Here is a 57671-nt window from a genome sequence, read left to right as displayed (position 1 = left end):
AGCCTGGGGTGATCTTTGCCATGCTGCCTCGACGGCAGCTTTGAGGCTGTCTGGAACGGCTTGCGGGTAAGCGGCCGTTGAACCCAGTGTCAGGACAGCCGAGACAATAACAGTGTGAATCGTAAAATGAGCACGCATGCAATCTCCAATCGGTAACCGTAAGGACGGCCGAAGGCAGTTGCACAGGTCGCGGCTAGGCGCGAACCCTCACGGCTTTGGAAAAAGCCGGATGAAGTACGGAGATGCCTTCGGCGGATCAGCCTAGGCTTGCAGGGGGGCGTTGCAGACGCTGCGGAAATGGGTCGGGCAGGTAGTGTTGAGGCTGGGTGTCCGACGCGCGAGTCGCGCGTACGCTCACCAGGGCAGGAATTGTGGATGGAATGGCGGCGCAGTTGTGAGCCGCCGAATGTTCAGCCAGATGCTCCGACGATGCCGTCGAGTCATCGTAATGAACCCCGCCGTGGTGATCATCATGATGATGACTTTCCCCGATGAGATGGTCGATTTCATGCGCAATGCTGAAAGCGGCCTTTCCGGACGCGTGCCATCCGCCCTGCATCGCAAAGCTATGCAAAGGCAGCAGCACAAGCAGAAAGAGACAGAGCAGTCGGCGCACGGATTGATTCGGGACTTGGGGTTGATGCGCGGATTATAGCATCCGGGTTTCCGTCTCAAAGTGATCGCAGCGTAGTGATGCATTTTTCCGCCGGTTCACTTGCCTCGCCGTCCAACCAATGCAGGAAGGCACCGCGTGGCAGGCACGGCATGATTGCCGGACGGCCTTGCTCGTTGGCGAGGCCCGGCGTTTATTTTCAAACAAGTGTCGCGCCATTACATCTACACAAGCATGCCGATTATTGTATTTTCTTGATTTTTCCTGTGCAACCAAGGATTGACTATGCGCATTTCTCGACTGACTTCCATTCTGCTTTGCGCCGGCGCGCTGTCGACACCCGCGCTCGCTCAGCACAGCTCGCATTCCGGCACGCATGAGCCGAATCAAGCCCATGGCCAGATGAACCACGGTGCGATGAAAAGCTCGCCCAACGCCGCCAAGGCGGAATATGACCATCAATTCATCGACACGATGGTTGTGCATCATCAGGGCGCCATCGAGATGGCTCAACTTGTCGATAAGCGTGCCGGCCATGAGGAACTGAAGCAGCTGGCAAAAAAAGTGATGGATGACCAGCAGAAGGAAATCAGGCAACTGCAGGACTGGAAACAGCAATGGTACGCCGGCAAAGGCGACGCCATGAACATGAAGCTTCCAGGCATGGCGGAATCAATGAAGGACATGTCGATGGAAAAACTGGCGGCGAAAAAAGGCAATGCCTTCGATGCCATGTTTATCGACATGATGATCCGCCATCATCGTGGCGCCGTCAAAATGGCTCAGGACGCCTTGAAGAAGGCGAAGCATTCCGAAGTGAAAGAACTTGCCCGTGCCGTCGTCGATGCACAGAAGAAAGAAATCGAGCAGATGACGGCATGGAAAAAGGAATGGAAACTCGCGGCCAAATAAGGTCTTGACCTTCCAATTGCTGGAAGGTCTATCCTGGCTTCACCTGATCTGAAGGAGAAACCGGATGTTCACTTTGCTAGTCGAGGGCATGACCTGCGGCGGTTGCGCCCGCCGTATTACCACTGCCGTACAGGCGGTCGACAAAGCCGCCGCAGTCGAAGTAGACCTCCCTGCCCGGCTCATCCGCGTGGTTTCTGCGGAGGATGCCGAGATAGTGGCAAGGGCCGTGACTGCAGCGGGCTATCCCGCATCGGTAAGGCCTGCCGCTCCTGCCTGAACGTCTGTCCACGTTCGAGCGCAAACACCAACACCAACACCAGCAGCAGCCTGCTAGAGCGGTTTCGCCTTGGCCGGTCTGGTCGAGGTCGATGCCGAGGCCGAGGTAGATTGCTGCTGGAATCAGGCGTGACGACGCGACATGGCCAGGCCATGGCAAGGAGTCACAACGCAGTGCCGGCGGCAATTTGTCCGGGATCGACAGGCAGGTCAGGGTGAAACCGATCTAAAGGGCGCGAATGGCAGCCGACGCGGCCTTCCCTCGCTCGGCTCCAATGCAGCGCCTGCCCGATGTCGACACCGCATCGGATGTCCGGCTTTCAGCCGGCCTGCATTAAGCCGGTCACCGGACAATTGCTGTCGTCATTGATTGCGGCCCGTGCCATGGGCTTGAGTTTGGTATCCATGATGACGAATGCAACGCGTCTGCGCGCGGGATCGCGGTGATACGGCGGATTTGGTTTGAAAGGGAGCGCTCCCGTTCCGCCAAAAAAAATGCCCCTTGCGGGGCATTTTTAAATCCTTGGCGGAGACGGAGGGATTCGCCTACATTCCGCAGGCCGCGGCTTGGCCTGCATGCCAAGCCCTTCAAATCCCGAACGCGCGCAGTGCCCGCTCCCGTTCCGCCAAAAAAAAATGCCCCTTGCGGGGCATTTTTAAATCCTTGGCGGAGACGGAGGGATTCGAACCCTCGATACAGGTTTAAGCCCATATGCTTCCTTAGCAGGGAAGTGCCTTCGACCTCTCGGCCACGTCTCCACACATGAAACGCGCTTGCGCTTGCTTCACTGAAGTCCCGCATGATAGCGGGTCAGGCGGGATTGGTCAATGGAACAATGCAATCAGTCGAGCTGGATCAAGCTTTTTCCAGATCGAATGCCTTGTGCAGTGCACGGACGGCCAGTTCCATGTACTTCTCGTCGATCAGTACGGAAATCTTGATTTCCGATGTGGAGATCATCTGGATGTTGATGCCCTCTTCCGACAAGGTGCGGAACATCTGCGATGCAATGCCCACATGGCTGCGCATGCCGACGCCGACCACGGATACCTTGGAGACCTTCGTATCGCCGACAATGCTTCCAGCGCCGATGTGCTCGCGCACGCTCTTGTTGAGAACATCCATGGCCTTTGCGTACTCGCCGCGAGGCACGGTGAAGGTGAAGTCGGTCTTGCCGTCAACGGACTGGTTCTGGATGATCATGTCGACTTCGATATTGGCATCCGCCACCGGACCGAGGATCTGGTAAGCAATGCCTGGCTTGTCCGGCACGCCCAGTACGGTGATCTTTGCTTCATCGCGGTTGAACGCGATACCGGAAATAACGGCTTGTTCCATGTGTGTATCTTCCTCAAACGAAATCAGTGTGCCGGAATTGGCTTCCTCTTCCAGCGGCATGAGCGGGTCGGTCAGCGACGACAGCACGCGCGTTGGAACCTTGTAGTTGCCGGCAAATTCGACCGAGCGGATCTGCAGCACCTTCGAGCCGAGCGAGGCCATCTCGAGCATCTCTTCGAAAGTGACGGTCTTGAGGCGGCGCGCTTCGGACACGACGCGCGGGTCGGTGGTGTAGACCCCGTCCACGTCGGTATAGATCAGGCATTCCTGCGCCTTCAGCGCGGCAGCGACCGCAACCGCGGAGGTATCGGAACCGCCACGGCCCAGCGTTGTGATATTGCCGCCCTCGTCCACACCCTGGAAGCCGGTGATGATGACGATCTTCCCTGCACCGAGATCCTTGCGCACGCGCTCGTCGTCGATCGACTGGATGCGGGCCTTGGTGAATGCGGAGTCGGTCTTGATCGGAACCTGCCAGCCGGCGTAGGAAACGGCCTGCTTGCCAATGGACTGCAGCGCCATGGACAGCAGTGCCACCGATACCTGCTCGCCGGTCGAGGCAAGCATGTCGAGCTCGCGCGGGTCCGGCTGCGGCATGATGTCTTTCGCAAGTGCGATCAGGCGGTTGGTTTCACCGGACATTGCGGAGGGCACCACAACGATTTGATGACCTGCGTCGTGCCATTTGGCGACGCGCTTGGCGACATTCTTGATGCGCTCGGTCGAGCCCATGGAAGTGCCGCCATATTTGTGGACGATTAAAGCCATAAGGTGGGAAAGATACGCTGAACGGAAAAAAGAAAATTTTGATAAAAATCAACCCTTTACTTTACCCGCTGCTCGTCGCAAAGGCAAGTCCGCGCCGTGGAAATAACGTTAATGAAATGAAAAAACCGTTGAAAATCCGGTCGATTTGGTGTGAAGGAGCTCAAGCCTGGTCCGGCACCCACCGCAACGCCATTCCGTTTTCCGATCCGGGGGCCTCGTCGTGCCAGTGCATGCCGATGCCGCCGGCATAGAGCATCCGTCCGCCTGCAGTAACGACGGGAAGGCGTTCCCGCTCCCAGTGCGGTATGCCGAGCGCCTGGTAGTGCTGCTTGAGCGAGCGCGTCGGCCGGTTCGCCCCCAGCTTGAGCCTGTCGCCCGCAAGGCGAAAACGCAGTTGCAGCGACTGTCCACGCAACCAGGCTGGATCAATCCCGTTAGACTTTTCTTCGAAATGCAGCGTGCCGCCGTAACGCTCGAACCGAAGCGACTCCTCGCCGCCCCATCGAAAATCGACGGCCGGCATTTCCAGATCCCTGTCATCAAAGCGGCGTGTGAGATGGATGCGGTCGCGGTGGCGGCGAATTTCTCCGTCCGCATGCGTGATGCGTATCCTCGCATCCTCCTTGGCGCTGAATAACTGGATGCGCATTTCATCGAGCCAGGCCGCTGCCGGCATGCGCAGTCCATGCGAGGCCAGCCAATATCGCAGCAGGTTGTTGCAGCGGTCGTCGCTGAATGCCTTGAGGGCAGACAGCCTGATGGCTTCACCTTCGGAGCAGCGTTCCAGGTCTTGGGCAGCCACTTCGTCGAGGATGCGCTGCGCAGCCTGCGCATGGGAGGCGGAACGCGCGATGCGCTCCTGATAGCCCTGGAAATGCTGCCCGATCACCGGCATCACCCGATGCCGCAACGCGTTGCGGGCATAACGCGGATCTGCGTTCGATTCGTCTTCGACATGATCGATGCCATGCATTGCCGCGTACTGTTCAAGCTGCGAGCGCGTGATGCCAAGCATGGGACGCCCCATGACCAGGTGCTCGTTGCCGAGCAGAGCCGGCGCCCTGTTCGCGGCATCCATGCCGGACAGGCCAGCCACGCCGGAACCTCGGAAGAGCTGGAGCAGCACCGTTTCCGCCTGGTCATCCTGGTGATGTCCGGTGATCAGGAGCGGAACGGCATGGCTTGCGCAGAGCGCTCCCAACGCGGCATAGCGTGCATTTCGCGCAGCTTGCTCGACACCATGCCTGCGAGCGCCGTCAAGGGTAATGCGGCGCGCCTCGAACGGCACGTCCAGTTGCGCGCATTGCTGTTCGCAGCGCTGCATCCAGTCGTCCGCATTCGGGCTCAAGCCATGGTGGACATGGAAGGCATGCAGACGGATGCCCCGGACTGCGGCATAGGCGTGTGCCAGATGCAGCAACACGGCGGAATCCAGACCTCCGCTGTAAGCCACGGCCATTGGCGACGACTTGCCGCCATGATCCGGCATCCATGCGGAAACGCGCGCCCGGATCGCTCCGAGCGCGCGTTCGAATTCCGCAACAAGACCGGCTTCAGATGATGAAGACTGCTTGTCGACCACGTTTATTCCGGCGAGGAGATTTCCTTGAATCGGCCATAGCTCATGAGCTTTTCATGACGCGCCGCCAGGAGATCCTTGGCTTTCACGCCCTGGAACTGGCGCAGCGAATCGGCCAGCGCGCGCTTGAGCATCACGGCCATCTGCTTGGGATCGCGATGCGCGCCGCCCAGAGGCTCGTTGACGATCTTGTCGATCAGGTTCATCGCCTTGAGACGATGCGCGGTGAGGCCGAGGGCATCGGCGGCATCCGCCGCGCGTTCGGACGTCTTCCAGAGAATCGATGCGCAGCCTTCGGGAGAAATCACCGAGTAGGTTGCATACTGCAGCATCAGCACGGCGTCGCCCACGGCGATCGCGAGCGCGCCGCCCGAGCCGCCTTCACCAATGATGGTGGCAATCAGCGGCACCTTCAGTTCGGCCATCACGTAAAGGTTGTGGCCGATGGCTTCGGACTGGCCTCGCTCTTCCGCATCGATGCCGGGAAACGCACCAGGCGTATCGACGAAGGTGAAGACGGGCAAGTTGAATTTTTCGGCAAGCTTCATCAGGCGCATCGCCTTGCGATAGCCTTCCGGCTTGGGCATGCCGAAGTTGCGCATGGCGCGTTCCTTGGTGTCACGCCCCTTCTGATGACCGATCACCATGCAGGCCTGGCCATTGAACCGCGCAAGTCCGCCAATGATGGACAGGTCGTCGGCATAGCTGCGGTCGCCATGAAGCTCATGGAAGTCGGTGAAGATTTCCCTCACATAGTCCATCGTGTACGGCCGTTGCGGATGACGGGCAATCTGCGATACCTGCCAGGGCGTCAGCTTGGCGTAGATGTCCTTGGTGAGTTGCTGGCTTTTCTTGGACAGGCGGTCGATCTCCTCCGAGATGTCGACTGCCGAGTCGTCCTGCACAAAGCGCAGCTCTTCGATTTTTCCTTCGAGTTCGGCAATGGGCTGCTCAAATCCAAGAAAAGTTGTTTTGCTCATCGTGCTTCCTTTATAACAACACGAGGTGAATGTGTAATGCCGCTATAGATTCGGGCCGAATCAAAAAGGCCGCTAGTAGACCACCGGCGTGGCGTCGGCGTCCAGGCTGCGCCACAGATACCAGGTTGCCACGGTGCGCCAGGGTTCCCAGTTGGCGGCGACTTCACGTACGTCGCTCCGGGACACCGGCTCGCCGGAAAAGTAATTGATACTGATGCCCTTGAGCAAGCCTGCGTCGTCCAGCGGCAAAATATTGGGACGGAGCAAATTAAATATCAAAAACATCTCCGCTGTCCAGCGTCCGATTCCCCGGATCTGTATCAGTTCCGAGATGACTTCCTCGTCCTCCATGTCCGCCCATTTGTCGGCATGCACCCTTTTTGCCTTGAAATGCTCGGCCAGATCCAGAACGTATTCCGCCTTGCGCTTCGACAGTCCGCAGGCGGCGAGCTTTTCCGGACCCGCCTTGATGACTTGCGCCGGCGTGCATTTCGGGCAGACTTCGAGAAAGCGCTGCCATACCGCCTCTGCCGCCTTGACCGAAATCTGCTGACTTACAATCGAACGCGCCAGGGTATTGAATGCCTCGCTGCGTCCGATGAGATGCATGTCGCCGAACTGCGGAATGAGCTTGCGCATGATCCGGTCGCGCTTCATCAGCTCTTCCTTGGCGTCATGCCAGTAGACGGGCACGCCCCCGCCCGCAGCCTGCAAAGAGGTTGTCATGCCGGTTAAGCCCTTCGCCACTCGGTAATGCCGCCCGGCTTGTCCTCGAGAACGATGCCGGCCGCAAGCAACTCGGCACGGATGCGGTCCGCATCGGCGAAATTCTTCGCTTTCTTGGCAGCCGCGCGCGCACCGATCTGCGCCGTGATCTGGTCTTCGGTCAATGCGCCTTCGCCGCCGGCCGCCGGCGCCTGCAGGAATTCCTGGGGCGAACGCTGCAACAGGCCGACGATCCCGGCCAGCGCCTTGAGCTGGCGCGCCAGTGCCGCGGAACGCGTCTTGTTGACCTCATTGGCAAGATCGAACAGCACCGAGATTGCGATGGGCGTGTTGAAGTCGTCGTTCATCGCCTCCGCAAAGCGCTGCGCATGAAGGTCTTCGCGATCAAGCGGCTTGCCGTCGTCAGCCACATCCTTGAGCGCGGTATACAGCCTGGTCAGCGCATGCCTCGCATCATCGAGATGCGCGTCGGAGTAGTTGAGCGGGCTGCGGTAATGGGCGCGCAGGATGAAGAAGCGCACCACTTCGGCGTCGTACTTCTTCAGCACGTCCCTGATGGTGAAGAAGTTGCCGAGCGATTTCGACATCTTTTCATTGTCGACGCGGATGAATCCGTTATGCATCCAGTAATTGACGAAGGCATGCTGGTGCGCGCCTTCAGACTGGGCGATCTCGTTTTCATGATGGGGGAACTGCAGGTCTTCGCCGCCGCCGTGTATGTCGAATTGCTCGCCGAGCAGTTCATTGCTCATGGCGGAGCATTCGATATGCCAGCCGGGACGGCCCCTGCCCCATTTCGAATCCCATTTCACCTCGTCCGGTTCCGACTCCTTCGACGCCTTCCAGAGGACGAAGTCGAGCGGGTCGCGCTTGCCGGTGTTGAGTTCGACACGCTCGCCTGCCCGCAGGTCGTCGAGCGACTTGCCGGACAACTTGCCGTAGCCCTGGAAATCGCGGACCGAATAATTGACGTCGCCGTCGGTGGCCTTGTAGGCAAGGCCGCGCGCTTCAAGCTTTTCGATCAGGCCGAGCATCTGCGGCACATAGGCGGTTGCCCGGGGTTCATGATCCGGCTTCTGGACGCCGAGCGCCGTGGCATCTTCATCCATTGCCTGTATGAAGCGGGATGTCAGCTGTGAAATCGTTTCCTTGTTTTCCACTGCCCGCTTGATGATCTTGTCGTCGATATCGGTGATATTGCGCACGTAGGTCACCGCATACCCCGAGGAACGCAGCCAGCGCTGTACCATGTCGAAGACCACCATGACCCTCGCATGTCCAAGATGGCAGTAGTCGTAGACGGTCATGCCGCATACGTACATCCTTACCTTGCCTTCCTGCATCGGAACGAAAGTCTGCTTGTCGCGCGCGAGCGTGTTGTAGATCTTGAGGGCAGTCATGGGCGGTTTTCCGTTTCGGCTGGGGAGTAGCTGGCAAGGCGACTGGCTCGCCTGCACATGTCATCGCGCCCTGGCGCAAATGGCAATATGCAACAGCGCTGCCGAAACCCTTCTTCGATGCTTATTTTGATAAAATGCACAGTTTCGCCGCAGTATAACATTGATGCCTTGCCGTTCCGGAAAGCCATTCTGGCGATCCGGAGACGAGGGTCATGGAAGATACACAATCGGAATTTTCCTGTAAAGAGAAAAGGAAACAGCTATGCCTTCTTCACGCCGATATTTCATTCGATTGCTTGCCGCTCTGTCCATTGCCGGCGCATCGCATGTGGCATTTGCCGCGGAAAATCCGCAGGTGGCGCTGAAAACCAGCATGGGCAGCATCGTGCTGGAACTCTATCCCGAGAAGGCTCCCAAATCGGTTGCCAATTTTCTTGAATATGTGAAGAGCGGCCATTACAGCGGCACCATCTTCCATCGCGTCATGGACGGCTTCATGATCCAGGGCGGCGGCTTCGACAAGGCGATGTCGCAAAAGCCCACCAGGGCGCCCATCGAAAACGAAGCGAAGAACGGCCTGAAGAACGAAGCCTATACCGTCGCCATGGCGCGCACTTCGGATCCGCATTCGGCAACGGCGCAGTTCTTCATCAACGTCAACAGCAACGCCTTCCTCGACTATCCGAGCCGTGACGGCTGGGGTTATGCCGTCTTCGGAAAAGTCATCAAGGGCACCGAGGTCGTCGACAAGATCAAGACGGTCGACGTCACCAGCAACGGCATGCATGCGAACGTTCCGGCAAAACCGGTTGTCATCGAGTCAGCATCCATCGTCAAGTAAGCCAAGCAAAGTCAAGCAAGATCAGGCAAAACCACTTTCATAAAGGAATATCATGGCTGTCCTCCTCACCACCAATCACGGCAAGATCAAGATCGAACTCGATGCCGCCAAGGCACCGAAGACCGTTGAGAATTTCCTTGCGTACGTGCGCTCCGGCCACTACAACGGCACCATCTTTCATCGCGTCATCGACGGCTTCATGATTCAGGGCGGCGGCTTCGAGCCCGGCATGACGCAGAAGCCGACCAACGATCCGGTCGAAAATGAAGCGAAGAACGGCCTGAAGAACGAGCCCTACACTCTCGCCATGGCGCGCACGTCGGCACCGCATTCGGCCTCCGCGCAATTCTTCATCAACGTGAAGAACAACAGCTTCCTCGACTACCCCGGACAGGATGGCTGGGGCTACTGCGTATTCGGCAAGGTTGTCGAAGGCACCGATGTGGTCGACAAGATCAAGTCGGTGAAGACGACCCGTACCGGCATGTTTGCCGACGTGCCCGTCGAGGACGTCGTCATCGAAAAGGCAGAAGAGGTTTGAGCGGCACGTCGGATCACTCCGGCACCGACCTGAATAAACCATGATGACTTCATCAGCAAAAGCGCAATCGGCCCCGGTTGCGCTTTTTGTTTCTGACGTCCACCTGCAGCCCGGGCTGCCGTGTACGACAGATGCCTTTCTACTCTTTCTACGGCAGCAGGCGCCGCGGGCGCAGCAGCTCTTCCTGCTGGGCGACCTGTTTGAATACTGGGCGGGCGACGACGATCTCGATACGCCGTACCTGCTGCAGATTGCCGGAGCATTGCGCGAGGTCAGCCATGCGGGTGTTCAGCTTTACTGGATCGCCGGCAATCGGGATTTCCTGGTTGGCCAGGGCTTTGCCGACGAGACCGGTGCCCGGCTGCTGCAGGAACCTTATCTGACCGAGATCGCGGGACAATCCATCGTGCTGTTGCACGGAGATGCGCAATGCACCGATGACCACGGCTACATGCAGTTCCGCGCAATGGTGAGGCAGCTGGAATGGCAGCAACAGTTCCTGGCGATGCCGCTTGCCCAGCGCAAGTCGATCATCGATGGCATGCGCACCGGCAGCAAGGATGCGCAGCGCAATAAGTCCTACGAAATCACGGACGTGAATCCTGAGGCCATCGACGCCGTATTTGCCGGGACCGGCGCGAGATTGATGATTCATGGGCATACGCACCGTCCTGCGGTGCATCACCATGCGGTCGAGGGAACGGCCAGGACAAGATATGTCCTGCCTGACTGGGATTGCGATTCCGGATCGCCGCGCGGCGGATGGCTGGAAATCCGAGAGGACGGCAGCATCCATGGTTTCGGAGTCCAGGACCTGGCGTCGCGCTCCTGAACGAAACTGCGGCGAACGAGCGATCCGGACCTGGCGTGCCAGGGTGATGGGCGAGGCGGCGCAATTCACTGATGCCGCACGAGCGAAGATTTCCGTTCACTCGAACTGCTTGCGAAACTCCTGGAATTGCGCGGTCAGGCTTTCAACCTGGCCGCGCAACTGCGCAACTTCGGCTTCCAGCTGAGAGATCCTGTCCTGTCTTGGCGTTTCCACCTGCGCGGAAAAACTGGCCGCTGATTCATGGCGTGCCAGCACTTCCTCGCCCGAGAGCAGGTGCGCATAACGTGTTTCCTTGGTGCCCGGCGCACGGGCAAGACGGGCCACTACCGGCGGGTATTTGTCGATCAGGAATTGCAGCGCGGTTTCCACGTCCGCGACAGTGGCGAACTCGTGCAACCGGCCCGTGCGCACGCGAATTTCGCCGGCGGTCTGTACGCCGCGCAGCATCAGGATGGTCAACACCGCGAGCTTGTCCTGCTCAAGAGACCATTTCATCCGCATCCGGTGCTCGTACTTGGCTACGCGGCCGCCGGCCTGCCTGACTTCCGACACCAGCTTCTTCTGCATCAGCCGCTGCAGCACGTCCTGCACCGTGTCTTCGGAAATCGACATCACCGGGTCGCGGCTCGACAGCTGATTGCAGCCGTTCGTCAGCGCGTTCAGCGACAGCGGATAGTTATCCGGTGTCAGCGCCTCCTTTTCCGCCAATACCGCGAGGACTCGGGTTTCATAGGCATCAAGCAGTTCCGCGCCATCCCGCTGCGCCTGTACGTTGTCGGTGTTCTCTGTCACGGCGTTACCTTCATTCGACTAATTTGTTCAACTGGGCCGGATCAATGCGTCCGGTCTCTGCGACCTGCTCGCAATCCACGCCGGCCTTCTTCAGCGCTGCAATCAGCGTCTGCATCTGCTGATCCCGGGCGGCTGCATGATCGATCAGCTTGTGCAAGGCGGTCGCGAGAGGATCCTCTCCGCTGGTCAAGGTGACGCCATACGCGGCAAAAACCCGGGCGGTCGCTTCCTCCATCTGCCTGCCGGCATCCTTTTGCACGATATGCGCAGGATTGCCGACCGCTGTGGCTCCCGCCGGCACTTCCTTCACCACGACGGCATTCGAACCGACCTTGGCGCCGTCGCCCACGGTAAAGCCGCCCAGCACCTTCGCCCCCGCGCCGATGATGACAGCTCTTCCGAGGGTTGGGTGACGCTTCGCTCCCTTGCTGAGCGAGGTGCCGCCCAATGTCACGCCCTGGTAAATGGTACAGTCATCGCCGATCACCGCAGTTTCGCCGATCACCACGCCAAAGCCGTGGTCAATGAATACTCTTCGCCCTATTGTTGCTCCGGGATGAATTTCGATCGCCGTGAACCAGCGCGCCAGATGGGAAATGAACCGGCCCAGCCACTTCAACTCGTGGCGCCAGCACCAGCTTGCCCAGCGATGCATGGCGATTGCATGCAGGCCGGGATAGCAGGTCAGCACTTCCCACGAGGTACGCGCGGCCGGATCGCGTTCGATGATACTGGCAATGTCTTCGCGTAGACGGTTGAACATGGAACGGCAGTAATGGAAAAGACTCAAGCTAAAAAAGGCACGCCGCCATCACGGGCGGCGCACAGGCGCGAAACCAAAACAAGCGGCCCGAGGCCTAGGCTGTGTTTGATCAGCGTTGCGAGCGGTTCAGATTGGCGCCGAGGAGCGCACGCGTACGCAGGGTACGAGTACCGCAGGCGCCAATCCGGATCGCGCAGCAGCTTGTCAAACACAGCCTAGAGCGGATTGCAGGTGAATGGTCGGTCGCTTCGGCTTGCCCTGGGCACATGGCTGCGTTGTTCGTCGCTTGTGTGGCCCGCCACGCTGCGCTCCTTGCGCCTTGCCCTGCATCCCGGGGCAAACCGATTCTTCCATACATCCACATGCAATCCGCTCTAGTGATACGAGTTGACAATTTGCCGGCCGAACAATGGACCAGAATCACGCCGGTACCGCAGCGACAATGCGCGCCAGGCCCCGGCCCTGCTGTGCTTTTTCCCCTGTCTCAGCATGATTTCGCGGCATCCGCCGATGACAAATCGGCAAACCGGCAAACTTTCAACTCACATCACTAGCCCGCGACCAGCCGCTGGCGTCGCGCTTCGTACAGGCACACGCCGGAAGCGACCGATACATTCAGGCTTTCCACCGCGCCATGCATCGGGATGCTGACCAGCACGTCGCAGTTCTCTCGCGTCAGCCTGCGCATTCCCTCGCCTTCCGAACCCATCACCAGTGCGGTCGGCGCGACGAAGTCCGCTTCATACAAGCCTTTGTCGGCATCGTCTGTGGTTCCGATGACCCAGATCTCACGCTCCTTCAATTCGCGCAGCGTCCGTGCCAGATTGGTAACGGTAATGTAGGGAACCGTATCCGCCGCGCCGCTGGCGACCTTGGCGGCCGTTGCATTCAATCCCACGGCACGGTCCTTGGGCGCAATGACGGCATGAGCCCCAGCGCCGTCGGCCACCCGCAGGCATGCTCCGAGGTTATGAGGATCAGTCACGCCGTCGAGAATCAGCAGCAGCGGCGGTCCTTCGATCACATCCAGAAGTTCGTCCAGGTTACGGGCAAGCGACAGTTCGCCGGCCTTTGCCACCACGCCCTGATGGCGCCGCGTGCCGACCATGCCGTCCAGGCGCTGATCATCCGCATGGATGATCCTTACCTTCGCATCTTCGGCTGCTCGCAGCAGTTCCTGCATGCGCCGGTCATGCCGGGTGGCGTCGACATAAATCTCTTCGATCGAAGAGGCATCGTGACGCATTCTGGACGTGACGGCATGAAAGCCGAAAATCATTTTACTTTTCATTGTTATCTTTTCTTCTTGCCCGACTTTGCCGCGGTGCGGCCGCCTCGTGCGGTTTTGCTTGAGGTACTCGATGTTTTCGAGACTTTCCCCCTGCCAGCGCCAGTTGTCTTCGTCTTGACGGCGGCCGGCTTGGCCTTCGCGGCTTTTTTCGGCGCCCTTTCCTTGCCCTGATCCTGTTCGGCCCGGCGCGCCTCGTTTTTGATCGTGGTGCGGATATCGGGCTCGTTGACGAGTCGCAGGTCGATCTTGCGCGCATCGAGGTCCACCCGGCTGACCTGCACGGTGACGCGGTCGGTCAGCTGATAGCGGATGCCGGTGCGCTCGCCCCTGAGTTCGTGACGCACTTCGTCATACTGGAAGTAATCCGCGCCCAGTTCGGTGACATGCACCAGACCTTCGATGAACAAGGCATCAAGCTGCACGAAGATGCCAAAGGGCGTGACGCCGGAAATCGTACCGGTGAATTCCTCGCCCAGCTTGTCACGAACGAAATAGCATTTCAGCCAGGCCTCGACATCGCGGGACGCCTCATCGGCGCGCCGTTCATTCGCCGAACAATGGATTCCCAGCGCTTCCCATACCGCCAGGTCGCCTTCCTTCTTTTTCTTTCCTTCAGCCTTGTCCTGCGCCGCCATCCTGCGTGCCGCGGGCGACAGCATGGTGTTGAGCTGGCTGGTCTCGATGCCCTTGGGTTCGTAGCGCTTCCCTTGCAGGATCGCCTTGATGGCGCGATGAGTCAGCAGATCCGGGTAGCGGCGTATCGGGCTGGTGAAGTGTGCATAGGCTTCATACGCAAGTCCGAAATGCCCGATATTGTCGGGACTGTACACCGCCTGCTGCATGGACCGGAGCAGCATGGTCTGCAGCAGAACCGCATCCGGGCGCAGCTTGATCTTGGGTATGAGTTCCGCATAGTCCGATGCGGCCGGGGTATCGCCGCCGCCGAGATGCAGACCCATCTGCTTGAGGAAGGTGCGGACCTGGTTCAGTTTCTCCTTCGACGGCCCCGCATGGACGCGATATACGCCGGGATGCTTGTGACGGGCCAGCAGATCGGCGGCGCACACGTTTACGGCCAGCATGCATTCCTCGATCACGCGGTGCGCGTCGTTGCGGGTACGCGGGATGATCTTCTCTATCTTCCCGGCAGCATTGCAGACGATATAGGTTTCCGTGGTTTCAAAGTCAATTGCGCCCCGTACCTGGCGCGCCTGCAGCAGCGCCTGGAAAACCTCGTAAAGGTTGAGAAGATGCGGCACCAGCTCCTGCCGCTTCGCCGCCTCCGGCCCGCGCGTATTGGCCAGCACGGCCGCGACTTCGGTATAGGTCAACCGCGCCGCCGAATGGATTACCGCCGGATAAAACTGATAGGCCTTGATCTCTCCCTTGGCGCTTATCACGGCATCGCATACGAGCGTCAGGCGGTCTACCGCCGGATTCAGCGAGCAAAGCCCATTCGACAGTTTCTCCGGCAGCATGGGAATCACGCGGCGCGGGAAATAGACCGAGGTGCTGCGCTCCAGCGCATCCTTGTCGAGCGCATCGTTGGGCTTGACGTAATGGCTGACATCCGCGATTGCCACCAGCAGGCGGAAGCCCTTGCTGCGCCCGATCTTGATCGGTTCGCAATACACCGCGTCATCGAAATCCCGGGCATCCTCGCCGTCGATCGTCACCAGCGGGATGTCGCGCAGATCAACGCGATCGGCCAGGTCCGCGGCGCGTACCTCGCCGGGCAGTTTCGCTGCGAGCTTCTTCGCCGCCTCGGAAAATTCGTGCGGAACGCCATACTTGCGTACCGCGATCTCGATCTCCATGCCGGGGTCGTCGATATCGCCGAGGATTTCGACTATCCTGCCCACCGGCTGGGTATAGCGGGAAGGCTGTTCAACGAGTTCCACGCTGACGACCTGCCCGGTCTTGGCCTGGCCCGGCGTGCCGTGCAGCAGAATGTCCTGACCGATGCGCTTGTCTTCCGGCGCAACCACCCAGACGCCATTCTCGTTGAGAAGGCGTCCGATGATATGGCTGTTCGCCCGCTCGATGACCTCGACGATCGTCCCTTCCGGACGACCACGGCGGTCAGTGCCGACGATGCGGATCTGCACGCGGTCTCCATGCAGGACCTTCTGCATTTCCTTTTCAGGCAGGAAGATGTCGTCGCCGCCGTCATCCGGCGCGAGAAAGCCATAGCCTTCCCGATGGCCGAGAACACGCCCTTCGATGAAGTTGGGTTGATGCGCAAGCTGGTAATGCCCGTTGCGATTGGGCTTGATCTGCCCGTCACGTTCCATGGCATTCAGCCGCCGCGTCAGGCCCTCGATTTCTTCGGACGTGACGTTAAGCGCTGTCGCAATGGATTGCAGATCCTGCGGGCTCGATGCCGTGCGCAATATGCCGAGAATCTCCTCCCGGCTGGGGATGGTGTAGGAAAATTGGCTCAAATGGGTACTTCAGTTCATTGTTAGATTATTTAGAGAGTAAGTGTAACGGAGTCGTCTGGTATTTACCTAACACGCTTTGATTTTGCTTCCGCGCCGAAGCCGAATTGACATATTCCATTTTTCAGCTATACTTTCGGTCTTTCGCAGCCCAGATGGCGGAATTGGTAGACGCACTAGGTTCAGGTCCTAGCGGTGGCAACACTGTGGAGGTTCGAGTCCTCTTCTGGGCACCAGGTTGATAGAAAAAGGCTCGCATCAGCGGGCCTTTTTCTTTTTCAACGCTCTTCCGCATCTGCACCAAGTGGTTCACTGTCATTTCATGCAAAATCGTCTGGAGTCGACGGACGATACCGAACCGACCTCTCACTTACCGCTGACCGACATTGCAACCGGGCGGATACCCCGCATTACCGGAGCCTGAAAGGCCTGCCCGGCAAGGCGACCCCGTCTGATACTTAGAATCAACAGTCGCAAAAAGCAAAAGCCCGTTGGCTTTGCAACGGGCTTTTGCTTCTTACGATGTGGTTTTCCGCCCCATTACATCTGCAACTGCATTTTTGAGTATGAATCGGGTAGCAAGTTCGCCATCAACTCAAGCGATCTCGCCCTTCTTCAGCCATGCAGCAAGCTGGTGTGGCCGCAGGCTATCGTACTCCTCGAACGGCTGATGTATCCACGGATTGTTGGACAGGTACTGCAGATAGTAATCCGGCCGTACGGAAGAACAGGCCTTGCACCAGATGACCGCCGACTTGACTTCGGTCACCGCGGGAAAGTTTTCCTTGAGGTGACTTTGCACTCGCTCTAAGGTGACGCCTGAATCGACCAGGTCGTCCAGCAGCAGCACCTTCCCCGACAGGGTTCCGCGGGTCATCGTGATGTGCTTGGCAATGTCCAGATTGCCCTGCACCTTTCCCGCCTCTTCGCGGTACGAACTCGTGGACAGAATGGCCAGGGGCACATCGAAGATGCGTGAAAATACGTCGCCGGGACGCAACCCGCCTCGTGCCAGGCATAACACCTGATCAAATTTCCAGCCCGACTCGTGTACCATCCTCGCCAATTCGACGACGGCGCGGTTGTAATCTTCCCAGGAAACCCAAAGATCCTTTTCGCTCGACATGACGTCTTCTTTCTCGCTTTATGGGTTCAAGCAAACGGGTGACGAAGGACAATCGTTTCCTCGCGGTCCGGCCCCGTGGAAATCATGTCGACCGGCACACCGACCAGTTCTTCAATGCGCTTGATATAGGCGCGTGCCGTTGCAGGAAGCGCTTCCAGCGATTTCGCGCCCACGGTCGAGTCGCTCCATCCCGGCATTTCTTCATAAATCGGTTCGCAACGCGATGCATCCTCGGCACCGACCGGGAAGATATCTACCTTCTTTCCATCAAGCATATAGCCGGTACAGAGCTTCAACGACTCCAATCCGTCAAGCACATCCAGTTTGGTGAGGCACATGCCGGATACGCCGTTGATCTGGACGGAGCGGCGCAGCAGTGCGGCATCGAACCAGCCGCAGCGGCGCGCACGGCCGGTTACCGTACCGAATTCGTGGCCGACGCTGGCGAGGTGCTTGCCGATACCCTGATCGGTAGCCAGCTCGGACGGGAACGGCCCGGAACCGACACGCGTGGTATAGGCCTTGGTGATACCCAGGATGTAATGCAGCATGTTGGGACCGACGCCCGAACCCGCCGCCGCATTGCCGGCCACGCAGTTGCTCGAGGTAACGAAAGGATAGGTGCCATGATCGACATCGAGCAGACTTCCCTGTGCGCCTTCGAACAACAGATTGCCACCCGCCTGATATGCCTTGTAAAGAGCACTGGAGACGTCTGTCACCATCGGCGCAATGCGCGGCACGGTGGCCAGCGCGTCATCAAGGGTCTTCTGGTAATCGACCGTCTCGGCGTTGAGATAATTCGCCAGGACGAAGTTATGGTAGTCCAGGTTTTCCTTCAGCTTTTCGGCAAAGCGTCCTTCATTGAGAAGGTCGGCGACACGGATTGCCCGGCGCGCCACCTTGTCCTCATAGGTGGGACCGATGCCCTTGCCGGTCGTGCCGATTTTTGCAGCGCCGCGCGCAGTTTCGCGTGCCGCATCCAGAGCCGTGTGATACGGCAGAATCAGCGGACAGGCCTCGGATACCTTGAGTCGGGAGACGACTTCCACGCCATTGGCCTGCAGCTTGTCGATCTCGCGCAGGAGGTCGGGAACCGATAGCACCACGCCGTTGCCGATATAACACGCGACACCGGGACGCATGATGCCCGACGGGATCAGCTGCAAGGCGGTTTTCTGTCCGCCGATAACCAGAGTATGGCCGGCATTGTGTCCGCCCTGAAAGCGCACAACGCCTTGTGCGTGATCGGTCAACCAATCGACGATCTTACCTTTACCTTCATCGCCCCATTGGGTGCCGATGACAACGACATTCTTTGCCATGCTATTAACCTAGTAATTGAAGAATCCAGTTTCCATTGTTGAATACGACTGCGCGGTCGCAATCGAATTCGTCCTGCTCATTTTCGTGCCCGGGCAAGGTCTGAATGACAATCTCGCCGGCATCACGCAATTCATTGATTTTCAGCCGCAACGCCGGCTCTGTACCCCATGGAGCCCTGATCGCGCGCTTGCGTTCCGCCACGGGAAGCAGGCGCGCAAGTTCACGGAGATCGAGCGAAAAGCCGGTTGCCGGACGGGCACGGCCAAAAGCCTCGCCGACGTGGTCGTAGCGTCCGCCGCGGGCAACCGCGTTGGGCAGGCCCGGCACATACGCCGCGAACATGACTCCGCTGTGATAATGGTAGCCGCGCAGATCAGCCAGATCCACGGTCACGTCGGCATTGCCCACCTGGCGGATAAGCAAATCCAATTCGTCCAATGCGCGCGTGACGCCAGGCATGCGCGGAAGAACGTGACGTGCTTTCTCGATGGTCGAAGCGTCTCCGTACAGGGACGGCAATGCGAGCATGGCTTCACGGGTGGCCGGATTGAAATCCTTCGTCAGGTCGCGCAGCCCTGGGACATCCTTGGACTCCAGGAGGCAGAACAACTCCGCGTCGCGCGTGCGTGCCTTTTCGTCATCGGCGATGATGGCCCGCAGCACTCCCACATGGCACAGGTCGAGCCGCACTTTGCTTATGCCCGCCAGTTTCAACGATGCCAATGCCAGTTCCTGGATTTCGGCGTCCGCTTCGAGTCCGGCATGTCCGTAGATTTCCGCGCCGATCTGCAACGGCTCGCGGGTAGCATGAAGGCCTGAGGGTCTCGTATGAAGCACGCTTCCCGCGTAGCAAAGGCGGGTGACCGTTTGTCGATTCAGCAGATGGGCATCAATCCGCGCGACCTGTGTTGTCATGTCGGCGCGTACACCCATCGTGCGGCCCGAAAGCTGGTCTACCAGTTTGAAGATGCGCAGATCCATGTCCTGCCCCGCTCCGGTAAGCAAGGACTCGAGATATTCGAGCATGGGCGGCATGACCATCTCGTAACCATAGGAACGGAATTTATCGAGAAGCGCACGGCGCAATTCTTCTATCTTGCGAGCTTCGGACGGCAAGACGTCGGCAATGTTTTCGGGGAGAAGCCAATTCGGCATGACAAACGTGAACTGCTTTAAGAAAGATGTGAACGGACAGATATGTGATCGACGTTTATACAGCAGTTACTGCCGAAATGAACAGGTTACGTGTTGGTAGCACGTATTTTCTTATTCATTTATTAGCGAAGCCACAACATTCATCCTATAAAGGCGAAAAGAATAATGCCTTGTACAGGCATTATTCTTGTTGTGTTGGTTTGAGCAGTTCCAACCCGACTATACCTTCAACGCAGGATGTCGTACCGACACGGCTTGATCAGCCAGTCAGATTAAAACTGCTCTGGCACGTCCCGAAGGGCGCGCTGAATTTATTTCTTTGCCGGCGGTGATGGCGGCGCAACGTTGCTCGCACCGCCAGTGACACCCGCATTTCTGAAATACTTGAAAAATTCAGAATTGGGGTCTAGCACCATCATGTCGCTGCGGTTCTTGAAGCTTGCACGATATGCTTCAAGGCTGCGATAAAACTTGTAGAACTCGGGGTTCTGACCAAAGGCTTGCGAATAAATCTGCGTAGCCTTGGCATCGCCCTCACCACGCATGCCTTCAGCATCACGATAAGCCTCGGCCAGTATCACGGTACGCTGGCGGTCGGCATCAGCCCGAATCTTTTCCGACTCGGCAGCGCCTGTCGAACGCAGTTCATTGGCAACGCGAACCCGCTCCGCCTTCATCCGGTCATAGACCGAATTATTGATCTGTTCGACATAATCAACGCGCTTCAGACGCACATCAATAATTTCGACGCCGATTTGCTTCGCCTCATCGGTCACCTTTTTATGGATGGCGTTCATGACTTTACCGCGCTCGCCGGAAATCACTTCACGTACGGTACGCTTGGTGATTTCTTCGTTCAGCGCCGCTTTGATGATCTGGGACATCCGGTCCTGCGCGCGACGCTCTTCGCCGGTAAAGCTGACGAAATACAGGCGCGGATCGATAATCCGCCATTTTACATAGGCGTCGACAAGAATATTTTTCTTCTCCGCCGTGATGAAACGGTCTGCTTCCGGCGTGTCGAGCGTCAGGATGCGCTTATCGAGAAACAACACATTCTGGAACGGCGGCGGCAATTTGAAATGAAGCCCGGGTTCATTGATGACCTTCTTCACTTCACCAAGAGCAAACACGATTGCGTATTGCCGCTGATCCACGACAAACAAGGTCGACATCAGTACCGAAAGCAGGATCAGCGCCGCAATCGAATAAGAAACGAGACGGTTCATTATCGAGTCTCCCGATCACGCAGATCTCTGCTATCCCTGGAACGCGAGTCCCTTTGGCGTTGCGCGTCGACGGGCGGCAAGGGCTCGCCGGCTGCAGAACTGCCCGATGACGGCTGCGCAGCAGTGCCAACATTGGGCTTGCCGGCCACGGATTCGCTGGCTGACTGGGAAATCAATTTGTCCAGCGGCAGGTAAAGCAAGTTGTTGCCAGTCCTGCTATCAACCATGACTTTGGCCGTATTCGCAAAGATTTGTTGCATTGTTTCAATATACATCCGGTCACGGGTTACTGCGGGCGCTTTTTGGTATTCGGTCAGCACTTGCCTGAAGCGCGAGGCATCACCTTCAGCATTGGCAACCACGCGCGCGCGATATGCTTCGGCTTCCTGCAGTAGACGAGATGCGGCACCGCGAGCACGGGGGATGACATCATTGGCGTAGGCCTGACCTTCATTCTTTTGCCGCTCGCGGTCCTGCCCTGCCTTCACCGCATCGTCAAACGCCGCCTGCACTTGCTCAGGAGGTTGTACGCCCTGCATGGTGACGTTCGTAATCTGCACACCCGCCTTGTAGCGGTCTGCGATCTGCTGCATCAGCTGGCTCGCGTCGAACGCGACTTTTTCCCGTCCTTCGTAAAGAACGAAATCCATCTTGCTGCGGCCGACGACTTCGCGTATCGACGTTTCCGCTACCTGACGCACCATCTCATCCTGCTCGCGGTTGTTGAATATCCACTCGGCAGCATTTTTCAGCTTGTACTGAACAGCGAACTGAATATCGATGATGTTTTCGTCGTCGGTCAGCATCAGGGATTCGCGCGGCTGCTTGTTCCTGACATTCGAACGATAACCAACCTCGACAGTGCGAACTTGCGAAACATTGACCACTTCATGACTCTGGATCGGATAAGGCCAGCGCCAGTTGAAACCTGCCGGCGTGGTATGGCTGTATTTGCCGAATGTCATGACGACAGCGGTCTGGCCTTCCTGCACGATGAAGAAACCGCTGACCAGCCAAAGAAACGCAACGATGACGGCAATCAAGCCAACGCCGATTCCGGCGCCCTTCATGTCAGGGCTGTAATTGCCATCGCCACGGCCACCGCCACGGTTCCCGAACAGGCGATTGAGCCGCTGATTGAACTCGCGCCAGAGCTGATCGAGATCCGGTGGACCGTCATTGGGCCGTTTTCCATCCTGATTTTGGTTCTGGCCGTTGTCTTGAGAAGACCCCCGTCCCCATCTCGGGTCATTCAAAGAAAATTTAAGGCCGATTTTTTTGATTAGAGGAATAGGCATTCTCTCGCCATCCGGCTTATGTTAGTGGTTTGCAATTTAGTTGTCGTGAGCGCCTCGGGCAAAAGACACCGGTCGCGATTCGTTGTGCTGTTCCGGAACCGGCAGAGGATCAAGATGCGCCACCGCGTTCTCTTTTGCAAATTCGGCTACTGCCTCGCGGAGTAGATCAAGGCCAGCACCGGTTTGGGCGCTTATGGAAACACGGCGGATTTTATCATATTCATCACGTTCCACGCCCGGTTCTAGCCCAGCTGCATCAATCTTGTTCCAAACCAGAATCTGGGGGATATGATCCGCTCCGATTTCCGCAAGGACATCATTGACTTGTTCAATCTGCTCCATGCGCACCGGACTTGCCGCATCGACAACATGCAGCAGGAGATCGGCATGGATGGTTTCCTCAAGCGTGGCTCGGAACGCCGCGACCAGCTGGTGGGGCAGCTCCCTGATGAAACCTACCGTATCGGAGATGACGACATTGCCTGCCTCTCCGAGATAGATGCGACGCGATGTCGTATCAAGCGTTGCAAACAGCTGATTGGCGGCATAGGCTTGCGCCTTCGTCAGAGCATTGAATAGCGTCGACTTGCCCGCATTCGTATAGCCGACGAGCGACACCGAGAAGGTACCGTTACGCCCGCGAGCGCGACGCTGGGTCTCGCGCTGCTTGTGCAGCTTGTCAAGGCGGATACGCAATGCCTTGACGCGGTCGCCGAGAAGCCGGCGGTCGGTTTCCAGCTGCGTTTCGCCAGGGCCGCGCAGACCGATACCACCCTTTTGGCGTTCCAGGTGAGTCCATCCGCGAATCAGTCTGGTGGCAAGATGCTGAAGCTGCGCGAGTTCGACCTGCACCTTGCCTTCATGACTTTGTGCACGCTGAGCGAAGATATCTAGGATGAGACTGGTCCGATCAATGACGCGCACCTTGAGGTGGCGTTCAAGATTACGCTGCTGCGCTGGCGACAAGGCATGGTTGAAGATCACAAGTTCCAGATGCTCGGCAGCTACGGTCGCCGAAATTTCCTCGGCCTTGCCGGAACCAACAAACAACGCGGCATCGGGGCTTGAGCGTTTGGCTGTAATCGTGATGGCTGGATCTGCACCAGCCGATTTGGACAGCAGTGCGAGTTCTTCCAGGCTAGCGGCAAAGTCACCCTTGCCGAAATCGACGCCGACTAATGCAGCGCGCATGAGCTGAGTTGAGGTGGTAACGATCTCTTATTCCGAATCAGATTCAAGATTGATGTTTACCGCGCGAGCCGGTACGACGGTTGAAATCGCATGCTTGTAAACCATTTGAGTAACGGTATTACGAAGCAGGACGACGTACTGGTCGAACGATTCGATGTGCCCCTGAAGCTTGATGCCGTTCACGAGATAGATGGAAACGGGAACGTGCTCTTTACGTAAGGCGTTGAGGAATGGGTCTTGTAACAGTTGCCCTTTATTGCTCATGACAGCTCCATGGTGTTGTTGTGATGTGGAGTTGGAGACAACCTGATAGATTTCAAGTGTCTCTCTGATAATATTGCTTTAAGACTTTATCGATTTTTGTGCAACTTGCCAAGCTTGTAGTCATGTTGCAAAGATTATTTTTGATCCTTTGTAAAGGGATTTTTGCTAGAACGCAGCTCGATACGCAATGGAGTCCCGACTAGTGAAAAAGTTTCACGAAAGTGTTTTTCGAGATACCGCCTGTAGTTGTCGTCAATGGCGTCGAGCGCATTGCCGTGAATAACGACAATTGGCGGATTCTGACCACCCTGGTGGGCATACCGCAACTTCGGTCGGATCGAACCCTTGCGACGCGGCTGCTGGTGTTCCACCGCTTCGATCAGCGCACGGGTCAGGCGCGGCGTCGACAGCTTGGCCATTGCGGCCGCATAAGCGGAGTCGATTGATTTCATCAGCGGACCGATCCCGCTTCCCTTCAGTGCGGAGATGAAGTGGAATTTTGCGAAGAACAGGAAGCTGAGCTTGCGCTCCATGTCCATCTTGATTTCATCACGCCGGTCACTGTCAAGACCATCCCACTTGTTCACGCCGACGACCAGGGCTCGGCCCGACTCCAGAACAAACCCGGCGATGTGAGCGTCCTGTTCGGAGATATCCTGCTGGGCATCGAGCAACAGGAGAACCACATTGGCTTCCGAAATGGATTGCAAGGTCTTTACCACCGAGAATTTTTCGATTGCCTCGAATACTTTACCTCTTCGGCGAATGCCTGCGGTATCGATCAGCGTGTAATGCTTGCCCTCCCGCTCAAAGGGAATTTCAATCGAGTCGCGCGTCGTACCCGGCATGTCGAAGGCAATGACACGATCCTCGCCGAGAAGCGTGTTGACCAGCGTGGATTTGCCCACGTTGGGCCGTCCGACGATGGCGATCTTGATGCCGCGGGTCGCAGCGGTTTCGGCTTCCGCTTCCGGTTCACGCTGGGCGAAGGCCAGATCAAGCGATTCATTGACAAGGTCAACCACGCCATCCCCATGCGCAGCTGAAATAACGTAAGGATCACCCAGCCCGAGCTCATAGAATTCGGCGGTGACGGAGGTGTATTTCATTCCTTCGGCCTTGTTGACCACCAACATGACCTGCCGTCCTGATTTGCGCAGGAAGTCTGTGATGGTCTTGTCATGCGGTGTCAGACCTTGCCGACCGTCGACAATGAAGACCACGATATCCGCCTCGGCAACCGCCTGCTTGGTCTGCTTGGCCATCTCATGCATGATCCCTTCCTTGGCGACCGGTTCGAAACCACCGGTATCAATGACCAGGAAGGGACGCTCGCCGATCCGGCCCTCGCCGTAATGGCGATCACGGGTGAGACCAGGGAGGTCGGCGACCAACGCATCGCGCGACCGGGTGAGCCGGTTGAACAATGTGGATTTGCCGACGTTGGGTCGGCCTACTAATGCGATTACCGGCTTCATTGAATTCTTACTCGGTTGCCAATGCAACCACTGTACCTGCTTGAGTTTGGAAAAGTGCCGTCGTAGCGGCCACGGATGCTGCGCCCGTCACCGGGCTGCTATCAATACTGAGACGGGCCAGGAAGGCCCCATCATCGCGAGAAAGAAAGTGAACAAATCCCTGTCCATCGCCGACAGCGACGGAACGTCCGACGACGACAGGCGTGGAGAGGCGCCGATAGGCGAGCTTCGGGTTGCGCCATGCGCCGCTGCCGGATTCGCGCGACAGCGCGGTGACGGCCCCGCGTTCATCAGCGACGTACACGAAGCGTTCGTCGAGCGCCACGCCAACTTCGCTCGATGCCTCCTTGCTCCAGCGCGCTGTGCCGGTCACTGCATCAAAGCAGGCAACACGGCCCTGATAGGCAACGGCGCAGACGTCGCGACCGGCAATCACTGGCGTACCCGACAGATCGGCGATGCGTTCAAGTTCGGTTGTGCCGCGAGGATCGCCGACAGCGGCTTCCCAGCGGGCACCGCCGTTGGTGAGCGCCAGCGCGGAGAGGCGCCCCCCGGGCAAGGCCACGTAGGCGGTCGGCCCCGAGATCACAATGCCCGGCGCCGTACGCAAGGTCAAAGGCGGCGTCTGCCGCTGGGCAACCCAGCGCCGGTTGCCGTTTTCAATATCGTAGGCGGCGATGCGGTTGTCTACGCTTCGGACGACAATCACACCCTGCCCTACCGCAGGCGCCGAGAGGATTTCGCTGGACGCCTGGACCTTCCACCGCAACTTGCCTTCGGTATCGAAGGCAAGCAGCATGCCCTTCTCACCGGCTACCGCCACGGTATTGCCATCGCTTCCGACGCCCGCAGTCAAGGGCATGCCGGCGTTGATGCGCCACTGCGTGCGTCCGGACGCGGCATCGATGCGCGCGAGTGCGCCGTCGGCTGCCGCCACATAGACGCTGCCTTCCGCAACAGCCGGGGAAAACACGAACGCGCCGGCGCTGCCGATGTTGTTCGTCCATGCAGTGCGCACTGCCAATGTCTGCTGAATCGACTCAAGCGCGGCGGGTGGATTGCGCGGCGCCGATTTACTGGCAAACGGATTAAGCGACGAACAGCCTGCCAGCATGGCAACCAGTCCGACATAAGTGAGCTTTACTGCAGTATGCATGGATTCCCCTTTTTTACTTTTATGCTGCAGCCTTGGCTGCGCCGCCGATTGCGTCCAGTTTTAATTGGATAAGTTGACGCGCCGGGTTCTTTTCATCGGTCTTTTCAAGCGCAAGCTTGTAGGCAGCGCGAGCCTCCTCCGTTTTCGCCTGGGCAAGCAGAATATCGCCTTTGCGGTCGGCCACGGCACCGGCGAACTGCTCGGGGAACTGACCCTCAAGCAGTTTCAAGCCTTCGTCGAATGCCTTCTCATCCAGCAGTACGCCGGCGAGGCGAATCCTCGCGATTGCCTTGTATTCGTCGGTACCGTTTTCGGCCACCCATTGCAATTGTGTTTTCGCGGTGTTCAGATCGTTGGCGTCGAATGCACTTTTTGCAGCGGCCAGCGCACCCATCTGCGCATAGGCTGTCTTGCCGAACTTGCTTTCAAGGTCGGTTGCCGCCCGCTGCACTTTCTGATTGTCCTTGGACGTCACGCCTCTTTGCAGTTCTTCGTAGAGCTGCCCGGCCTGTGTGGCCTGATTGCGCTGATAGAGATTCCAGCCGCTCCAGCCGGCGTAAGCCGCGAGGGCGATGATCAAAATCCAGGTAATAAGGTTGCCGTACTGGCTCCACCAGGACTTCAATGACGCCAGCTGTTCCTGTTCTTCAAGATCGTATGCCATGATGCTTCCCGATTAATTATGGTGGTGAGTGGGATCGTCGCACTCGTCGCCGCAGACGATCTGGTCGAGGACGTAGGTGGCGACATTTTCAATCGGGACGGTGACCTGATTGTTGTCCGTGGACTCGGCGCGCATGTTCTTCACGGCAGCAACCGATTTTGCCACCTCATCTTCCCCGATGATGATGGCGAAGCCTGCGCCGCTGGCATCAGCGCGTTTCATCTGCGCCTTGAAACTGCTGCCGCCATTGGATGCGCCGCAATGAAGAATGACATCCAGGCCCGCGTCACGCAGGCGCTCGGCGACCACGAACGCCTGAAGCTGCGCCTCTTCTCCCTGATGCACGACGTACACGTCGCACTGGTTCGGCTCGAACCGTTCGCCATTGGCCTTCAACAGTTCAAGCAGGCGCTCCACGCCCATTGCGAATCCGCATGCCGGTGTCGGTTTGCCGCCGAACATTTCGATGAGCGGGTCGTAACGTCCGCCGCCGCATACCGTTCCCTGGGAGCCGAGCTGATCGGTCACCCATTCGAATACGGTACGGTTGTAGTAATCCATTCCGCGAACCAGACGCGGATTGATGGTGAACGGAATACTGTTATGCCTGAGGATTTTCTGCACGCCTTCGAAGTGCGCGCGCGACTCTTCGCCCAGATAGTCGAGCAGCTTGGGGGCGCCGTTCACCATCTCCTGCATCGCCGGGTTCTTGGTGTCCAAGATGCGCAGAGGATTGGAATGCAGACGCCTTTGCGCGTCGGCGTCCAGCAATTCCTTGTGCTGTTCGAAATAGGCGACCAGATCGGCGCGGTGACGGTTGCGCTCGTCGGCATTGCCGATGGAGTTCAGTTCCAGCCTGATGCCTTCCAGGCCGAGATCGTCCCACAGCCGCTGGCAGAGCATGATGAGTTCGGCATCGATGTCCGGCCCGGTAAAGCCGATGGCCTCCGCACCGACCTGGTGAAACTGGCGGTAGCGTCCGCGCTGCGGCCTTTCATGGCGGAACATCGGCCCCACGTACCAGAGCCGTTTCGGGCCGTCGTAAGTCAGATTGTGCTCAAGCGCCGCACGAACCACCCCGGCAGTGCTTTCAGGACGCAGCGTGAGATTGTCGCCGTTCATCGAGTCGACAAAGGAGTACATCTCCTTTTCGACGATATCGGTGACCGCACCGAGCCCCCTCGCGAACAATGCCGTCGGCTCGACAATCGGAGTACGGATCTGCTGGAAGCCGTAGCTTTTCAACACCGACTGCACGGTATTCTCAAACAGTTCCCAGAGAGGCGCATCGGCGGGAAGAATGTCGTTCATCCCTTTCACGCCAACGATTTTTTCAGCTTTTTTATTTTCTGACATGCTTTTTACTCAGTGTACGGCGCATTTAAATCGCAACCGCATTTTTCCCATAACGGGTCTTAACGTAATCCAGGACGATCGCCTGGAATTCTTCGGCGATATGCTCGCCGCGCAATGTCACCTTCTTTTCGCCATCGACGAAAACCGGTGCCGCCGGCGACTCGCCGGTGCCGGGAAGACTGATGCCGATGTTGGCATGCTTTGACTCGCCGGGGCCATTGACGATGCAGCCCATCACGGCGACATTCATGTTTTCCACGCCCGGATACTCCTTTTTCCACACGGGCATCTGTTCACGCAGGTAAGTCTGTATCCTGTCCGCGAGTTCCTGGAATACGGTCGAGGTCGTCCTTCCGCAGCCGGGACAGGCGATGACCATGGGAGTGAACTTCCGCAAACCCATGGTTTGCAGGATTTCCTGCGCCACCACGACTTCCTTGGTGCGGTCGCCGCCGGGTTCCGGTGTGAGTGAAATGCGGATCGTGTCTCCGATGCCCTCCTGCAGCAGGACGGACAAGGCTGCCGTCGACGCAACGATACCCTTGCTGCCCATGCCTGCTTCAGTCAGGCCAAGGTGCAGCGGGTAATCGCAGCGGCGTGCGAGCTCTCGATAGACCGCGATCAGATCCTGCACGCCGGAGACCTTGCAAGACAGGATGATCTTGTCGGCGTTCATCCCAAGTTCTTCGGCGCGCTGAGCATTTTCGATCGCCGACGTCACCAATGCTTCATACATGACGGCTTGAGCTGTCCATGGCTCCGCGCGCCGGGCGTTTTCATCCATGATGCGAGCCAGGAGCGACTGGTCGAGGCTGCCCCAGTTGACGCCGATACGCACCGGCTTGTCATACTTGCACGCGACCTCGATCATCTGCGCGAACTGGGTATCACGCTTGGCGCCCTGCCCCACGTTGCCGGGATTGATGCGGTACTTCGACAATGCCTGGGCACACTCCGGGAAGTCCGTCAGCAGCTTGTGCCCGTTGTAATGGAAATCGCCGACCAGCGGCACATCGATTCCCATGCGGTCGAGCTGCTCACGAATGGCGACCACCGCCGCCGCCGCTTCTGGATTATTTACCGTGATACGGACGAGTTCCGAGCCGGCGCGGGCGAGATCCTTGATCTGGATGGCCGTCCCGATGGCGTCAGCGGTATCGGTATTGGTCATCGACTGCACGACTACGGGCGCAGGGCCGCCAACCAGCACTTCGCGCGTGCCATAGCGTATCGATACACCCCGGGTGCGGCGCTTGGAAAGCGGGCCCGAAGCAATAGGAGAATAGGCTGTCGACATGAATAGGGTTATTTCAGGGTTAAGCGAGCGACATTGCCATTGCCCGGCACTTTCAGTTCGACGGGATTCCCGCGCAATGTAGCATCGACGCCGGAGGCATTGCCGATAACGACAGTAACTGGATCGGTCACTTCGAATGTTTCGGTTTCCCCGGCCTTCACAAGGCGGGATACCGCAGGCTTGCCGCTGCCGGCTGACTTGATCTCAATCCATGAATCCTGGCGCGCCTTGATTACCAGACTATTGCTGGCGTTCACCGGCGCCGCCGTGCTTGCTGTCGCTGCAACCGTGGATGATGGCGGCGTCGATGCGATAGCAGGAGCGGAAGGCGAGGCTGTCGCCGCCGGTGTGGCTGGCGGGGCGGCTGCGGATGACGTTGCAGGCGATTGAGAAGTTGCGGTGCCGTCTTGCCGGGGGGCGGAAGGATTCGGATTTGCGGCTTGCTGGTTTGTCCCATTACCAGCTTGTCCTGTCCCTGCCGCCTGCCCCGGCGGGTTCACGCCGTTGCCTGCAGCCGGATCCACCGGCGGCTGGGCGTTGATCGGCTCCGGCGGAGCGGATGCGGCGTCCGTCGTATTCGCCGTGGCCGGAGCATCAGTAGCGCTTTGCGATGCCGGGGTGGAGGGCGTCCCTATCTGGGACAGGCCATCCTTGACTTGAGAACTGGCCGATCGAGACATGCCGGCAAGGTCCACACCTTCACGCAACGCATAGACAGCGGCGCCGATGACGACCACCGCGACAGCCGCCACGATCCATTTCGCCGATAGGCCCGAGCGGGCATTCATTGACGGCAGGCGGGCATCCGAAAACGGGGTTGAAAGATTCTGGCGAGGCCGTATGGGCTCTTGCGCCAGCATTGTTTCCCCGCCGAGCGAAGCCAGCAGCGGCGCCGCATCGATCTTGAGCAGCTTGGCATATTGCCGCACGAAGCCGCGCACAATCGCCATGCCCGGCAGTGAAGGATAATCGTCCGCCTCAAGGGCAAGCACTTGCCTGGGTGCGAGATTCAGCTGGCTGGCCACCTGCTCGACTGTCCAGCCGCGTTCCTGGCGGCATGCGGCCAGACGCGCCCCCGGAGAAACCAGAATGGGTTGTTCCTTGCCGGTGTCGCCGGGCATGGCTTGATCATTCAATCCTGGCTCATTCATTGAAAGCTCCACGTTGATAAGCGGCATATTCGGCTGAACCGGCGTGGCGACGGCGCAGCTGGTTCGCAAGACTGGCCTCGGCTGCGCGGTCACCCAGCTTATGCTCGATGCGTATCGCAAGCCACAGTACGTCCGCAGTCATGACATCGGCTTTCATGACTCGGGTCACGTAAAAACGCGCCCTCTCATAATCGCCGCGTTCGAAATACAATCTGGCGAGGTTGACGTTCGTTGCCGGATTGGCAGGATCGGCTTGAAAGGCCTGCGAAAAGTATCTTTCGGCGGCAACCTTGTCGTTGATCTTCAGGCTGCAGAAACCGGCATTGTTCAGGGCCTTTGCGGGTGACTGGTAGGCACGATTTTTCAGCGCCGCCTCGAAGTACTGGATCGACTGTTTCTCCCGGCCGTTCTGGCACAGGAACCATCCATAGTTGTTATTGAAATCCGGCGTATTCGGCGCAAGCCGGATCGCCTGCAAAAAGTTGTCTTCTGCAAGCCGGTTTTCGCCCATGTCCATGTAGATCAAGCCGCGCATACTGTAGGCATCCGCAAAACTGGGATCCGCGGCAATTGCCTGCTTGATTTCGTCGAGCGCAACAACCATTTGCCGCTGCTCGTAATAGCCGATGGCAAGTTGAAGCCGAATGCGCGCCCGTTTCTGGTTGTCGGTCTGGTCGGACAGCGTCGGCAGTTCATTCTGCGAGCCGGCTCCGCCCGTGCTGGCGCAACCGCTCAGAAATAACAAAGAAGCCAGAGCAGAAAGAATTGTCAGGCGCAACGCGCCCGCCCTGCGTTGAATCACCGCGGCACCTCGACGATACGCCCAAAATTCTCGCCGAACTTTTTTTGATATTCGGCCATCTTCTGCATGCGTTCCTGCACGCGGGTACGATCCTGCACTTCACCGGCCAACTGGCCGCAGGCCGCGTCGATGTCATCGCCGCGCGTCTTTCGAATCGTCGTGACGATACCGGCATCCATCAGGATCTGCGCGAAGGCCTTGATGCGTGCATTGTTGGATCTCTTGAGACCGGATTCCGGAAAAGGATTGAAAGGAATCAGGTTGAATTTGCAGGGAACCGGTTCCGGGCCGTGCAGCACCAGATCGATCAACTGCCGCGCATGTTCGTCAGTGTCGTTGACGCCGTCGAGCATGCAATACTCGAACGTGACGAAATCGCGCGGCGCAAATTCAAGGTAACGCCGGCAGGCGGCCATGAGTTCGCTCAGCGGATACTTCTTGTTAAGCGGCACCAGGCCATCCCGCAAGGCATCGTTGGAGGCATGGACCGACACCGCCAGAGCCACCGGGCATTCCTGCGAAAGCTTGTCCATCATCGGGACAACGCCGCTTGTGGAAACGGTGACCCGCCGGCGCGACAGGCCATAGGCATTATCGTCGAGCATGAGCTTGAGCGCGGTTACCGTCGGCTCGAAATTCAGCAGCGGTTCGCCCATGCCCATCATCACCACATTGGTAATCTGGCGTTCGCCCTTGGGACCAGGCTCGATTCCCTTTGTACGCCGCAATTCGAATTCCGCCATCCACAGCTGGCCGATAATTTCGCCAACGCTCAGATTGCGATTGAAGCCCTGCTTGCCGGTGGAGCAGAAACGGCAGTTCACGGCACAGCCGGCTTGCGTGGAAATGCAAAGCGTGCCGCGGTTTTCTTCAGGAATGAAAACGGTTTCGACGGCGTTGCCCTGCCCCACATCGAGCAGCCACTTGCGTGTTCCGTCCGAGGAAGTGTGATCGCTGATCACGGCGGGCGCGGAAATCCTTGCATGCGTTTTCAGCTTGTCACGCAAGGATTTCGCAAGATCCGTCATTGAATCAAAATCGCTTGCGCCGAATTGGTGAATCCAGCGCTGCAATTGCTTGGCACGAAACGGTTTTTCACCCAACTCGCCGCAATAGGCAATAAGTTGCGCGGGATCAAGATCCAGCAGGTTGGTGATTTCCGTCATGACAAGTCTTCATTAGTGATGTTTGACCAGAATAATTGATTAAGGGCAAACAGGGTTGCGATTAGCGCGAATAAACGTTCAGCGCCGGGAAGAAATAGGAGATTTCAACTTGCGCCGTCTCCGGAGCGTCGGATCCGTGCACTGCATTGGCGTCGATGGAATCGGCGAAGTCGGCACGGATAGTGCCCTTGTCTGCCTTCTTCGGATCGGTTGCGCCCATCAGCTCACGGTTTTTTGCAATGGCGTTGTCGCCTTCCAGCACCTGGATCATGACCGGGCCGGAGACCATGAAATCCACCAGATCCTTGAAGAACGGGCGCTCACGGTGCACAGCATAGAAACCCTCGGCTTCAGCGCGGGAAAGCTGGGCCATGCGAGCTGCGATAACCTTCAGGCCGGCGTTTTCAAAACGGGTATAGATCTGGCCGATCACGTTCTTTGCTACAGCGTCCGGTTTGATGATCGACAGGGTGCGTTCAGTTGCCATCTGTGAAAACTCCAATAAAAAGAAAGGGTTAAGGTGAATAATTGAGAAATCAACTAACCTTCTATTTTAGCACGAATGCACTCGAACTCGGAGTTTCCCTACAGCCAGCGCGGTTGGACGCATGAGAACCTTTGGAGGTTCCGCATACCCTAAAGCCTAAACCAGCATGCTATGCTGTCAATATACACAGGAGTCGTACGTATTCCTTTTCTGGAGGTTCTATGGATAATCATCTGCAACAGACTTATTCCCCCACCGCGGCCGGCGAGGCTCTTGTTGTTCGCAACCGGGTCTTGCGCAATACCTATTGGCTGCTGGCCATATCGATGCTGCCCACGGTATTGGGCGCCTGGCTTGGAGTGCAATTCCGCTTTACCTTCTTTTCAGGAAGTCCGGTCTTCGGCTTCGTTGCATTTCTCGCCATCGCATTCGGCTTCTTCTATGCGATAGAAAAGACGAAAAACTCCGGACTCGGAGTTGCCGTATTGCTGGGCTTCACGTTTTTCATGGGCCTGATGCTGTCCCGCCTGATCGGCCATATCCTCGGCTTTTCGAACGGCGCTTCGCTGATCATGATGGCGTTTGGCGGAACGGCTGCGATCTTCGCCGGGATGGCAACTATTGCCACCGTTTCAAAACGGGATTTTTCCGGACTCGGCAAATGGCTGTTCGCGGGAGTGTTGGTCATTCTCGTCGCGGCACTGGCAAACATTTTCCTGCAAATGCCGGCGCTCTATCTGGCGATTTCCGTATTGGCAATCGCAATATTCTCAGCCTACATCCTGTTTGACGTGCAGCAGATCATCAACGGCGGCGAAACCAATTATATTTCGGCCACACTGGCGATCTATCTCGACGTCTACAACATTTTCAGCAACCTGCTTGCCTTGCTGGGCTTTGCCGGAGGCAGCCGCGAATAGTGCATGCCTAACAGCGCGCTCACCCAGTCAATAAAAAGCCGACTTTACGTCGGCTTTTTATTTTTCATTTGGGAACAGGCGTCCCCGTTCATCAAGGCAGATCGAAGACGGCAATCGACTCGACGTGCGCGGTATGGGGAAACATGTTGACCACTCCGGCCTGGGTGAGGCGATATCCGCCCTGGTGAACAAGATAACCCGCGTCTCGCGCCAACGTTGACGGACTGCATGACACGTAGACAATGCGCTTCGGGCGCAAGTCGGCAAAAGACTCGCCCAGTCCGACAATTGCTTGGCAAACCGCAATTGCACCTTCCCTCGGCGGATCAATCAGCATGCGGTCGAACTTGCCCAATGCGACAAAATCCTCGGTGGTTGCTTCAAACAGGTTCCGGCAGTGAAACGAAGTCTTTTCAGCGACGCCGTTGACCTTTGCATTGCCGAGCGCACGTTCGGTCAAGGCAGTACTGCCTTCGATGCCAACGACTTCTTGGACCTGGGTTGCGATCGGCAGGGTGAAATTACCCAGCCCGCAAAACAGATCGGCAACTCTCTCATCCGGTTGCGCATCGAGCAGCCGCAGCGCGCGATCCACGAGAACACGATTGATGTGGTGATTCACCTGGGTAAAGTCGGTGGGCTTGAAAGGCATCGTGATGCCGAACTCCGGCAGTACATAATCGAGTTGCACGTCCGTCGGATAGAACGGATAGACGGTGTCGGGTCCCTTTGGCTGCAGCCACCACTGAATCCGGTATTCGTCGGCAAACGCCCTCAACCTGGATTCATCCTCTGCGGTAAGCGCCGCCATGTTCCTCATTACCAGGGCGGTGACGCTTGCGCCCACGGCCAGTTCGATCTGGGGCATCTGGTCAAAGATCGAGAGCGATTCCACCAGGCGCCTCAGTGGCACAAGCATTGCAGACACATGGGGCGGCAAAATTTCGCAGGTTTTCATGTCGGCAATGAACGAGGATTTGCGCTCGTGGAAGCCAACCAGTACTCCTCCCTTTTTCTGCACATTGCGCACTGACAGACGCGCGCGGTAGCGATATCCCCAGGTTGGTCCGTAGATCGGACGCATCATGCGTTCGGCACGCACCTTGCCGATATGCCAGAGATTATCTTCCAGGACCCGCTGCTTCATGGCGACTTGCGCCGTCGGTTCCAGATGCTGCATGGCACAGCCGCCGCAAGTGCCGAAATAGGTGCATTTCGGTGCCACCCTCATTGACGATTCATTATGGAGTTCCGTCAGGGTTGCGGCTTCCCACTTTGGCTTCTTGCGGAAGGACTGAAAGCCGACACGCTCGGCTGGCAGGCCGCCTTCGACAAAAATGACCTTGCCGGGCGTGCCGTCCTCGTTCTGCAAATGACCGACTCCGCGTCCCTCCATGTCGAGGGATTCGATAACGATAGTACTCTGCTGCATAGGAAATATAGTTAGCCGGTCAGCCCCTGCCGTCCGTGATACAAAAGACAAGAAGGGGCGAAGGCCGGCGTTGGAATTCAGTGGGAAACCGTGGAATCTACCACGCGGAGAGGTATTCCTTCCAGTGCTCGCCGTCCAGCAAGGCCAGCGAATCGCGCACGAGGGCCATTTCCTCCTCGTAGGCTGCCTTGCTCATGACACCGCGCATCAACAGGAAACGGCAATATACGAGGTAAGTGTTGACGACGTCGGTTTCGCAATAATCGCGAATTTCCCTGAGGCGCCCTTCCTGGAAAAGCGTCCAGACCTGCGAACCGTCGACGCCCATCTTTCCCGGAAATCCGCACAGCTTGGCCAAGTCATCCAGAGGCGCATTGGCGCGTCCGGTATAAAGCGCAAGCAGGTCCATCAGATCCATGTGCCGGGTGTGATATCGGCTCAGATAGTTGTTCCATTTGAAATCGCGGTCTTCCTCGCCCATTTCCCAGTATCGGGATGCACAGACGCCATGGACCATTGCGCGGTAATGCAATACGGGCAGGTCGAAGCCGCCGCCATTCCAGGAAATCAGTTGCGGCGTATAACGGTCTATCACACGAAAGAAGTCCTGAACCAGTTTCGGCTCCTGGTCATCCAGGGTGCCCAGCGAACGTACGCGAAATCCGTCATCGTCACGGAAGACACAGGAAATGGCAGCGACGCGGTGCAGATGATGCTGAAGAAATTCCGACCCGGTTTTTTCACGGCGAGCGGCAAAGGCGGCGGCGGCCACCTCCGCATCATCCAGGCTGGAAAAATGCGGATTCAGTGCGCGCAATCCCGCAACATCGGGAATAGTCTCGATGTCGAATACGAGAACCGGAATCACAACAGCGCGTCCTTGCCGACGCCGCGCGCCGTCAATGCCCGCTTCAGTTTGACCAGGGCTTCCTGCTGTATCTGCCGTACCCGCTCGCGGGTGACGCTCATTTCGGCGGCAAGCTCTTCGAGCGTGGCAGGATCGTCGTTATCGAGGCCGAAACGGCGCACGATGACCACTCTCTGCTTGTCGGGAAGCTTCTTCAGCCAGTCGCGAACCAGCCCCATCATTTCATGATGCTCGGCCCGCGAGTCGGGACCATCGTCAGCGTCTCCCGGCAACATGTCCATGAGGCTTGCCTGCGGATCATTGTCCAGCGGGGCGTCGAGCGAGGTGGCGTGCTCGGACAAGGCGAGGATATCCTGCACATCTTCGACCGGACGGTCGACAAGGTGCGCAATATCTTCCGCAGTCGCATCCTTGCCGTCATGGTGCTGGGCTTCAAGATGGTACTTGGCCCTGAGAATCTGGTTAAGCTCGCGCACCATATGGACCGGCAGACGCACCGTTCGCGCCTGGTTCATGATCGCGCGCTCGATGCTCTGGCGTATCCACCAGGTAGCATAGGTGGAAAACCGGAAGCCGCGCTCAGGCTCGAATTTGTCGATCGCGCGCATCAGGCCGAGATTGCCCTCTTCGATCAGATCGAGCAGAACGACGCCACGATTGATGTAGTGCTTGGCAATCGAGACCACAAGCCGCAGATTGTGCTCGATCATTTTCTGGCGAGCTTCGAAATTTCCCTGCTTGGCCAGCGTTGCGTAATGCACTTCCTCCTCCACCGTCAGCAGAGGCCGCGCACCAATCTGGTTGAGATAATGCTGGGTCGTGTCGGTGGAAAGTTCCGCCGCCAATACCGTTTTCAGTTCGTCAACGGGATCCGCGGCCGGCGCAATGACATCCTCCCCGCGTTCCGCGTCATCGATCAGTTCATCGCCGTCTTCTGCGACATTGAGCGGCATATCTTCGGAAATGCCTTCCGAAGAAGCTTCGTCATCCATGGGATCGTGAGGAGTGCGATTCATTTAGCGGCTTGGAAGAAATTTTGACGGATCGACCGGCTTTCCTTGCTGACGTATTTCGAAATGCAGTTTTACCTCATCGGTATCGGAATTTCCCATCTCGGCAATCTTCTGTCCCTTAGTGACATTTTGATCTTCCTTCACGAAGATGGTTTTGTTATGCGCATAAGCGGATAGCAAATTGTTGGAGTGCTTGACGATGACAAGATTACCGTAACCACGAATGCCACTGCCAGCATACAGCACTTTGCCGGAGCCCGCCGCTACAACCGGTTGTCCCATCTTCCCGGCAATATCGATTCCGCGCTTCCCCTCGCTGAACTGGGAAATGACCCTGCCTTCGGCGGGCCACATCCATGCAATGTTTTCATCGTCTGCCGAGGGTGGTGTCGCAGGTTCCGGCTTTTCCGCCGCTTTCGGCGGTTCAACGCGCGACGGCATGCCGCCGGGTGCCGCCGGCGCGGCGATTGCCGAATCGGGTTTCTGCAGTTCTGCAAGAATGCCATCGGAATAAGGGCGCTTTTCTCCGCGCGGCCCCGACTTGTTGGGCACCGCGCCAGCCGCCGGTGAAGACGGTGTCAGCGGACGCACCTCGACGCCCTGCGACGGCGCCACGCTGCCAGTCTGCGGTGCGCCTTCCGGCGGCAGGACGCGCAATACCTGATCCACCTTGATGTCATTCGGATTGGCAAGGTTGTTCCATGCAACGATGTCACGATAGTTCTGTCCGAAGTCGAGTGCGATCTGGATCAATGTGTCGCCTTTACGAACAGTGTAGAAACCGCGATTGTCGGTGCGCGTCGTCGGCGCAGCCTGTTGTACGGGTGGTGGCACGGCAGGCTTCGGCGGCTCGGACACTCTTGGTCCGACGGGACGATCCACTACGGGCGCGGTTCCATGCGGAGTCGTACAGGCGGCGATCCACAGCGACAGGGCTGCGATTAACAGGGATTGTGTTGTTCTCATTCTCATACAATTTACATTTGGCGGCAGCTCACGACGACGCGCGTCGGAGACGGAAAATCAGACCACACCCGGACGCAGCGGAACGAAGTGACAGTCTTCCAGCGTGGTATTCGTCCACTCGAACTTGCTGACGCGTTCTATGAGTTGCAGCACCTGCCGCTGCGCGCCTACGGGAGCGACCAGCCTGCCGCCGATACTTAATTGATCCAGAAGCGCCTGCGGCACTTCCATTCCTGCAGCCGCGAGGATGATGCCATCAAACGGTGCCACTTGCGGAAGGCCAAGCATACCATCTCCATATTGCAACCGGATATTGGCAATGCGCAGCGGACGCAGATTGGATTTTGCCAGTTCATGCAAGGGCTTGATGCGCTCGATGGAATACACCTCCTTGGCCACCAGCGACAGTACCGCCGCCTGATAACCGCATCCAGTGCCGATTTCGAGCACCTTGTTGAGCGCGCCGCCGTTCGCGTTGGCCCGCATCACTTCGATCATGCGCGCGACGATATACGGCTGCGAGATGGTCTGGTGATGCCCGATCGGCAGCGACGCATCGACGTACGCCTGCCCTGAAAGTCCCTGCTCGACGAACAGATGGCGCGGCACTGCCGACATGGCGGCCAACACCTTCGCATCCTTGACTCCCTGCTTTGCAACCCGCGCCACCATGGCGGCCCGCACGGCATCCGAAACCATCGGTTCGGGACGGACGATCTGCACCGGATTGGATGCCGCCGCGCGCAAAACGCTACGCCCTTGAACCGCATCAATGACGGGAGCCGAGGAACGGCTCAGGCTGAGCGCCGCGTTTTGTGTGGCTGTCTGCGGCGTTGCCACTCTTGGCGCCATCGGTCTCGAAGGCTGCGCCTGTGACCTGCCCGACGGCTTGTCGACTACGGAAGAAAGCGGCAAGGGAAATCGTTTGTCCTTGCCGCTCATGGCATGCTCCGCTTGAGGGCATCGAGCTGCGTCGCATGCGTAAGATCGATCTGCAGCGGAGTCACCGATACATAGCCTTCGGCAACTGCATGGAAATCGGTGCCTTCGCCCGAATCCTTGGCTTTGCCGGCCGGGCCGATCCAGAAAATCTCGCGCCCTTGCGGATCGAGCGTCTTGATCACGGGTTCGGATTCATGGCGCTTGCCGAGCCTGGTTGGGCGCATGCCGCGGATTTCGTCATAAGGCAGGTTGGGAATGTTCACATTCAGTAAATAAGGTTTTCCAAGCATGTCGAAATCGCGTTGCACGAATTCGCGCGCGATGCGCGCCGCCGCGTCCACGTTGGCCCATCCCTTCTCTACCTGAGAAAAGGCGATTGACGGAATGCCGAAGAGATAGCCCTCGGTGGCGGCAGCCACCGTTCCCGAATACAGCGTGTCATCGCCCATGTTCTGGCCCTGGTTGATTCCGGACACCACCAGATCCGGCTGGAACGACAAGCCGGTCAGCGCAATATGCACGCAGTCGGAAGGCGTGCCGTTAACGAAATAAAATCCGTTATCAGCACGATAGACAGTCAATGGACGGTCCAGCGTCAGGGAATTCGAACTGCCGGACCGGTTGCTGTCTGGAGCAACCACCATCACTTCCGCAAATGAACGCATTTCATTCGCAAGAGCGATAATGCCTGGAGCAAGATAACCGTCGTCGTTACTAACAAGAATTTTCATACCGGAATTCTACCCGATGCCATTCAGTCTTCCAGCATGGTGCCGGGACGATGTTGACATTTTGCGGCATAAGCCTAGAATAAAACGATCGTTCTTTTTTACTATTATTGACAATAAGGAGACAACATGAAAGCTATCCTCTGCAAGACGTGGGGACTTCCTGATACCTTGGTTGTAGAGGAGCTGCCGGATGTTGTTCCTGCTGCCGGCCAGGTTGCCATCCGTGTGGAAGCCGCCGGCGTGAACTTCCCGGATGTACTCATCATTCAGAACAAGTACCAGTTCAAGCCGGAGCTCCCTTTCTCGCCGGGCAGCGAGCTGGCGGGCGTCATCACCGCGATCGGCGATGGCGTAACCAACGTCAAGGTCGGCGACAAGGTGCTGGCTTTCGTCAGTCAGGGCGCCTTCGCGCAGCAGATCGCGGTACCGGCACAGCTGGTGATGCCGATGCCGCCGGGACTGGACTTCGACACCGCGGCAGCCGTCACGCTGACCTATGGCACGTCTCATCATGCGGTGGTAGACCGGGCGCAGTTGAAGGCGGGCGAAACCATGCTGGTGCTCGGTGCGGCCGGCGGCGTCGGCCTTGCCGCGATCGAGATCGGCAAGGCACTGGGAGCGCGCGTCATCGCCGCGGCATCCACCGACGAGAAGCTCGCGGTGTGCAAGGACCACGGCGCCGACGCCACGATCAATTACACGACACAGGACCTGCGCGAAGCGATCAAGGCCGCGACGGACGGCAAGGGACCGGACGTGATCTATGATCCCGTCGGCGGTGTCTATGCCGAACCGGCATTCCGTTCCATCGGCTGGCGTGGCCGCTACCTGGTTGTGGGATTTGCCAATGGCGAAATTCCCAAGCTGCCGCTCAATCTGGCACTGCTCAAGGGCGCGTCGCTTGTGGGTGTTTTCTGGGGCGAGTTTGCCAGACGCGAACCCAAAGCCAATCTGGCCGCGATGCGTGAACTCATGGAATGGATGGCCCAGGGCAAGATCAGGCCGCATATTTCGGGACGTTATGCACTGGCGGATACGCCGCAAGCACTGAACGACATGGCGGCGCGCAAAGTCACCGGCAAAGTGGTGATACAGCCGCAAAAATAAAGGTCTTATGAGTAGCCGCAATGCCTGAAAAGCATTGCGGCCTGCTTCGCGGCTGCGTGCCGCATCATTTCCAGCTCGGATTGCGGGCGTTCGTAACGAAGAATCGGCTTGCCTTGAAAGATAAGGCGAGAGAAGCGCCGCGTGGCGGGCCACATACCAGCGACGAACAACGCTGCCATGCGTCCAAGACAGTCCGAGGCGATCTTGCACTCATCGGCAATGCGCTCTAATCCCCTTCGGCCAGCGTCTGATGAACAAAAGCCGAGAGGATCAGACGATCATGGATGGAGACATCGAGAAATTCGAAGCCGTGCTTGAATCCTTCACCGTGCTCCGAAGGCGCCACCGAACGCAAGACCATCCGCAGGCTCAGGAATTCATCCTGTCCGGCGGCATGCACCTTGAATTTGATCAGGCCTTCTTCGCCCTTTGTCCCCAGGATCTGCTTGATCGTTCCTGAAGTGCCGCCCATGCTCATGTCGGTCAGGGTTGCCGCTGCCGTCCTGTCCGGCGATCCGAGCGACACCGAGGCGATGATTTTCACCTCTGCCCGTACGCCCTTGCGCACCACGGTGCAGCGCACTTCCTTGGGATAGGAGAGGTGAAGATAGGGATGGGGACTATGCACCGACTTGACCGCCGCCGCTACAAACGCGTAAGCCTTCTTTCCCGAAAAAGAACGCACGATGAAGGTTTGCCCATCGCGAATGAAATCAAGTTTGCCATCCGTACTGGGCGCAGTCACGAACACCGTCTTGTTCCTGACGAAGCCGATCATTCTTACCGTATAACGGACGGATGGGCTGTCGATCTGCTGCAGATACAGCGTTTCACCGACATACCAGCGCACATCGTCCATACCGACCACGACAGTCTTCGCTGAACTGTCCTCATTGCGCCCCGCTCCCTGTACGGATGACTCCGGAACAGCAGGCTGCCGGACAGGCTCCTGAGGCGGACGCGCCGCGGATAGCGGGTTGAAGTCCCAGGCCGAGTCATGCATGAAACCGTTGTCGAGCAACTCGTCAAGCTGGCCCTGGTTTTCAAGCACGTAGCCTTTGGCCAGCAAAAGATTGCCGTGCCAGTCGTAGATCGGACGCGGTAATGGAGCGCCGACGGCGAGATCGCCGGCACGCACTGGAATCAATGACACTACGGGTTCAGACATGTAACCTCTCAGGCAAGCTCAGAACGTCCACAGCGTTGTAAGTATAGAGAGATTTCATGCAACATCGCAATCAGGCAATCGGCATGCGCTCATGCCACGCTATCCCGCTCATGCCAAGCTATCCACTACGTTGTCGGCAAGCTGTTCGACATCATTCCGTTCAAAGAACGCCTTTGCAATGCCGGCATCGCGAGTGCGCTTGAACGGAGGCAGGCTTTGCCAGATGCGGCGTCCGTAAGGCTTGGTAATCAGCCGCGGATCGCAGATCATCAACACTCCGCGGTCGGTTTCGTCGCGAATCAGGCGGCCGGCACCCTGCTTGAGGTTGATGATGGTGGCAGGCAGCTGATGATGCACGAAGCCGTTCAACCCCTTCCGTTCGAGCGCTTCGATGCGTGCTGCAAGTACGGGATCATCGGGTGGGGAAAACGGCAGCTTGTCGATGATGACCAGGGACAGCGCATCTCCCCGGACGTCCACGCCTTCCCAGAAGCTCTGGCTGCCGATCAGCACGGCATTACCGGCGGCGCGGAAGCGGTCGAGCAGCTCCGTGCGCCCTGATTCGCCCTGCACCATGAGCGGAAATGGCAAGCCGCGTTTTTCAAACTCCTCCCGCAGCCGCTCGGCAGCGCGGTTCACGGCGCGTATCGTGGTGCATAACAGAAAAGTACGCCCGCCCGCGGCTTCAATCATGGGCAGGGCGGCATCGATGACCGCATCGGTGTAATCGAAGGAATTGGGCTGCGGCAGATTTTCCGGCACATAGAGCAAACCCTGATTGCCGTAATCGAAAGGACTTGGCCACGACTGCGCCGGCTCATTCCACAATCCCATCTGCGAATTGTAGTGATTGAAGTCGTTTTTCACGGCCAGGGTAGCCGAAGTGAAGATCCACGCCCGCGGCGTGCCCTCGCGCTGCTTGTTGAAGATGGGCGCAATCGACAACGGCGTCTGGTGCAGCTGTAGCGACGACGTGAAGGCCTCCACCCACAACACTTTATCCTGCGGATACTCCGTGCTTTCCTTGGTCGGATGCCGGGCCGCTTCCCACTCGGCCAGCGTCTTTGCCAATTCCAGGCCGCGCGTACGGCATTGTTCGATCGTTTCCGCGCGCTCGGCTTGCCCTTCAAGGACACCGATCATGATGTCGAGCTCTTCCCTGAGCTTGTCCAGCGCCGGGAAAAAAGGGCTTGACGGCGCAATCTGGTTCACCGCAAGGCGCACGATATCCTGCGGAAAAGCCAGCCGCAGGTCCCGTGCCGCGCGCTCGACGGTGGACACGACCTTCGCCCAGTCGGCGCCGTCCCGCGCATGCGCCAGACCCTCCGCCAGCACGTCGCGGCAGAGTTCCAGCACTTGAGAAGTTGAAATCGTTTCGCCAAAAAACAGGGTCGCCGTTTCCGGAAGCTGGTGCGCTTCGTCGAAGATGACCGTATTGGCGGTCGGGAGCAATTCCGCAACCCCGGTATCCTTCAATGCCACGTCGGCAAAGAAGAGATGATGATTGACGACCACGACATCGGCTTGCTGAGCTTCCTTGCGCGCCTTCATCACGAAGCAGTCCTGGTAATACTGGCATTCGTTGCCCATGCAGGTATCGCGGGTGGAAGTGACAAGGTTCCAGACCGATGCCGACTCCGGCACCTTGGAGAGTTCGGCCTTGTCCCCGGAACTTGTGGTCTTCATGAAGCGGGATATCTCGCGCAGATGGCTGACATCCTCGCGCGCGGTCAGACGGCCGTTCTGCAAAGTTCGCTCGAGATGGAAATGGCACACATAATTCGCCCTTCCCTTCAGCAGAGCCACGGACACAGGCGTATTGAGCGCCTTGCGCACCGTCGGAATGTCTCGCAGATACAGCTGGTCCTGCAGGTTCTTGGTCCCGGTCGAGAGGATGACCTTCCCGCCCCAGAGCAAGGCGGGAACCAGGTAGGCAAAGGTTTTCCCGGTCCCCGTACCGGCTTCGGCGATCAGGGTTTGACGGTTGGCGATGGCATTGGCAATCGCCTTGGCCATCTCGGTTTGCGACTGGCGGGGACGAAAACCGCGTACCGCCTGACTGAGGGGGCCATTCGCATTGAACAGCTGGTCAATGTCGGTATCGTGGTTTTCCGGAGCGGGAGACGGTGCGGTAGTTTCGGTCAAAGCAGGCAATCAGGAAACGGTCCCTGGCGCATCAAGCGGGCACGTCAGGGATGAGTTGCATTTTCAACAATGTGATGTGATCCTTGAGCTGGAGCTTGCGCTTCTTCAGGCGGCGCAGCTGCAATTCGTCGTGCAGGACATCACGCGACATCAGGTTGATCACGGCGTCAAGGTCGCGATGTTCTACTTCCAGCTCGATGATGCGTCGCTGTATTTCTTCTGTCGGGATCATGGACGGCAAATGAAGTTCGATAACCTGTTATTTTAAGAGGGAAAGGCGTGCGCGCGTAGAAAAGCTTGGCTTGGCAGGCAGGAAATTTCATTTGCGATGCAGGCATGAAACAGTCTTTATCACTGGACAATGCGCTCTGCCGACGCATGCCGCGACGGCAGAGCGGATTCTTTCTGACCAGACTGACAAACCCGGAAAATTTGTCGACGGCACGGTGTTGTGCGGGGCGTCGAGTCCTCCTTGCCATGGCCCGGGAGCGCCGAGCTCGCCATGTCGCGTCACCATGCCTTCGTCCGCGCTCCGGATGCGGCAGCGCCAACTAGCGGTTTGCGCCCCCCTCTCTCTATCCACAGCCAATCTTCCCGACCTCGCCAAGTCCAGTCAGGGCGAAAGCGCTCCAGCCTGTATTCGACAAGCCGCTGTTTGGTCCGAGTCCTGATCCTCGCCTGCGGTGTGCCGCGTTCGTCCGTACGCGCGCTTGTCGAAGCAACACCGAACCGCTTGTTGCGCTGATCAAATACAGCCTCGCAGGCGGGGCCCAAGAGATGTAACAAAAGCCTACAAAAAAACGGCAAATATTTTGTCCATGCAATAATTTCCTGGAGGACTCCAACCACCCAAGCTTATGAGCCACTATAAAATCGAGGCAGGTACGGCACAGCACATTGGTGACCGTGCCGAGCAACAGGATCGGGTTTCCCTGCTCACTGCACCGAAAGCTCCTGGCTATTTGATGGCCGTCGTAGCCGACGGCATGGGAGGAACCAGTGGCGGCGCCATGGCCGCCGAACAGGTAATGCGCACCGCCAAACAGGCATTTGATCTCTTTTCCCCTCAAACAGAGGATGTGTCCGGCCTGCTCAGGACCATTGCCAAGGATGCGCATACGCTCATCAAGCTCAATGCCATTTCCTCCGAAAAGAAGCCGCATAGCACCATAGTGATACTGGTGCTGACGCCGGAATGCTCGGCAGTCTGGGCACATGTTGGAGATTCACGCCTGTACCGTTTCGACGGACCCAATTGTGCCGAGCGCACCATCGATCATTCCCATCTGGAACATCTTGTACAGCAAGGCAAGCTGACCCCTCAACAGGCGCGTGAACACAAGATGGCGCATCTGCTGTTCAGCGCGCTCGGCTCGGCCGAAAACGAACCGGAAATCACACTGGGAAAATGCGCCAATTTGAAGGCTGGCGACGCCTTTCTGCTTTGTACCGACGGACTCTGGCAATACTTCTCGCGGGCCGAACTGGGGGCCGCAATCGCGATGAACTCGCCGAGGCAGGCATCCGAGATGCTCATTGCCAAGGCGCGCGAACGTGCGCAAGGCCATGAAGCCGACAACTGCACGCTGGCCATCATCAAGCTGACCGAGCCAACTCGCGAAACCAAGGCCTATACCGTGGATCGGATGCGTCGCGCCGTGTAAGCATCAGAACTTGCCCGTCCGCCAGGCCCGCGGCGACTCATTCCCTGGAGTGGACCGCAGGTGTACATATGGAAGAACCGGTTTGCCTTGAGATGCAGGGCAAGGCTGGCGGGATGTCGCGCGGCGGTCTACTCCCGCGGCGAACGATGCTGCCATGCGCCCAGGGCAGGCCGACGCGCCCGACCATCCGCCTGCAATCCGTTACAAGCACACCGCAGTACTAGGGGCAAATGTTCCGCATCGTCAGTACGGTAAAACCGAAAGCGCTCAAACTGCCCGTTGTGACCGACGGACGGCTTGCAATGCGCTTTTACCGGGAAGTCGGCATGTCAGGGAAATGCTATTTTGGCCTGGCTTCCGCGTCGCGCCTCTTTTCTGCCAGCTTGCGCGCCTTTTCTTCCTTGCGCTTCGCGACCTCCTTCTGCCGTTCCTCCGCCTCCTTGACCTTGCGCTCATAGGCAGCAATATTCTTTGCGCGCTTGTCTTCTTCCGCGGCTTCCTTTTCTCTGATCAGGCGCATCTTTTCCTCGTGCTCCGCAATGCGGTTATCGCCACGCGGTTTTCCTGAAGGCAAAGGCTTTTCGCTCCGCTGCGGACCGGCGACTTGTGAGGACGGGACAGGCTGAGAAGCTTGAGTAGCTTGGGACGCGATGCCCGCTGCGTCCTCGCGCGCGGCGGCATCGCGCTCCAAGCTCGTGACGCCCTCCTTTTCCCGCTTCGCAGCCAGCGCCGCGTCGCGCGCCGTCACACTTGCCTGCCGCTTGACCTTGTTGGCCTCGATCTCAACGGAGCGTACCTGGCGCAATGCCTGCCGCCGCGCCTCGTTGGCATCTTCCACGCAGGAGCTGGAGAAGAATTTCGGGTTGCATTTCTGCTCTTCCTGCGCATAGCGCGCCTGGATCGCAGCCCGCTCGCGGCTGGTTTCCGCCAATGCCTTGTCAGCCGCTTCAACGGACTTGATGGATCCCGGCGGAAAGTGTTTGGCCGCAGCTCCGATTTCAGCCTGCGCATGCATGCCATGGGATTCCTGGGCTAAGGCAGGATGCAAACCGCCGGCGAACAGGATGGCAAGCAGCAAGGCAGCCATCCCGAATCTATCTTTGCGCCTGGTCTGGCGTCTCTGCTGGAATACTGAAATCATCCGCTTCACTTCTTTCGTAGGAAGGTGCCAGTCGTCAGGCAATGGAACCAGCGACATCGCGCCGCTCGCTGTTCATGTATTCCGACGACTGCATCTCGATGATACGAGACACGGTACGATGGAATTCGTTGGCGAGCATTCCTTCTGTGTACAGCTGTTCAGGCTCCACCTCCGCCGACATCAGCAGCTTTACCTTGTGGTCATAGAATACATCGATCAGCCAGGTAAAGCGGCGGGCTTCGGACGACATCGAAGCCGACATCTTGGGAATGTCCGAGAGAATCACGGTATGAAACCGGCTTGCAAGCTCAAGGTAATCATTTTGCGAACGCGGTCCTCCGCACAAAGTCGCGAAATCGAACCAGACCACGCCGCCAGCCCGCCGCAACGCCCGGATTTCCCGTGCCTCGATGTGAATCCGCGTATCCTCGTCGGTGGTCTCGGCAATGCCCGCGAACGCGGTACGCAAGGCTTCATTCGCCGCCGCGCTCAGCGGGGTATGGTAGGCCTCCACCTGCTCCAGCGCCCGCTTCCGATAATCGAGTCCCGCATCCACGTTCAATACGTCGAGCTTGTCCTTGATGAGGCCGATGGCAGGCAGAATGCGATCGCGATGCAGGCCGTCGGGATAGAGTGCATCCGGCACGTAGTTGGAGGTCATGATGAAAGACACTCCATTGTCGAACAGCGCCTTGAGGAGGTTGTAAAGAATCATGGCATCCGCAATATCGGACACATGAAACTCATCGAAACAGATGAGCCGGTATTTTTTGGCGATTCTGCGCGCCACTTCATCGAGCGGATCCGCGACGCCTTTCAGATCGTCCAGCTGATGGTGCACTCCGCGCATGAATTCATGGAAATGCAGCCTGGTCTTGCGCACTACCGGAACCACGGAATAGAAGCTGTCCATCAGGAAGGATTTACCGCGCCCGACGCCGCCCCACATATAGACGCCGCGCGGCACCGCCGGCCGGCTGATCAGCCGCTTCAGCTTGCTCGAGCGCTGCGACTTGTACGCGACCCATTCGTCGTAGGCCTGCTGCAGACGCGCTACCGCGCGCTGCTGCGCCTCATCCGACTGGTAGCCGCGCTGGGCCAGTGCGTGCTCGTAAAACTCCCTGACGTTCATATGATCTTTTCACTCATTTCCGCTGCCACATTCCTGCCGCATCATTGGCAGCGAATCGCATCGCATGTCAACCCGACGTAAAAATGGGCGAGACCGGCTCGCCCATTACTGTATCCCATCTGCTGCCCGCCGCCATCACAACAACAAACTGCTGCAAGCCTGCAGACAAGCTGCCCGCTATTGCGGATTCATTTCGACCGTCACGCTGGACGGATAACGTCCACCACCGAGGCTGATCGGAAAGCTCAGGCCGACCCCTACTCCCACATTGCCGCCACCGCCGCCGGCGCCGAGTCCGACGCTGGAGCCGAGCGGATTGGATGGCCGATATACGGTTTCGGAGGTACGGTAACCAGCCTTGTTGCATATCACCCGGAGATCTCCGCTTGGCGCACCCACTTCCACCGTCGCCGGGGTCGTGACATTCCAGCTTCCGGCGCCGGTCTGCACGATGCAATTCGCACCGGCCAAAGCCTGGCCGCGGCTGGCGGCATCGACCGTAATGGCGGTGCCGCCGGATCCTGTCGCGGCACACGCGGCAAGCGCAATCGGCAGCAACAGGATCAGGTGGCGCATGGATGTTTCCTTAGAAGTTGAGCGAACGCTTGTCGACTGCGAGAGCAGCCTCCTTAGTCGCCTCAGACAGCGAAGGATGTGCATGGCAGATGCGGGCGATGTCTTCCGACGATGCGCGGAATTCCATCGCCACGACCGCTTCGGAAATCAGTTCCGAGGCCATCGGGCCGACGATGTGCACACCGAGGATTTCGTCACTCTTGGCATCGGCCAGGAACTTCACCATGCCTGAGGTATCTCCGAGCGCACGGGCGCGGCCATTGGCCATGAACGGGAAGGTGCCGGCCTTGTAGGCGATGCCTTCGGCCTTGAGCTGCTGTTCGGTTTTGCCGACCCAGGCAATTTCCGGAGATGTATATATGACCCAGGGAATTGTATTGAAGTTCACGTGACCATGTTGTCCTGCAATGCGTTCCGCCACGGCAACACCCTCTTCTTCCGCCTTGTGGGCCAGCATCGGACCGCGCACGACATCGCCTACTGCCCAAACGTTCGGCAGGTTGGTCTTGCAGTCGCCGTCGACGGCAATGAAGCCGCGCTCGTCGAGCTTCAGTCCAACGCCTTCACCGTTGAGGCCGATGGTGTTCGGCACACGGCCGATGGACACGATGAGCTTGTCGAACACTGCCTTCTGCGCATTGCCCTTGTCGTCGGTGTACTCGACCGTGACGTCCTTCTTGCCAGGGGTAATGGCACCGATCTTGACGCCGAGGTTGATCGACAGACCCTGTTTCGTGAAGAGCTTGAACGCTTCCTTGGCGATCTGTTCATCGACGGCGGACAGGAATCCCGGCAGTGCTTCCAGCACGGTCACGTCCGCGCCGACACGGCGCCATACGCTGCCCATTTCCAGGCCGATCACGCCCGCGCCGATGACGCCGAGCTTCTTCGGCACCGCATCGATCGCCAGGGCACCGGTATTCGACAGAATCAGCTTCTCGTCGAACGGTGCGTCCGCCAATGCCCGCGGGTTGGATCCTGTCGCCAGGATGATGTGCTTGCCGGTAATGGTCTCTTCCGTTGCACCGGCGACCTTGATTTCGTAACCGTCACCGCCGGCCTTGACGAAGGAACCGCGTCCATGGAAGAAAGTGACCTTGTTTTTCTTGAAGAGATACAGGATGCCGTCATTGTTCTGCTTGACGATCGCGTCCTTGCGCGAAAGCATCTGGCCGAGGTTCAGGTTCAGGCCCTTAACTTCAATCCCGTGGTCGGCGAAGGCATGACCCGCATGCTCATAATGCTCGGAAGACTGCAACAGCGCCTTCGAGGGAATGCAGCCGACGTTGGTGCATGTGCCGCCGGGTGCCGGACCGTTCTTGGCATTTTTCCACTCATCAATGCAAGCCGCGCTGAAGCCGAGCTGGGCGGCGCGAATCGCCGCGACATAGCCGCCGGGGCCGCCACCGATAACAACCACATCAAAATTTTTCGACATATACGTAACCTATTATCCGCAGGATGGACAACGCACACGGAGCGGAAGCTCCGTGTTCCGTGTGCGTCTAGCGTGAGTCTTAGAGGTCGAGCAGGAGGCGGGCCGGATCTTCCAGCGCTTCCTTCATCGCGACCAGGCCCAGCACGGCTTCGCGGCCGTCGATGATGCGGTGGTCGTAGGACATGGCCAGGTAGTTGATCGGACGGATCACGATCTGGCCGTTTTCGACAACCGGACGCTCCTTGGTGGCGTGCACGCCCAGGATCGCCGACTGCGGCGGGTTGATGATCGGTGTCGACAGCATCGAACCGAACACGCCGCCGTTGGAGATCGAGAATGTGCCGCCGGTCAGTTCATCCAGGGTCAGCTTGCCGTCCTTGGCCTTGACGCCGAATTCGGCGATCTTCTTCTCGATTTCGGCAATCGTCATCTGGTCCACATCGCGCAGGATAGGCACGACCAGGCCGCGAGGAGAACCGACTGCGATACCGATGTCGAAATAGCCGTGGTAGACAATATCGTTGCCGTCGACGGACGCATTCAGGATCGGGTACTTCTTCAGCGCGGCAACGGCAGCCTTGACGAAGAAGGACATGAAGCCGAGCTTGACGCCGTGCTCCTTCTCGAACTTGTCCTTGTACTTGTTGCGCAGGTCCATGACCGGCTGCATGTTGACTTCATTGAATGTCGTCAGGATCGCGTTTGTCGACTGCGACTGCAGCAGGCGCTCGGCGATACGTGCGCGCAGGCGGCTCATCGGCACGCGCTCTTCCGGACGGTTGCCGAGATTCGGCGCCGCGGGAGCGGCCACCTGCTGCAGTGCCGGCTTCGGCGCGGCGGCGGGTGCGGCTGCCGGCGCGGGAGCCGCGGCGGGTTTGGTTTCGAGCGCATTGATCACGTCGCCCTTGGTCACGCGGCCGTCGCGGCCGGTGCCGGAAACTTGCGCGGCCGACATGTTGTTGTCTGCCAGCATCTTGGCAGCTGCGGGCATTGCAACGCCGGCAGAGGCGTTCGATGCCAGTGCCGAAATGGCGGCGGCAACCGGATCACCCGAAGCCTGAGCGGCGGCGGCGGACGGCGTGGTCGCCGGTGCCGGCGCGGCGGCAGGAGCGGCAACAGTGCCTGCGCTTGCTTCGGTATCCAGCTTGGCGATCACTTCGCCTGCGACGACGGTGCTGCCGTCGCCCTTGATGACTTCGACGATGACGCCGCCATCCGGTGCCGGCAGCTCGAGAACGACCTTGTCAGTCTCGATGTCGATCAGATTCTCATCGCGGGTGACGGCTTCGCCGACCTTCTTGTGCCAGGCCAGCAGGGTCGCTTCTGCGACGGATTCCGACAGTTGCGGAACTTTTACTTCAATAATTGCCATGTAACTCTCCGTTTCGGTGTGTTCGATCGGCGCGCCAGCTTCTAGCGCGCCGACGGGTCTTTATTTGGTCAGCACGAAGCCCTTGAGCTTCGAGAACGCGGTGTCGATCAATGCCTTCTGCTGCGCATAGTGCTTGTCGTAATAACCGACGGCAGGCGATGCGCTGGCCGGGCGGCCTGCGTACGCAAGCTTCTGGCCGTCTTCGAGGTTCTCGAAGATGTTGTGCTGGATCTGGAACCACGGGCCCTGATTCTGCGGCTCGTCCTGCACCCATACCAGTTCGGCAAAGTTCGGGAACTTGCCCAGCTCGGCAGCGAAAGCCTTGTGCGGGAACGGGTACAGCTGTTCGACACGCACGATCGCCACGTCGGAAACACCGCGCTCCTTGCGTGCGTTGACCAGGTCGTAATAGACCTTGCCCGAGCAGGCGAGTACGCGCTTGACCTTCTTCGGATCGATCTTCTCATCGACTTCGCCGATGACGGTCTGGAACGAGCCCTTGGCCAGTTCGGACAGCGGCGAGCCGGCATCCTTGTTACGCAGCAGCGACTTCGGCGTCATGATGACCAGCGGCTTGCGGAACAGGCGGATCATCTGGCGGCGCAGCAGATGGAAGATCTGCGCGGCCGTGGTCGGCTGGACCACCTGCATGTTGTTGTCGGCGCACAGCTGCAGATAGCGCTCGAGGCGGGCGGAAGAATGCTCCGGACCCTGGCCTTCGTAACCGTGCGGCAGCATCATGACGAGACCCGAGGCACGGCCCCACTTCACTTCGCCGGAGCTGATGAACTGGTCGATGACGACCTGGGCGCCGTTGGCGAAGTCGCCGAACTGGGCTTCCCAGATGGTGAGCGTGTTCGGTTCCGCGGTCGAATAGCCGTACTCGAAGCCGAGAACAGCTTCTTCCGACAGCACGGAGTCGATGACGTTGAACGGCGCCTGGTTTTCGGACACGTTCTGCAGCGGCAGGTAGGTGCCGGCATCCCAGCGCTCGCGCTTCTGGTCGTGCAGCACGGCGTGACGATGCACGAAGGTACCGCGGCCTGCGTCCTGGCCTGTCAGGCGAACCGCATAACCGGAAGCGACCAGCGATGCGTAGGCTAGATGCTCGCCCATGCCCCAGTCGAGATTCAGTTCACCGCGGCCCATCGCGGCGCGGTCGCCCAGCACCTTTTCGACTAGCGGGTGCACCTTGAAGTCTTCCGGCACCTTGGTGATGCGCTCGGCCAGGCGCTTGAGCTCGGCCAGCGGCACGGCGGTATCGGCCGCATCGGTCCACTTGCGGTTGAGGAAAGGCATCCAGTCAACCGCATACTTGCTCTTGAAGTTGGAGATGACCGGATCGACGGTATGCTTGCCAGCGTCCATTGCGTCGCGATACGCCTTGACCATCGCATCGCCGGTTTCCGCGGCGATGGTGCCCTGCGTGGACAGCTTGTCGGCGTACAGCTTGCGGGTGCCCGGATGCTGGCCGATCTTCTTGTACATCAGCGGCTGGGTCAGCGCAGGCGTGTCCTGCTCGTTGTGGCCGAGTTTGCGGAAGCAGATGATGTCGACAACGATATCCTTCTTGAACTCGAGACGGAAATCGAGAGCGATCTGCGTGGCAAACACGACGGCTTCCGGATCGTCGCCGTTCACGTGCAGCACCGGCGCTTCGATCATCTTGACGACGTCGGAGCAATACAGTGTCGAGCGTGAATCGCGGGGATCGGAGGTGGTGAAACCGATCTGGTTGTTGATCACGATATGCAGCGTGCCGCCGGTGCCGTAGCCGCGGGTCTGCGCGAGGTTCAGCGTTTCCATGACCACACCCTGGCCGGCAAACGCCGCATCGCCGTGAACCAGGATAGGCATGACCTGCGAGCCGTCCTTGTCGCCGCGGCGCTCCATGCGGGCCTTGACCGAACCTTCCACGACCGGATTGACGATCTCGAGGTGGGACGGGTTGAATGCGAGCGACAGGTGGATCGGGCCGCCGCGGGTGGAGATGTCGGACGAGAAGCCCTGGTGATACTTGACGTCTCCGGCAGGCAGATCGTCAGCGTGCTTGCCTTCGAATTCGGCGAACAGGTCCTGCGGCATCTTGCCGAGGGTGTTGACCAGAACGTTGAGGCGGCCGCGGTGCGCCATGCCGATGACGATTTCCTGGATGCCCCTTTCGCCCGCGCGCTGGATCGATTCGTCGAGCGAGGCGATGAAGCTTTCGCCGCCTTCGAGCGAGAAGCGCTTCTGGCCGACATAGCGGGTATGCAGATAGCGTTCGAGGCCTTCGGCCGCAGTCAGGCGGTCGAGGATGTGCTTTTTCTTTTCAGCGGTGAAGCTGGGTGTCGAACGAACGGACTCCAAGCGCTCCTGCAGCCAGCGCTTCTGCGCAGGATCGCTGATGTACATGAACTCGGCGCCGATGGAGCGGCAGTAGGTGTCGCGCAAGGCTTGCAGCAGATCGCGCAGCGTGGCGGTTTCCTGGCCGAAGTAGGTATTGCTGATGTTGAACACGATGTCCATGTCAGCATCGGTGAAACCGTAGAAGCTCGGGTCCAGTTCCGGGATCCCTGGACGTTCCTGGCGCTGCAGCGGATCGAGGTTGGCCCAGCGGTTGCCAAGGAAGCGGTAGGCGGCGATCAGCTGCGTGGCAGCGACGCGCTTGCGGCCCATTTCCACGTCTTGCGAGGCAACGACAGTACGGATGGGACCCTGTTTCGCACGTTCGGCGAAGGAGGCGATCACGGGTGCGTGTGCAACGTCGGGCTTGGTCGAACCGTCAACGGCAGGCACGTGCTGCATGGCATCAAAGTATGCACGCCAGTTGTCGGGCACGGAGCCGGGATTGTTGAGGTACGCTTCGTACAATTCTTCCACGTACGGTGCGTTGCCTCCAAAAAGATAGGAATTGGAGAAGTACTGCTGCATATCTTGCTCACCTTTCTTCGCGTTTCGCGAGATTAGCGGGTTTATATAACCTTCCGCGACACGGCCTGACCGGTTAGCGGATCGCACATCAAGTTGTGGGGGAAGGGCTGCGTGACGACCTGAGGTGGTACCATTTTTTGGAAACGCTAGCATAGCATAGAACTCTAGTCGCCAATATGGTCATTGATGCCTTGTCGTAAGAATGTCGGCCGACGATGCTTCCCTGCCCCGCCGCCGTGATCGGATACTTGATCCGGTAACAAAAAAGGCGAGCCCGGAAGCTCGCCTTTGCACTGGCACGGATGCCGATCAGGCTGATCAGCCGCGCTGAGCCATGGCAGGCACGTCGCGGCGCGGAGAGCCGACGAACAGCTGGCGCGGACGGCCGATCTTCTGCTCCGGATCGGAGATCATCTCGTTCCACTGGGCGATCCAGCCGACGGTACGGGCCATCGCAAAGATACCGGTGAACAGCGAAACCGGGATGCCGAGCGCGGACTGGACGATGCCGGAGTAGAAGTCGACGTTCGGGTAGAGCTTGCGCTGCACGAAGTAATCGTCTTCCAGCGCAATCTTCTCGAGGGCCATCGCCAGCTTGAACAGCGGATCGTCATGCAGGCCGAGTTCGTTCAGCACTTCATGGCAGGTTTCGCGCATCAGCTTGGCGCGCGGATCGTAGTTCTTGTAGACGCGGTGACCGAAGCCCATCAGCTTGACATTGGAATCCTTGTCCTTGACCTTGGCGATGAACTCGCCGATGCGCTCGACGCCGCCCTGCTTCTGGATGTCCTGCAGCATGGTCAGCGCCGCTTCGTTCGCGCCGCCGTGGGCCGGGCCCCAGAGGCAGGCGATGCCGGCCGCGATACAGGCGAACGGGTTGGCGCCCGACGAACCGGCCAGACGGACGGTCGATGTCGATGCATTCTGTTCGTGATCCGCGTGCAGGATGAGGATGCGGTCGAGCGCGCGCACCAGCACGTCGTTGACCTTGTACTCTTCGCACGGGTTCGAGAACATCATGCGCATGAAGTTGGCCGAATAGGACAGGTCATTGCGCGGATAGACGAACGGCTGGCCGACGGAATACTTGTAGGCCATGGCGACCAGGGTCGGCAGCTTGGCGATCAGGCGGATCGCGGACACTTCGCGGTGATGCGGGTCGTTGATGTCGAGCGAATCATGATAGAAGGACGACAGCGCGCCGACGGTGCCGACCAGGACCGACATCGGGTGCGCATCGCGACGGAAGCCGCGGAAGAAGAATTGCATCTGCTCGTGCACCATGGTGTGCTTGGTGACGGTGTCGACGAAGTTCTGCTTCTGTCCGGCATTCGGCAGTTCGCCGTTCATGAGCAGGTAGCAAGTCTCGAGGAAGTCGCAATTGACCGCGAGTTGCTCGATCGGATAGCCGCGATACAGCAGTTCGCCCTTGTCGCCGTCGATGTAGGTGATCGAGGAGTTGCAGGCTGCCGTGGACATGAAACCCGGGTCATAGGTGAACTTGCCCGTGGCGCCGTACAGCTTGCGGATGTCGATGACGTCCGGGCCGATGGTGCCTTTGTAGATGGGCATGTCCAGCGACGGCGAGCCGTCGGAGAACGAAAGGGTTGCTTTGGTTTCTGAGTTAGTCATGTCTCTTCCTTCTAGTGAGGAGGGGTGAGTCGATTGTAAAAAAAACCGAAGTTTCAGGAGCCTCCGTCAGCACAGGCATCGCCTTGCCCTGGCCATTGCATGTCGCGAACATCGCCAGCTCCGCGGCATCACAACAGCCAGTTCCGGCACCAGTCCGCCGGACACTCCACGCCTGCTTCAACCTTTTCCCGGTTGTTCTCAGGCTGCGCGCAGTCTCGCCAGCAACGCATGGACGTGCGGAAGATCCGCTTCGCCCACGGGTTCCTTGCGCGCCAAAAGCAAGTCCATTAATTCATTGTCCGACAGTTCCATCAGCCTGGAGAAGGCATCGACCTCTTCGTCGGTCAAGCTCGCTTCATGCTCATCCAGAAAACGCGTCACGATGAGGTCGTTTTCCAGCAAGCCGCGACGCGCCCGCCAGCGCAGGCGCGCACGTTTCACCGGATCGGATTGATGATTGTCGGACATGGATTTCCCGTTCACTCTATTTCATCAGCCTACTGCCCTGCTTGCGGCAAGGACAATGGACTCATGAAATAAGGCGGAAGCAAGCCTGCCTCCGCCCCTGCAGATGCTATTTATACCGCACGACGGACCATCAGTTCCTTGATCTTGCCGATAGCACGCGTCGGATTCAGTCCCTTCGGACAGACATCCACGCAGTTCATGATGGTATGGCAGCGGAACAGGCGGTACGGGTCCTCGAGGTTGTCGAGGCGCTCGCTGGTCGCCTGGTCGCGGCTGTCGGCAATGAAACGATATGCCTGCAGCAGACCCGCCGGTCCCACGAACTTGTCCGGGTTCCACCAGAACGACGGACACGACGTCGAGCAGCATGCGCACAGGATGCACTCGTACAGCCCGTCGAGCTCTTCCCGCTCCGCCGGCGTCTGCAGACGCTCCTTCTCCGGCGGGATCGTCTCGTTGATCAGGTACGGCTTGATCGAGTGGTACTGCTTGAAGAACTGCGTCATGTCCACGATCAGGTCGCGGATCACCGGCAGCCCCGGCAGCGGACGCAGCACGATCGGCTCGGTCAGCTCGTTGAGGTTGGTGGTGCAGGCCAGCCCGTTCTTGCCGTTGATGTTCATCGCGTCCGAGCCGCAGACGCCTTCCCGGCAGGAGCGCCGCAGCGCCAGCGAGTCGTCCACATCGGCCTTGATGCGCTGCAACGCGTCCAGCAGCATCTTGTCGGTGTCCTGCAGCGTCACCGTCAGATCCTGCATGTAAGGCTTGGCGTCCTTGTCCGGATCGTAACGGTAGATCTTGAA

The 57671-nt window shown here is 58.6% G+C and carries 53 protein-coding genes and 2 tRNA genes (1 of these 55 running past the window's edge); 10 read left to right on the top strand and 45 right to left on the bottom strand.

All coding sequences use genetic code 11. The annotated features are described in order from the left end of the window. A protein-coding gene (locus FH061_RS13395; RefSeq protein ID WP_151636335.1) for a TolC family protein crosses the window boundary here: on the bottom strand, positions 1-138 show its 5' portion. Its footprint begins 1080 nt before the window's first position; the window shows 138 of its 1218 coding nt (coding positions 1-138); its start codon is at positions 136-138; the stop codon falls past the left edge of the window. 310 nt (positions 139-448) lie between these two features. Here FH061_RS13395 and FH061_RS13390 point away from each other — a divergent pair, with 310 nt between their 5' ends. From FH061_RS13390 to FH061_RS13380, 3 genes are all read left to right on the top strand, one after another. Beyond that, complete coding sequence (locus FH061_RS13390) at positions 449-655, top strand: hypothetical protein (protein ID WP_151636334.1); 207 nt, start codon at positions 449-451, stop codon at positions 653-655. 243 nt (positions 656-898) lie between these two features. Continuing rightward, on the top strand, positions 899-1525 hold the full coding sequence (locus FH061_RS13385; protein WP_151636333.1) for a DUF305 domain-containing protein: 627 nt from the start codon (positions 899-901) through the stop codon (positions 1523-1525). Between the two features lie 64 nt (positions 1526-1589). Then, entirely contained in the window at positions 1590-1802 is a 213-nt protein-coding gene (locus tag FH061_RS13380) for a heavy-metal-associated domain-containing protein (RefSeq protein ID WP_151636332.1), read from the top strand. A 664-nt stretch (positions 1803-2466) separates the two neighbouring features. Here the strand turns inward: FH061_RS13380 and FH061_RS13375 are convergent. From FH061_RS13375 to cysS, 6 genes are all read right to left on the bottom strand, one after another. Then, positions 2467-2560 (bottom strand) — tRNA-Ser (locus FH061_RS13375). Between the two features lie 97 nt (positions 2561-2657). Next, positions 2658-3908 carry an aspartate kinase gene (locus FH061_RS13370; protein ID WP_151636331.1) on the bottom strand — a complete coding sequence of 417 codons (1251 nt, stop codon included), beginning with the start codon at positions 3906-3908 and terminating at the stop codon, positions 2658-2660. Positions 3909-4068: 160 nt separating this feature from the next. Then, on the bottom strand, positions 4069-5490 hold the full coding sequence (gene tilS, locus FH061_RS13365; protein WP_225984652.1) for a tRNA lysidine(34) synthetase TilS: 1422 nt from the start codon (positions 5488-5490) through the stop codon (positions 4069-4071). A 2-nt stretch (positions 5491-5492) separates the two neighbouring features. Then, the gene (locus FH061_RS13360) at positions 5493-6467 is read right to left on the bottom strand and encodes an acetyl-CoA carboxylase carboxyltransferase subunit alpha (RefSeq protein WP_151636330.1); all 975 of its coding nucleotides are present in this window, start codon (positions 6465-6467) and stop codon (positions 5493-5495) included. A gap of 72 nt (positions 6468-6539) precedes the next feature. Then, a complete protein-coding gene (locus FH061_RS13355; RefSeq protein ID WP_151636329.1) occupies positions 6540-7193 on the bottom strand; it encodes a DNA-3-methyladenine glycosylase family protein in 654 nt (217 codons plus the stop codon). Positions 7194-7198: 5 nt separating this feature from the next. Then, entirely contained in the window at positions 7199-8593 is a 1395-nt protein-coding gene (cysS, locus tag FH061_RS13350) for a cysteine--tRNA ligase (RefSeq protein WP_151636328.1), read from the bottom strand. A 262-nt stretch (positions 8594-8855) separates the two neighbouring features. Here cysS and FH061_RS13345 point away from each other — a divergent pair, with 262 nt between their 5' ends. From FH061_RS13345 to FH061_RS13335, 3 genes are read left to right on the top strand one after another with little or no spacing between them, the layout of a single operon-like run. Then, positions 8856-9434 carry a peptidylprolyl isomerase gene (locus tag FH061_RS13345; protein WP_151636327.1) on the top strand — a complete coding sequence of 193 codons (579 nt, stop codon included), beginning with the start codon at positions 8856-8858 and terminating at the stop codon, positions 9432-9434. 52 nt (positions 9435-9486) lie between these two features. Continuing rightward, positions 9487-9975, top strand: coding sequence for a peptidylprolyl isomerase (locus FH061_RS13340; RefSeq protein WP_151636326.1), 489 nt, complete (start codon positions 9487-9489; stop codon positions 9973-9975). Positions 9976-10018: 43 nt separating this feature from the next. Next, positions 10019-10807 (top strand): UDP-2,3-diacylglucosamine diphosphatase, encoded by a 789-nt coding sequence (locus FH061_RS13335; protein WP_151636498.1) that lies wholly within the window; start codon positions 10019-10021, stop codon positions 10805-10807. 96 nt (positions 10808-10903) lie between these two features. On the opposite strand, the gene FH061_RS13330 is transcribed toward FH061_RS13335, so the two are convergent. The 4 genes from FH061_RS13330 to rnr form a co-directional block, all read right to left on the bottom strand. After that, positions 10904-11599, bottom strand: coding sequence for a YceH family protein (locus FH061_RS13330; protein WP_225984651.1), 696 nt, complete (start codon positions 11597-11599; stop codon positions 10904-10906). Between the two features lie 10 nt (positions 11600-11609). Beyond that, positions 11610-12362, bottom strand: a complete 753-nt coding sequence (gene cysE / locus FH061_RS13325; RefSeq protein WP_151636325.1) for a serine O-acetyltransferase — start codon at positions 12360-12362, stop codon at positions 11610-11612. A 550-nt stretch (positions 12363-12912) separates the two neighbouring features. Continuing rightward, positions 12913-13653 carry a 23S rRNA (guanosine(2251)-2'-O)-methyltransferase RlmB gene (gene rlmB, locus FH061_RS13320; protein ID WP_151636324.1) on the bottom strand — a complete coding sequence of 247 codons (741 nt, stop codon included), beginning with the start codon at positions 13651-13653 and terminating at the stop codon, positions 12913-12915. A gap of 2 nt (positions 13654-13655) precedes the next feature. Next, positions 13656-16097, bottom strand: coding sequence for a ribonuclease R (gene rnr, locus FH061_RS13315; RefSeq protein ID WP_151636323.1), 2442 nt, complete (start codon positions 16095-16097; stop codon positions 13656-13658). Positions 16098-16243: 146 nt separating this feature from the next. Between rnr and FH061_RS13310 the strand changes: the two genes are divergently transcribed. After that, positions 16244-16330: transfer RNA gene (locus FH061_RS13310), tRNA-Leu, on the top strand. Between the two features lie 359 nt (positions 16331-16689). Here the strand turns inward: FH061_RS13310 and FH061_RS13305 are convergent. From FH061_RS13305 to ndk, 16 genes are all read right to left on the bottom strand, one after another. Then, on the bottom strand, positions 16690-17220 hold the full coding sequence (locus tag FH061_RS13305; RefSeq protein ID WP_151636322.1) for a phosphoribosyltransferase: 531 nt from the start codon (positions 17218-17220) through the stop codon (positions 16690-16692). Positions 17221-17246: 26 nt separating this feature from the next. Continuing rightward, on the bottom strand, positions 17247-18545 hold the full coding sequence (locus tag FH061_RS13300) for an adenylosuccinate synthase (protein WP_151636321.1): 1299 nt from the start codon (positions 18543-18545) through the stop codon (positions 17247-17249). Between the two features lie 4 nt (positions 18546-18549). Continuing rightward, positions 18550-19701, bottom strand: coding sequence for an ATP phosphoribosyltransferase regulatory subunit (locus FH061_RS13295; protein ID WP_151636320.1), 1152 nt, complete (start codon positions 19699-19701; stop codon positions 18550-18552). Positions 19702-20012: 311 nt separating this feature from the next. Continuing rightward, positions 20013-20930, bottom strand: a complete 918-nt coding sequence (gene hflC, locus FH061_RS13290; protein ID WP_151636319.1) for a protease modulator HflC — start codon at positions 20928-20930, stop codon at positions 20013-20015. Next, on the bottom strand, positions 20930-22228 hold the full coding sequence (gene hflK / locus FH061_RS13285; protein WP_151636318.1) for an FtsH protease activity modulator HflK: 1299 nt from the start codon (positions 22226-22228) through the stop codon (positions 20930-20932). Before hflK ends, hflC begins: the two co-directional genes overlap by 1 nt. A gap of 36 nt (positions 22229-22264) precedes the next feature. Further along, the gene (gene hflX / locus FH061_RS13280) at positions 22265-23419 is read right to left on the bottom strand and encodes a GTPase HflX (protein ID WP_151636317.1); all 1155 of its coding nucleotides are present in this window, start codon (positions 23417-23419) and stop codon (positions 22265-22267) included. Between the two features lie 27 nt (positions 23420-23446). After that, positions 23447-23683 carry an RNA chaperone Hfq gene (hfq, locus tag FH061_RS13275; protein WP_151636316.1) on the bottom strand — a complete coding sequence of 79 codons (237 nt, stop codon included), beginning with the start codon at positions 23681-23683 and terminating at the stop codon, positions 23447-23449. 134 nt (positions 23684-23817) lie between these two features. Further along, entirely contained in the window at positions 23818-25161 is a 1344-nt protein-coding gene (gene der, locus FH061_RS13270; RefSeq protein WP_151636315.1) for a ribosome biogenesis GTPase Der, read from the bottom strand. Between the two features lie 7 nt (positions 25162-25168). Continuing rightward, the gene (gene bamB, locus FH061_RS13265; protein ID WP_151636314.1) at positions 25169-26317 is read right to left on the bottom strand and encodes an outer membrane protein assembly factor BamB; all 1149 of its coding nucleotides are present in this window, start codon (positions 26315-26317) and stop codon (positions 25169-25171) included. Positions 26318-26336: 19 nt separating this feature from the next. Beyond that, positions 26337-26981 carry a YfgM family protein gene (locus FH061_RS13260; RefSeq protein ID WP_151636313.1) on the bottom strand — a complete coding sequence of 215 codons (645 nt, stop codon included), beginning with the start codon at positions 26979-26981 and terminating at the stop codon, positions 26337-26339. A 12-nt stretch (positions 26982-26993) separates the two neighbouring features. Next, on the bottom strand, positions 26994-28337 hold the full coding sequence (hisS, locus tag FH061_RS13255) for a histidine--tRNA ligase (protein ID WP_151636312.1): 1344 nt from the start codon (positions 28335-28337) through the stop codon (positions 26994-26996). A 25-nt stretch (positions 28338-28362) separates the two neighbouring features. Beyond that, the gene (gene ispG / locus FH061_RS13250; RefSeq protein ID WP_151636311.1) at positions 28363-29634 is read right to left on the bottom strand and encodes a flavodoxin-dependent (E)-4-hydroxy-3-methylbut-2-enyl-diphosphate synthase; all 1272 of its coding nucleotides are present in this window, start codon (positions 29632-29634) and stop codon (positions 28363-28365) included. An 8-nt stretch (positions 29635-29642) separates the two neighbouring features. Continuing rightward, the gene (locus FH061_RS13245; RefSeq protein ID WP_192805059.1) at positions 29643-30785 is read right to left on the bottom strand and encodes a helix-turn-helix domain-containing protein; all 1143 of its coding nucleotides are present in this window, start codon (positions 30783-30785) and stop codon (positions 29643-29645) included. After that, positions 30778-31530 (bottom strand): type IV pilus biogenesis/stability protein PilW, encoded by a 753-nt coding sequence (gene pilW / locus FH061_RS13240; protein ID WP_225984650.1) that lies wholly within the window; start codon positions 31528-31530, stop codon positions 30778-30780. Before pilW ends, FH061_RS13245 begins: the two co-directional genes overlap by 8 nt. 53 nt (positions 31531-31583) lie before the next feature. Next, complete coding sequence (gene rlmN, locus FH061_RS13235) at positions 31584-32753, bottom strand: 23S rRNA (adenine(2503)-C(2))-methyltransferase RlmN (protein ID WP_151636309.1); 1170 nt, start codon at positions 32751-32753, stop codon at positions 31584-31586. Between the two features lie 61 nt (positions 32754-32814). Then, the gene (ndk, locus tag FH061_RS13230) at positions 32815-33240 is read right to left on the bottom strand and encodes a nucleoside-diphosphate kinase (RefSeq protein WP_151636308.1); all 426 of its coding nucleotides are present in this window, start codon (positions 33238-33240) and stop codon (positions 32815-32817) included. 221 nt (positions 33241-33461) lie between these two features. On the opposite strand from ndk, the gene FH061_RS13225 reads away from it, so the two are divergent. After that, on the top strand, positions 33462-34160 hold the full coding sequence (locus FH061_RS13225; protein ID WP_151636495.1) for a Bax inhibitor-1/YccA family protein: 699 nt from the start codon (positions 33462-33464) through the stop codon (positions 34158-34160). A 91-nt stretch (positions 34161-34251) separates the two neighbouring features. Here the strand turns inward: FH061_RS13225 and rlmD are convergent, their stop codons facing one another. The 6 genes from rlmD to surE all read right to left on the bottom strand — a co-directional run bounded on the left by rlmD (position 34252) and on the right by surE (position 40112). Beyond that, a complete protein-coding gene (gene rlmD, locus FH061_RS13220) occupies positions 34252-35592 on the bottom strand; it encodes a 23S rRNA (uracil(1939)-C(5))-methyltransferase RlmD (protein ID WP_151636307.1) in 1341 nt (446 codons plus the stop codon). 97 nt (positions 35593-35689) lie between these two features. After that, positions 35690-36460 (bottom strand): 3'-5' exonuclease, encoded by a 771-nt coding sequence (locus FH061_RS13215; protein ID WP_151636306.1) that lies wholly within the window; start codon positions 36458-36460, stop codon positions 35690-35692. Next, positions 36457-37476: an RNA polymerase sigma factor RpoS gene (rpoS, locus tag FH061_RS13210; protein WP_151636305.1), complete on the bottom strand. Its 1020-nt coding sequence runs from the start codon at positions 37474-37476 to the stop codon at positions 36457-36459. The genes FH061_RS13215 and rpoS overlap by 4 nt, the downstream gene beginning before the upstream one ends. Next, positions 37477-38439, bottom strand: coding sequence for a peptidoglycan DD-metalloendopeptidase family protein (locus tag FH061_RS13205; RefSeq protein ID WP_151636304.1), 963 nt, complete (start codon positions 38437-38439; stop codon positions 37477-37479). Between the two features lie 57 nt (positions 38440-38496). Beyond that, entirely contained in the window at positions 38497-39381 is an 885-nt protein-coding gene (locus FH061_RS13200; RefSeq protein ID WP_151636303.1) for a protein-L-isoaspartate(D-aspartate) O-methyltransferase, read from the bottom strand. Continuing rightward, the gene (gene surE, locus FH061_RS13195) at positions 39378-40112 is read right to left on the bottom strand and encodes a 5'/3'-nucleotidase SurE (protein WP_151636302.1); all 735 of its coding nucleotides are present in this window, start codon (positions 40110-40112) and stop codon (positions 39378-39380) included. The genes FH061_RS13200 and surE overlap by 4 nt, the downstream gene beginning before the upstream one ends. 126 nt (positions 40113-40238) lie before the next feature. Here surE and FH061_RS13190 point away from each other — a divergent pair, with 126 nt between their 5' ends. Further along, positions 40239-41219 carry an NADPH:quinone oxidoreductase family protein gene (locus tag FH061_RS13190; protein WP_151636301.1) on the top strand — a complete coding sequence of 327 codons (981 nt, stop codon included), beginning with the start codon at positions 40239-40241 and terminating at the stop codon, positions 41217-41219. Between the two features lie 226 nt (positions 41220-41445). Here FH061_RS13190 and FH061_RS13185 read toward each other — a convergent pair whose 3' ends face one another. The 3 genes from FH061_RS13185 to FH061_RS13175 form a co-directional block, all read right to left on the bottom strand. After that, complete coding sequence (locus tag FH061_RS13185; protein WP_151636300.1) at positions 41446-42387, bottom strand: flagellar brake protein; 942 nt, start codon at positions 42385-42387, stop codon at positions 41446-41448. Positions 42388-42495: 108 nt separating this feature from the next. Then, positions 42496-44403 carry an ATP-dependent DNA helicase gene (locus tag FH061_RS13180; protein WP_264158742.1) on the bottom strand — a complete coding sequence of 636 codons (1908 nt, stop codon included), beginning with the start codon at positions 44401-44403 and terminating at the stop codon, positions 42496-42498. A 160-nt stretch (positions 44404-44563) separates the two neighbouring features. After that, positions 44564-44764 (bottom strand): YdcH family protein, encoded by a 201-nt coding sequence (locus FH061_RS13175; protein ID WP_151636494.1) that lies wholly within the window; start codon positions 44762-44764, stop codon positions 44564-44566. 625 nt (positions 44765-45389) lie between these two features. On the opposite strand from FH061_RS13175, the gene FH061_RS13170 reads away from it, so the two are divergent. Beyond that, positions 45390-46196, top strand: coding sequence for a PP2C family protein-serine/threonine phosphatase (locus FH061_RS13170; protein ID WP_151636298.1), 807 nt, complete (start codon positions 45390-45392; stop codon positions 46194-46196). Between the two features lie 340 nt (positions 46197-46536). Here the strand turns inward: FH061_RS13170 and FH061_RS13165 are convergent, their stop codons facing one another. The 9 genes from FH061_RS13165 to FH061_RS13125 all read right to left on the bottom strand — a co-directional run. Continuing rightward, on the bottom strand, positions 46537-47283 hold the full coding sequence (locus FH061_RS13165; RefSeq protein ID WP_151636297.1) for a hypothetical protein: 747 nt from the start codon (positions 47281-47283) through the stop codon (positions 46537-46539). An 88-nt stretch (positions 47284-47371) separates the two neighbouring features. Beyond that, on the bottom strand, positions 47372-48469 hold the full coding sequence (zapE, locus tag FH061_RS13160) for a cell division protein ZapE (RefSeq protein WP_151636296.1): 1098 nt from the start codon (positions 48467-48469) through the stop codon (positions 47372-47374). 177 nt (positions 48470-48646) lie between these two features. Continuing rightward, positions 48647-49045, bottom strand: coding sequence for a hypothetical protein (locus FH061_RS13155; protein WP_151636295.1), 399 nt, complete (start codon positions 49043-49045; stop codon positions 48647-48649). A gap of 10 nt (positions 49046-49055) precedes the next feature. Then, on the bottom strand, positions 49056-50483 hold the full coding sequence (gene lpdA / locus FH061_RS13150) for a dihydrolipoyl dehydrogenase (protein ID WP_151636294.1): 1428 nt from the start codon (positions 50481-50483) through the stop codon (positions 49056-49058). Positions 50484-50562: 79 nt separating this feature from the next. After that, the gene (gene odhB / locus FH061_RS13145; protein WP_151636293.1) at positions 50563-51855 is read right to left on the bottom strand and encodes a 2-oxoglutarate dehydrogenase complex dihydrolipoyllysine-residue succinyltransferase; all 1293 of its coding nucleotides are present in this window, start codon (positions 51853-51855) and stop codon (positions 50563-50565) included. Positions 51856-51915: 60 nt separating this feature from the next. Continuing rightward, on the bottom strand, positions 51916-54768 hold the full coding sequence (locus FH061_RS13140; protein WP_151636292.1) for a 2-oxoglutarate dehydrogenase E1 component: 2853 nt from the start codon (positions 54766-54768) through the stop codon (positions 51916-51918). Positions 54769-55086: 318 nt separating this feature from the next. Next, a complete protein-coding gene (gene gltA, locus FH061_RS13135) occupies positions 55087-56400 on the bottom strand; it encodes a citrate synthase (RefSeq protein WP_151636291.1) in 1314 nt (437 codons plus the stop codon). 198 nt (positions 56401-56598) lie between these two features. Then, positions 56599-56868: an FAD assembly factor SdhE gene (locus tag FH061_RS13130; RefSeq protein ID WP_151636290.1), complete on the bottom strand. Its 270-nt coding sequence runs from the start codon at positions 56866-56868 to the stop codon at positions 56599-56601. 110 nt (positions 56869-56978) lie between these two features. Next, positions 56979-57671: succinate dehydrogenase iron-sulfur subunit (locus FH061_RS13125; RefSeq protein ID WP_151636289.1), on the bottom strand; the 693-nt coding region annotated here is incomplete at its 5' end.

It is taken from the genome of Noviherbaspirillum aerium, assembly GCF_008929045.1.
Taxonomy (GTDB): domain Bacteria; phylum Pseudomonadota; class Gammaproteobacteria; order Burkholderiales; family Burkholderiaceae_D; genus Noviherbaspirillum; species Noviherbaspirillum aerium.
Note: the sequence above shows the minus strand (reverse complement) of the source record. Positions and strands in the feature narration are given on the sequence as shown.

What these genes read in the sequence shown, in the direction of transcription:
- FH061_RS13390 (WP_151636334.1), top strand. Translation starts at nt 449, where the DNA reads ATGAACCCCGCCGTGGTGATCATCATGATGATGACTTTCCCCGATGAG.
- FH061_RS13385 (WP_151636333.1), top strand. Translation starts at nt 899, where the DNA reads ATGCGCATTTCTCGACTGACTTCCATTCTGCTTTGCGCCGGCGCGCTG.
- FH061_RS13380 (WP_151636332.1), top strand. Translation starts at nt 1,590, where the DNA reads ATGTTCACTTTGCTAGTCGAGGGCATGACCTGCGGCGGTTGCGCCCGC.
- FH061_RS13370 (WP_151636331.1), bottom strand. Translation starts at nt 3,908, where the DNA reads ATGGCTTTAATCGTCCACAAATATGGCGGCACTTCCATGGGCTCGACC.
- FH061_RS13360 (WP_151636330.1), bottom strand. Translation starts at nt 6,467, where the DNA reads ATGAGCAAAACAACTTTTCTTGGATTTGAGCAGCCCATTGCCGAACTC.
- FH061_RS13355 (WP_151636329.1), bottom strand. Translation starts at nt 7,193, where the DNA reads ATGACAACCTCTTTGCAGGCTGCGGGCGGGGGCGTGCCCGTCTACTGG.
- cysS (WP_151636328.1), bottom strand. Translation starts at nt 8,593, where the DNA reads ATGACTGCCCTCAAGATCTACAACACGCTCGCGCGCGACAAGCAGACT.
- FH061_RS13345 (WP_151636327.1), top strand. Translation starts at nt 8,856, where the DNA reads ATGCCTTCTTCACGCCGATATTTCATTCGATTGCTTGCCGCTCTGTCC.
- FH061_RS13340 (WP_151636326.1), top strand. Translation starts at nt 9,487, where the DNA reads ATGGCTGTCCTCCTCACCACCAATCACGGCAAGATCAAGATCGAACTC.
- FH061_RS13335 (WP_151636498.1), top strand. Translation starts at nt 10,019, where the DNA reads ATGACTTCATCAGCAAAAGCGCAATCGGCCCCGGTTGCGCTTTTTGTT.
- cysE (WP_151636325.1), bottom strand. Translation starts at nt 12,362, where the DNA reads ATGTTCAACCGTCTACGCGAAGACATTGCCAGTATCATCGAACGCGAT.
- rlmB (WP_151636324.1), bottom strand. Translation starts at nt 13,653, where the DNA reads ATGAAAAGTAAAATGATTTTCGGCTTTCATGCCGTCACGTCCAGAATG.
- FH061_RS13305 (WP_151636322.1), bottom strand. Translation starts at nt 17,220, where the DNA reads ATGTCGAGCGAAAAGGATCTTTGGGTTTCCTGGGAAGATTACAACCGC.
- FH061_RS13300 (WP_151636321.1), bottom strand. Translation starts at nt 18,545, where the DNA reads ATGGCAAAGAATGTCGTTGTCATCGGCACCCAATGGGGCGATGAAGGT.
- FH061_RS13295 (WP_151636320.1), bottom strand. Translation starts at nt 19,701, where the DNA reads ATGCCGAATTGGCTTCTCCCCGAAAACATTGCCGACGTCTTGCCGTCC.
- hflC (WP_151636319.1), bottom strand. Translation starts at nt 20,930, where the DNA reads ATGAACCGTCTCGTTTCTTATTCGATTGCGGCGCTGATCCTGCTTTCG.
- hflK (WP_151636318.1), bottom strand. Translation starts at nt 22,228, where the DNA reads ATGCCTATTCCTCTAATCAAAAAAATCGGCCTTAAATTTTCTTTGAAT.
- hflX (WP_151636317.1), bottom strand. Translation starts at nt 23,419, where the DNA reads ATGCGCGCTGCATTAGTCGGCGTCGATTTCGGCAAGGGTGACTTTGCC.
- hfq (WP_151636316.1), bottom strand. Translation starts at nt 23,683, where the DNA reads ATGAGCAATAAAGGGCAACTGTTACAAGACCCATTCCTCAACGCCTTA.
- der (WP_151636315.1), bottom strand. Translation starts at nt 25,161, where the DNA reads ATGAAGCCGGTAATCGCATTAGTAGGCCGACCCAACGTCGGCAAATCC.
- bamB (WP_151636314.1), bottom strand. Translation starts at nt 26,317, where the DNA reads ATGCATACTGCAGTAAAGCTCACTTATGTCGGACTGGTTGCCATGCTG.
- FH061_RS13260 (WP_151636313.1), bottom strand. Translation starts at nt 26,981, where the DNA reads ATGGCATACGATCTTGAAGAACAGGAACAGCTGGCGTCATTGAAGTCC.
- hisS (WP_151636312.1), bottom strand. Translation starts at nt 28,337, where the DNA reads ATGTCAGAAAATAAAAAAGCTGAAAAAATCGTTGGCGTGAAAGGGATG.
- ispG (WP_151636311.1), bottom strand. Translation starts at nt 29,634, where the DNA reads ATGTCGACAGCCTATTCTCCTATTGCTTCGGGCCCGCTTTCCAAGCGC.
- FH061_RS13245 (WP_192805059.1), bottom strand. Translation starts at nt 30,785, where the DNA reads ATGAATGAGCCAGGATTGAATGATCAAGCCATGCCCGGCGACACCGGC.
- rlmN (WP_151636309.1), bottom strand. Translation starts at nt 32,753, where the DNA reads ATGACGGAAATCACCAACCTGCTGGATCTTGATCCCGCGCAACTTATT.
- ndk (WP_151636308.1), bottom strand. Translation starts at nt 33,240, where the DNA reads ATGGCAACTGAACGCACCCTGTCGATCATCAAACCGGACGCTGTAGCA.
- FH061_RS13225 (WP_151636495.1), top strand. Translation starts at nt 33,462, where the DNA reads ATGGATAATCATCTGCAACAGACTTATTCCCCCACCGCGGCCGGCGAG.
- rlmD (WP_151636307.1), bottom strand. Translation starts at nt 35,592, where the DNA reads ATGCAGCAGAGTACTATCGTTATCGAATCCCTCGACATGGAGGGACGC.
- rpoS (WP_151636305.1), bottom strand. Translation starts at nt 37,476, where the DNA reads ATGAATCGCACTCCTCACGATCCCATGGATGACGAAGCTTCTTCGGAA.
- FH061_RS13205 (WP_151636304.1), bottom strand. Translation starts at nt 38,439, where the DNA reads ATGAGAACAACACAATCCCTGTTAATCGCAGCCCTGTCGCTGTGGATC.
- FH061_RS13200 (WP_151636303.1), bottom strand. Translation starts at nt 39,381, where the DNA reads ATGAGCGGCAAGGACAAACGATTTCCCTTGCCGCTTTCTTCCGTAGTC.
- surE (WP_151636302.1), bottom strand. Translation starts at nt 40,112, where the DNA reads ATGAAAATTCTTGTTAGTAACGACGACGGTTATCTTGCTCCAGGCATT.
- FH061_RS13190 (WP_151636301.1), top strand. Translation starts at nt 40,239, where the DNA reads ATGAAAGCTATCCTCTGCAAGACGTGGGGACTTCCTGATACCTTGGTT.
- FH061_RS13185 (WP_151636300.1), bottom strand. Translation starts at nt 42,387, where the DNA reads ATGTCTGAACCCGTAGTGTCATTGATTCCAGTGCGTGCCGGCGATCTC.
- FH061_RS13180 (WP_264158742.1), bottom strand. Translation starts at nt 44,403, where the DNA reads ATGGCCAAGGCGATTGCCAATGCCATCGCCAACCGTCAAACCCTGATC.
- FH061_RS13175 (WP_151636494.1), bottom strand. Translation starts at nt 44,764, where the DNA reads ATGATCCCGACAGAAGAAATACAGCGACGCATCATCGAGCTGGAAGTA.
- FH061_RS13170 (WP_151636298.1), top strand. Translation starts at nt 45,390, where the DNA reads ATGAGCCACTATAAAATCGAGGCAGGTACGGCACAGCACATTGGTGAC.
- FH061_RS13165 (WP_151636297.1), bottom strand. Translation starts at nt 47,283, where the DNA reads ATGGCTGCCTTGCTGCTTGCCATCCTGTTCGCCGGCGGTTTGCATCCT.
- zapE (WP_151636296.1), bottom strand. Translation starts at nt 48,469, where the DNA reads ATGAACGTCAGGGAGTTTTACGAGCACGCACTGGCCCAGCGCGGCTAC.
- FH061_RS13155 (WP_151636295.1), bottom strand. Translation starts at nt 49,045, where the DNA reads ATGCGCCACCTGATCCTGTTGCTGCCGATTGCGCTTGCCGCGTGTGCC.
- lpdA (WP_151636294.1), bottom strand. Translation starts at nt 50,483, where the DNA reads ATGTCGAAAAATTTTGATGTGGTTGTTATCGGTGGCGGCCCCGGCGGC.
- odhB (WP_151636293.1), bottom strand. Translation starts at nt 51,855, where the DNA reads ATGGCAATTATTGAAGTAAAAGTTCCGCAACTGTCGGAATCCGTCGCA.
- FH061_RS13140 (WP_151636292.1), bottom strand. Translation starts at nt 54,768, where the DNA reads ATGCAGCAGTACTTCTCCAATTCCTATCTTTTTGGAGGCAACGCACCG.
- gltA (WP_151636291.1), bottom strand. Translation starts at nt 56,400, where the DNA reads ATGACTAACTCAGAAACCAAAGCAACCCTTTCGTTCTCCGACGGCTCG.
- FH061_RS13130 (WP_151636290.1), bottom strand. Translation starts at nt 56,868, where the DNA reads ATGTCCGACAATCATCAATCCGATCCGGTGAAACGTGCGCGCCTGCGC.